Below are 57328 nucleotides of genomic sequence, written 5' to 3'. Positions count from 1 at the left end.
GGCTCTGCAGGAACACCTCGGGCGGGCCGCCGCCCGCCGGGATGGCCGCCATCGCCGCGGACAGGCCCTTGCCCGTGTCCACGTAGACGACGACCTTCCCCTCCTCGACGGCCAGCGGGAACACGACGCGGCCGTCGGGTCCCTTCGTACGCCATTTCACCTGACCGGTGCCGAGGTCGACCGCGATCACCTCGTCCGGCTTGTCGACGTCCAGCGGGTACTTGGCGTCGGGTGTGCCGCCCGCGATGTAGAGGGTGTCCGCGTCGGCCACCGCCGCGTTGCAGGTGTGCAGGTCGCCGCTGCCGCTGCCCCAGCCGTTGCACCGCTTGCTGACCCCGAAGGCGGCATTGGTCTGCGAGCGGACCTTGCCGTCGGCGGCGAAGGCCGTGGTGTTCCAGACCTTCTCCTGCGTGTTGTAGGCGCTGACGACGAGCGGGTCCACGGACAGGATCTGGCCGAGGGTCCAGCCCTTCGCGTACTGGTGGCTCCACTTGGCAGCGCCGGTCGCCGGGTCGATCTCCTCGATCACCGACTGCCGGTCGGCCGTGTCCTGGCCGAAGCAGTCGCGTACGAGCACCAGCCGGGCGGCGCCGCCGCCGACCGTCGCGGGGGTGCAGCCGCTGCTCGGCGTACCGAAGAGCTTGTGCCCGTCGGTGACCGAGAAGCCGCTCACGACCGCGGCACGCGCCACCGCGACGGTGTCCCCCGAGATGGCCAGCCGCAACTCCTTGGCCTGGTCGAAGGCCTTCTCCTTCGGTATCTCCACCTTCCAGCCCGCCTGGCCCGTGGCGAGGTCGACCTGCTGGAGGTGGGTGCACTGGGAGGTCTCGCTGTCCTTCTCGCGGACCCCGACGACGATCTTCCCGTTCGGGGCGGGACTCTCCGGGACTCCGCACAGCGGCGTGTCGAGGGGAAGCTTCCACTTCTCCTTGCCGTCGGTCGCGGTGTAGGCGATGACCTCCTTGTACATCGCCTTGACCACGGCGTCGCCCACACGCCAGGGGCCGTGCTGCGAGGCACCGGAGCCGGCCAGTTCGGTCCGGTTCGACACCAGCCAGACCCGGCCCTCGCCCGGCTGGATCCCGGCGTTGGGATCGAAGACGAACGGCGGCCCGCCGGGGCCCTGGCCGTCTCCCTGGTCCACGGACGCGGATGCCGCGGGGGCGGCGGTGCCGCCGTCCCCGGCATCGCCGGAGCCGTCGCGCAGGAGGACGTACGAGCCGCCGCCGAGGGCGAGCAGGGCCGCGACCAGCACCGCCACCAGCACGCCGGTCCTGCCCCGCAGGCCGCGGCGGGGCGACCGCACGAAGTCCGCTGCCTGCACCGGCGGTTGCGCGTAGGGATTGCCCGGCACGGGCCCCGATCCGGGCTGTGGCATCCGGTAGACCGAGCCGTAGCCCGGCTGAACTGCCTGCGGTTGCCGATCGGGGCCCGGCAGTGCGTCGAAGTCGCGACGGGTCATGGCGTCAGTGTGGCTGGCGGGACGGCCGAACCGGGATGGTTTTCTGGCCTACTTCCCGTCACCGCGCCCTAGAGCGGCAGCGAGAGCGCCACCGCGTTGTACGGGAGGTCCGGCTCCGGGGCCTGCGGGAAGCGGGAGTTGGGCAGGTAGAGGCGGTTGCCGTGGATGGCGGCCGCGCACGGGGTCTCGAAGCGCGCGTCGGTGACCGTACGGGCCAGGCGGGCGTTGTGGCCCGTCGGGTCGAGGCGCAGGACCGCGAGGTCGTTCATACGGGGTGCGTACAGAGTGCGGCCGTGCACCAGGATGCCGTTGGTGGTGGGCAGCGTGACCCCGCCCAGGTCGGTCCTGCGGGCGACACCGGTCGCCGGATCCACCCGGAACAGGCTGCCGCCGTGCGCGTGGATGTTGACCACCAGGAGCGCGGAGCCGTCCGGGGTGGCCGCGATGCCCGTGGCGGTGAGCCCGTCCGAGGGGCCCTGGGTCCACTCGCCGCCGAGGCGCAGGGTCACCACCTCGTCGCGCGCCGGGAGCTCCCCGCGCGGGCCGAACGGCAGGGCGAACAGCTGCCCGCTGAAGGAGTCGGTGAACCAGGCGGCGCGCGGGGTGAGGACCACGTGGTCGACGAAGGTGTCGGCGTTGCCGACCTCGTACGTCTCGATGACCTTCCCGGTGATGCCGTCGAGCACGGTGATCAGCCGGCCCCAGCCGCCCGCGATGAAGACCCGCTGCCGCTCGTCCACCTGGAGCCCGACGGCGTAGTACCCCTCCCCCAGGCCGGCGTGGATCACCTTGCCCTGGCCGGTGAGCAGCGAGGCGCGGTAGACCGCCCCGCCGAGCAGGGAGCCGAAGTAGGCGTACGGCGCGGGGCCGATGCCGATGCCGGCCGGGTGGAAGCCGTTCGGCAGGTTCAGGACGTCGGGCCATGCGCCGCGCCGCCGGGGTGCGGCGGCGACCGCCGCGTGGCCGGCGCCCGCGGCGCCGAGCAGCACGGCGCCTCCCACCGCCGCCCCGGCCCCGAGGAACCTCCGTCGTGCCATTACCGTGCTGCGCATGCCGCCCCCTGTCAGTGTCGTTGTCCGCGGCAGTGTGGGTCGGCCCGCCTGAGTGGCGCTCAAGTCCGGGCGGAGGATCGCTCGGGCCGCGTTGACAAGATCCCGGAGCGGTCGTTCTAATGAGAAGCGTGGCGCATGGCGCCGGCCAAGGAGAACTGGGCCGGCCGGTGACCGGGCGACCACCCGCACATCGGGGGCATCCCGTGCGCTCTTCCACCGCAGGCCGCACCGCCTGATCCGGACGCTTCCGCGCGCCCCGCACCGCCGCCTGAGCCGGCCGTGCCAGGCCGTCGCCGCGCAGCCGCCCCGTTCGCCCGCTCCTCGCCGTACGGGCAGACGCGCGTACACGCGCGCCGCCCCTCCTTTCTTCCCCCGCCTTCCCCCTTCCCCTTTCTTGCCTACCGTCACGGCCATGCCGCTTCCGAGGGAGTTTGCCGCTTATGTCCTTCAATCAGTCCGTCATCGACGAGTTCCGCGCCAACCAGGGAAAGGTCGGCGGCTACTTCGAGGGCAGCGATCTTCTGCTGCTCACCACCACCGGCGCCAAGTCGGGCGCGGAGCGCACCGCGCCGCTCGGCTACGTGCGCAACGGCGACCAGCTGCTGATCATCGGCTCCAACCTGGGCGGCCCCAAGCACCCCGACTGGTACCACAACGTGCTCGCGCACCCGTTGGTCCAGGTGGAGATCGGCGCCGACTCCTTCGAGGCGGTCGCGGTGCCGGCCGAGGGCGCGCGCCGCGACCGGCTGTTCGCGCACGTGGTGGCCTCCGAGCCCGGCTACGGCGAGTACCAGGAGAACACCACCCGGATCCTGCCCGTGGTGGTCCTGGAGCGCAGCGATCCCGCGCCGGGCGAGGGGCCGGCCGAGGTGCGGAGCCTGGCCGACAAGCTGGTCGAGGTGCACGTGTGGCTGCGCGGGCAGCTGCGGCACGTCGGCGCCGAGGTCGACGCGTACTTCGAGGCGTTGGCCGGGTACGAGGGCGGGGACCGCGAGGGGGCCGCGCCGGCGCCGGGGCTCGGGCTCCAGATCCGCCAGCACTGCCTCGCCTTCTGCCAGACGCTGGAGATCCACCACACCGGCGAGGACGCGCACATGTTCCCCGCGATGGAGGCCCAGAACCCGCACCTGAAGGACGCCTTCGAGCGGCTGCGGGCCGAGCACGTCACGGTGGCCCGGCTCCAGCAGGAGCTCAGCGCGCTGCTCGCCGACATCTCCGCCGCGGACCCGGAGCTGTTCCGCAAGGAGCTGGCCCGGATGTCCTCGGAGCTGAACGCCCACCTCGACTACGAGGAGGAGGCGCTGCTGCCGCTGCTCTCGGAGATCCCCTTCCCGCCCGGCCCGCCGGCCGGTGCCTGAACCGCCGCCGCCCCCGGTCGGCCCGTCGAGGGCCGGCCGGGGGCGGATTCGTTCCGCTGGAGCCGCTAGGCCGTCGGTCCGCCGGCGAGGGCCTGGGCCGCGTAGGCGCTCGCGTTGGGCCCTAGCTGGAGGACCACGTGACCGGCGGCCGAGTGGACGTCCCGCCACAGGCGCTGGAGCGGTGCGTCCTCGCTGTGACCTGCCGTGCCGGAGGCGCGGAACAGCCGGTCCACGGCCCCGACGAGCTGGTCGGCGACCAGCGCGCAGTCCCGCTGGGCCTGCGCCGTCTCCAGGGCGGTGATCTCCCGGCCGGAGTCGGCCACCGCCGCGACGCGCTCCAGCAGCAGGCGGGCGGCGTCGATCGCGCCCGCGGCCCGGGCCAGGGTCTCCTCGTAGAAGGCGCGGCCGGGCCCCGGCGCCCCGGGCCGCTCGTTGCGGATCTGGTTCTCGGCGTACGCGGACCAGTGCGCGAGGGCGCCCTCGGCCGCACCGAGCATCGGCAGGCAGAAGAACAGCCCGTTCACGGCGGCGAGGGGGACGGCCGGGCCGCCGTCGGGGGCGCGGCCGGCCATCAGGTCGTCCGCCGGGAAGGACAGCTCCCCGGGCACGTAGACGTCGTCGACGGCGAGGGTGTGGCTGCCGGTGGCCCGCATGCCGATGTCCGACCAGGTCCGCTCCACGGTGTAGGCGGAGCGCGGCAGGGCGAAGATCCGCCGTTCGGCGGGCCGGTCCGGCACCTTGGCCAGGCCGAGCACCAGCGCCCAGTCGGAGTGCTCGACGGCGCTGACGTACGACCAGGTTCCGGTCAGCTGCCAGCCGCCGTCCGTCGGGTGGGCCCGGCCGCGGGGCGAGACCGAGCCGACGACGAAGGTGTCCGGGCCGTCCTGCCAGAGCCGCTTGCGGCCCTCCTCGGGGAGGAAGCCGGCCATCCGGGACAGGCTGAGGGCGATGGAGGCGCACCAGGCCGTGGCCGGACAGGCGGCCGCGATCGTGGGGACCGACCCGGTGAGAGCGGCGAAGCCGCCGGCCCGGCCGCCGTGGGCGGTGGGCACGAAGTGGCGGGCGAAGCCCGCTTCGCGCAGCGCCCGTACGACGTCCGGGTCCAGCGTGCGCGCGGCTTCGGCGGCGGTGGCCCGGCCGGCCGCGAGCACGCTCACGTCCTGCGCGGTGGGGGCCGGTCCTGGCCCTGAGTGGATCTGCTGGGTCATCGGGCGGCTCTCCTCGGGGTCGGGACGAACCGCCACCGTGGGCCGGGCCGATCGGGAGCCGCTACACCCGCGCTACAGGGCCACTTGAGCCGTCGTGGAGCCGTGGGACATATGTCACAGCGGGACTTGACGGATTTCCCTCCGACCTGATCGGCCGCCTTCCGCCGGGCCTGCAGACCGATCAGTATGGCCTGCGGAGGCGGCCCATTCACCGCCCCCGCACGCACTATCACAGAGAGGCAGTCCGCGTGAATCGGGCACCGGAAATGACTGCCCGAGAAGCCCCCGGAGCGGTCGCGCTTTACTTGATGTTGGGTTGATGGAGTCGTAACCTTTGCTGGACGTCGGACCGATTGACCACTCATGGGCCGATCTTTTCCATCGGGGGTTTACAGATGTCACATGGCTCTTCTCGATTTCCCGAGTCACTGCCGTTCGCGGAAATAGGTGTTCTCGGACCACTGACCGTAAAAGTAAATGGACAATCCATCGTGCCCACGGCGGGGAAGCCGAGGCAGCTGCTCGCCATCCTCGCCCTGCGCTGCGGACGCGTCGTCCAGGTGCCCACCCTGATGGAGGAGGTCTGGGGCGAGGACATCCCCCGCAGCGGGATGACCACCCTCCAGACCTACGTCCTCCACCTGCGCAGACTGATCACCGACGCGCTGCCGGAGGGAGCAGAGCGCGCGCCGAAGGAACTCCTGGCCACCCGCTTCAACGGCTACCAGCTGACCGTCAGGCCGAAGCCGTTCGACCTCGTCGAATTCGAGTTGCTGGCCGGCTCAGGAGACAACGCGCTGGAACGCGGCGACGCCGCTGCCGCGTCGAATTACCTGCATCAGGCCCTGGAATTGTGGCGCGGCCCGGCATTGATGGACGTACCCGTGGGCCGGGTTCTTTCCATGGAACTGACCGGCCTCAACGAAGTACGCATGCGCGTCCTTGAGCAGCGCATTCTCGCGGACCTTTGGCTCGGAAAGAGCGGAACCCTCATTCCGGAACTCAGCAAACTGGTCGAGCAGCACCCGCTGCACGAGAAGCTGGCCGCGTGCCTGATGATCGCCTACCAGCGGTCGGGCTCGGGCTGGCGCGCGCTGGAGGTCTTCCGCGGCCTGCGAAAGGCGCTGAACAGAGAACTGGGCGTCGAGCCGTCCGGCCGTCTCCAGAGCCTCCACCGCGAGCTGCTGTCGAACGCCACCGAACTGTCGCTGCGCGACTACGTGCTGACGTGAGCACGGGCACGGGCAGGGGTGCGGGCATGAGCACGGGTGCGGGAATGAGCAGGGGTGCAGGAATGAGCAGGGGTACGGGCATGGGCGCGGAGCGGAGCACGGACCGGAGCGGGGTGCTGAGCGAGGTCGCGGACGGGGTGTACGCCTACGTCCAGCCGGACGGCAGCTGGTGCGTGAACAACGCCGGGTTGATCGTCTCCGAGGGCAGGGCCGTCCTGGTCGACACCGCGGCCACCGAGGCGCGCGCCCGCCGGCTGCGCGCCGCGGTCGTGGCGCAGGGCCGCCCGGTCCCGTACGCGGTGGTCAACACGCACTCGCACGGGGACCACACCTTCGGCAACTTCGTGTTCCCCGAGGCGGTGGTGCACGCGCACCACGAGACGCGGCGCGAGATGGCCGCGGCCGGACTCCACCTGACCGAGGTGTGGCCGGACGTGGAGTGGGGGGCCGTCGAGGTAGTGCTGCCGCAGGTCACCTACCAGGACGACCTGACCCTTCACGTCGGTGAACTGACGGCCCGGCTGATCCACCTGGAGGTGGCCCACAGCACCAACGACACCGCCGTGTGGGTGCCCGAACGGCGGGTGCTCTTCACCGGGGACGTGGTCATGTCCGGGGTCACCCCGTTCCTGCCGATGGGTTCCGTCGCCGGCTCGCTGCGGGCCATCGAGCGGATGCGGGCCCTCGGCCCAGACGTCGTCGTCTCCGGGCACGGCGTGGTCGGCGGCACCGAGGTGCTCGACACCACCGAGGCGTACCTGCGGTGGCTGCAGGGACTCGCCCGGGAGGGGGTGGCCGCCGGGCTCACCCCGGTGGACGTGGCACGCGACGCGGACCTCGGGCCCTTCGCCGGCCTGCTGGACGCCGAGCGGATCGTGCCCAACCTCTACCGGGCCTTCGCCGAGGAGCGGGGCCGGACGCACGGCGGGGCCCTGGACATGTCGGCCGTCATCCTGGAGATGGGCACCGTCTTCCGGGAGATGGCCGCCTACCTCGGGGCGCCGCCCGCCTGCCACGCCTGACCGACCAACCTGCAAGGTGACTGACTGACTGACCAATTGATTGACCCGCGACATGCGGGACTGGACGGGATTTCGAGCGGGTCTTGAGGACCGCCTCCCAGGATCGGCGCTCGCGGGCGCCCCGGTGCACCTCGTGCACCGGGGCGCCCGCTCCGCCGTATCCGAGCCCGTCTGGAGTATCCGATGACGTCCGCCGGCAGTACCTTCGCCGACCTCTACGCCGCGGTGGGGCAGCACTACGCCCGCCAGGTCCAGTTCCTCGACAGCGGGAAGTTCGAGGAGTATGCCGCCACCTTCACCGAGGACGGCGAGTTCCAGCACACCCCCTCGGTGCCCCCGGCCCGCACCCGGGCCGGGATCGTCGCCGAACTCCACTCCTTCAACGAGCGGTTCGCCGACGACCCGGTGCAGCGCAGGCACTGGTTCAACATGATCGACCTCTCCCCGCGCGAGGACGGCGCCTTCGACGCCGTCTTCTACGCACTGGTGCTCACCGTCCGGCCCGGGGTCAAGGAACCGCAGGTCGGCCCCAGCTGCCTGGTGCGCGACGTGCTGGTGATCGGGGACGGCGGCACGGTGCACAACCGCTCCCGCCGCGTCGAGCACGACCAGCACCTGCCCAGTTGAGCCGCGACACCGGCACCCGCCCCGTTGAGCCGCGCCGCACCCCGCCGGCGCCCGCCGAAGGGAGAACCCCCGCCATGCCCCGCAAGCCCGTCGCCCTGGTGACCGGATCCTCGTCCGGGATCGGCGCCGCCGTCGCCCGCAGACTCTCCGCCGAGGGAATGGCGGTGGTGGTCAACGCGGCGAGGAGCGTCGACGCGGGCCGCCGGCTCGCCGATTCGCTGCCCGACGCGCGGTTCGTCCAGGCGGACATCTCCGACGAGGGCCAGGTCCGGCGGCTGCTGGACGAGGTCGCCGCGGAGTACGGCGTGCTCGACCTGCTCGTCAACAACGCCGGTATCACCCGGGCCATCCCCCACAAGGACCTCGACGCGGCGACCGGGGAGGTGTGGCGGGACATCCTCGGCGTCAACGTCGTCGGCACCTGGCAGACCTCCGTCGCCGCCATGCCGCTGCTGCGCGAGTCCGGCGCCGGACACATCGTCAACATCTCCTCCATCGCCGGGGTCCGGCCGGCCGGCAGCTCCATCCCGTACGCGGCCAGCAAGGCCGCCGTCAACCACATGACCCGGCTGCTGGCCGCCGCGGTGGGCCCCGAGGTGCGGGTGAACGCCATCGCGCCCGGGCTGATCGACACCCCGTGGACCGAGACGTTCACCGAGATCCGCGAGCGGGTGCGGGAGGCCGTGCCGCTGCGCCGCACCGGCACGCCCGAGGACATCGCGGGGCTCGTGGTGAGCCTCCACCGGGCGGCCTACACCACCGGCGAGGTGGTGCTCGCCGACGGCGGCGCCCACCTGCTGATCTGAGGAAAGGGACAAGATCGTGAAGCTTGGAGTCAACCTGAGCTACCAGGGCGCCGCGGAGCTGGCCGTCGCGGCCGAACGGCTGGGCTACGACGTGGCGCTGGCCCCCGAGGGCTACCGCTCGGACGCCGCCAGCGTGCTCGGTCTGGTGGCCGCACGGACCGAACGGATCGCCCTGGGCTCGGCCGTGATGCAGATCCCCGCCCGCAGCCCGGCGCTGACCGCGCTGACGGCGGCGACCCTGCAGTCGCTCTCCGGCGGCCGGTTCCGGCTGGGACTCGGAGTGTCCAACCCCGATGTCTCCGAGGGCTGGTACGGAGTCCCCTTCGCGGAGCCGCTGTCCCGGACGCGGGAGTACGTGGAGATCGTACGGCGGGCGCTGACGGGTGAGCCGGTGCGCTACGAGGGCCGGCACTACCGGCTGCCGTCCTCCGGCTCCGGCGCGGCCCCCCTCCACGTGATCACCGAGCCGGCGGGGACGCCCGTACCCATCCACCTCGGTGCGGTCGGCCCGCGCAACCTCGCCCTGGCGGGGGAGATCGCCGACGGATGGATCGGGGTGTTCGCCGCGCCCGAGCAGGTCGCCGAATCGGTGGCGCACATCGCGGCGGGCCGCGCCCGGGCCGGCCGGCCGCTGCCGGGCTTCGAGGTGATGCCCTGCCTGGCAACCGCCATCGGCGAGGACACCGAGGACTGCGTGGACCGGCTACGGGCCCACTACGCCTACCTGATGGGCATCGGGGCACCCGAGCGGAACTTCTACGTCGGGCTCGCCACGCGAATGGGCTTCGGCGCCGGGGCCGCCGAGGTGAGCCGGCTGGCGGGCAAGGGCGACCGGGCGGCGGCCGCGCGGGCGGTGCCGGCCGGTTTCGTGGAGCGGACCGCGCTGACCGGGCCGGTGGACCAGGTCGCGGAGCGGATGCGGCAGTACGCGGAGGCGGGCGTCACCACGCTCGGCATCATGATCTCCGCGCTGGCCGGGGGGCTCGACGAGCGGATCGCGACCCTGGAGCGGGCGATGGCGGCGCTGGAACGGTCCGGCGTCCGCGACTGAGCGGGCTCCCGGCCGGGAGCGACACCGAGCGGGCGGGGCACCTGGGAAAGGTGCCCCGCCCGCTCGGTGTTTCTGTACTTCCGTGTTTCCGTACTTCCTTACGACGGCCCGTCAGGCAGTCGCGGCAGCGGCGGTGATCCGGTCGATCAGCGCGGCCGGGGACGGCTGCCCGGCCATCTCGCGGCGGACCTCCCCGGCCGCACGCCGGAACGACTCCTCGGTGAGCAGCCGTACGGCGGCCGCGGCGATCTGGGCGGCGTCCGCGGTCTCCGGAGCCACGGCCAGGCCCACCCCGCGGTCCACGACCCGGCGGGCGCACAGCTCGTTGTCCGCGCCGCTGGGGACCAGCAGCTGCGGAACGCCGTAGTGGAGGGCGGCCGCGGTGGTGCCCGATCCGCCGTGATGGACGACCAGGGCGCAGTCGCGCAGGATGCCGGAGAGCGGTACGAAGCCGGCCGGGATCAGGTTCGCCGGCAGCGGGCCGAGGGCGCCGAGGTCGGTCTCGTCGTCGGCGAGCACCACCTCCGCGTCCAGGGCGGCGAGGGCCTCGATCAGCAGCCGCAGGGCGTCGGTGCCGCCGGGCAGCAGCGGGGCGACGGTGCCCAGGGTGAGGCAGATGCGGGGCCGGCCGGGCCGGCGCAGCGCCCACTCGGGCAGGACGGCGCCGCCATTGTACGGCACGTAGCGCATCGGCAGCCAGGGGACGGCGTCGTGCAGATCGGGCTCCTCGCCCGCCAGGCCGCCGAGGCTGGGGGCGCGCGGGTCGACGCGGCCGAGGAGGTGGGGTTCGCGGTCGCCGAGGCCGAGTTCCGCGCGCAGGCGCTGGACGACGGGGCTGTCATCGGGGATGACGCCGAAGCGGGCGTTGCTGCGTGCGGCCTCGCGCACGCCCGGGTCGCGCAGGGACCAGGACACCCGGTTGCCGACCTCCAGGGCGGGCACGCCGAGGGCCACGGCGGCGAGCCGGCCCGCCTGGTGGTCGGAGCAGTAGACGACGAGGTCGGCCCCGAAGTCGCGGCCGGCGGCGACCGTGCCGGGGGTCATGGCCAGGGTGAACAGGTCGAACGGGCGCATGGCGCGGGCGAGTTCCCAGTACCCCTCGGGCAGGTCGGGATCACCGGCGGCCCCGGCCTCCGGCTCCGCCGGGCCGGCGACCAGGTCCTCTCCGACGTCCCGGTGGGGGAACACGTCGACGACCGGAGCGCCGGACCAGGCGGCCGCCTTCGCCATGTGGGCGGTGGTGGCGACGAGGATCTCGTGTCCCGCCGCCCGCGCCGCCCATACGAGCGGTACGAGCGGCAGCATCAATCCGTATCCGGGTGCGGCAGGGAACAGGATCCGCATGGACGACTCCTTTGTGTGGGGGTGCGGTTTACAGAATTCGGTCGACGCTGCGGAATACCGCCTCCACCAGCCGGCGGATTCGGCCGTCCATACTGCCCATGACCGCGGATCCCATATTCGGGACGTAGCCGAATGCCAGCTCCCGTTCCGGGTCGGCGAATGTGAAAACGCCGTTCGCGCCGCTGAGTCCGAAGGAATTCTTCAGTCCGGCGTCGGCGGGGAAGACCGCGCTGTCCGCCAGCTGCACGCCCAGCCCCCAGGTGAGCGGGGTGAACATGACCTCACAGGTGCCGCTGGAGTGCGGACGGGCCATTTCGGCGGTGCGTGCGGGGCTGATCACCCGGGTGCCGTCGACCTCGCCGACCAGGGCGGCGAAGAGCCTGGCCAGGGCGTGGGCGCTGGCGAGCCCGCCGTACGAGGGGTCCTCGACGGCCGGGTCGGCGGGGTCCTGGGACATGCTGCCGATGGTCGCCCGGTAGGTGAGCGTGGTGGGGTCGCGCAGCTCTTCGACCTCGCCGGGGTCGGCGCCGGCCATGAGGGCCTCGGCCTTCGACTCCAGCATCGTGGCCAGGTGCGCGCCCGAGTCGGCGGGCAGCCCGATGTGGGCGTCCAGACCGAGCGGTCCCGCGAGGTGGCGGGCGAAGTACCGGCCCACCGTCAGCCCGGTGCGGCGCCGGATGAGCTCGCTCAGCAGGTGGCCGTAGGTGGTGGCGTGGTAGCCGTGCGCCGTGTCCGGCTCCCACTCGGGACGGGCCGCGGCGAGCGCCTCCGCCACCGGGGTGTGGGCGCGCAGCGCGTCGAGCGACAGCGGTGCGTGGTCGAGGCAGACGACCCCGGAGCGGTGGGCGAGGATCATGCGGGGGGTGATGCCGGCCTTGCCGTGCGCGGCGAACTCGGGCCAGTCGGCCGCCACGGGCCGGTCCAGGTCCAGGCCCTGCTGCTCCGCCAGGTGCAGGAAGGCGGCGGTGACCAGCGCCTTGGTCGGCGAGGCGAGCACCCCGACGGTGTCCGCACGCCACGGGTCGGTGCGGCCGGGGTCGGCCCAGCCGGCCCACAGGTCCACCACCGGACGCCCGCGGTGGTAGACGCAGACGGCCGCGCCCATCTCCTCGCCCGCGGCGAAGTTCTCCTCGAAGGCACGGGCGACCTCGGCGAACGCGTCCTCGGCGAACGCGTCCTCGGCCGGCCCTGCCTGGGGGTATTGCTGCACTTGTCATCCGTCCTTCACGCGGGGAGAGCCGCCGCCCTCGTGGTTGGCTTCGACCTGTGATGATGCGGCCCCGACTCGGGGACCGCTCGAATACCGGTCATGTTCCACTCGTAACGAAATACAGCTCCTTGGCCGGGGTGCCCGCCCCGTGAATCGTCTGGCAGGATCGGCGCCATGCGATTCCGCACAGATGCCGTTCTCCTCGGAAAGCCAGAATTCCCGCAGGGGAATGGGAGGGGATTTTCCGCACGGAAGGTGGCCACTTGTTCTCCGACATAGCCGAATTCCACGACTGGTACGCCGGGCGCTGCCGGGCCCACCGGTACCGGGTGGACCGGATCCCGCTCGACGAGCTCGACGGCTGGCACACCGACCCCGACACCGGCAACCTCGTCCACCACACCGGCCGGTTCTTCACCGTCGAGGGCCTGGACGTCTCCGACTCCGGCCGGGAGGTGGACGCCTGGCAGCAGCCGATCATCGTCCAGCCCGAACAGGGCGTCCTCGGCATCCTGGTCAAGGAGTTCGCGGGCGTCCCGCACTTCCTGCTCCAGGTCAAGATGGAGCCGGGCAACGTCAACGGCCTGCAGCTCTCCCCGACCGTGCAGGCCACGCGGAGCAACTTCACCGGGGCGCACGGCGGCCGGGCGGTGCCGTACCTGGAGTACTTCACCGCGCCCCGCTCCGGCCAGGTCCTGTCCGACGTGCTCCAGTCCGAGCAGGCGTCCTGGTTCCTGGCCAAGCGCAACCGCAACATGATCGTCCAGGTGGACGGGGACGTCCCGCTGCTGGAGGACTTCTGCTGGCTGGACTTCGAGCAGATCGCCCTGCTGCTGCGCGAGCCCAACCTGGTCAACATGGACACCCGTACGGTGCTGGCCGGCGCCGCCTCCTGGCGGGACCGCAGCGCCGACCTGGTCGCGGACACCTTCCGGGGCGCGCTGGCCCGCTCCTGGGCGCCCGGCGACGTCGCCCTGCACGACACCACCCACCTGCTCAGCTGGTTCACCGAGGCCAAGAACCGCTGCACGCTGTCCCGCAGCCGGATCCCGCTGACGAAGGTGGACGGCTGGAGCCACCGCGACGGAACCCTCGTGCACGACCGGGACGTGCACTTCGCGGTCATCGGGGTGTCCGTCGAGACGGACAGCCGGGAGGTCGCCCGCTGGCACCAGCCCATGCTGGAGCCGCGCAGCCAGGGCGTCATCGCGTTCCTGCTGCGCCGCATCGGAGGCGTGCTGCACGTCCTGATGCACGCCCGGACCGAGACGGGCGCCTTCGACAACGTGGAGATGGCCCCCACCGTGCAGTGCCAGCCGGACAGTTACCGCGGCCTGCCCGAGGAGCGCCGGCCCCGGTTCCTGTCCGAGGTGCTGGACGCACCGCCGGAGCGGATCCGCTTCGACCGGGTCCACTCGGAGGAGGGCGGCCGCTTCTACCACGCGCAGAACCGCTACCTGCTGGTCGAGGCGGAAGACGGCTTCCCGCTACGGGTCCCCGATGACTTCGCCTGGATCACCCTGAGCCAGCTCACCGACTTCGTGCGCTACGGCAACCACTTGAACGTCGAGGCCAGGAGCCTGCTGACGTTCGCCGGCTTCTACAAGGAGGACGACGAGTGACCACCCATGTCTGGGACTACCTTTCGGAGTACGAGGCGGAACGGGAGGACATCCTCGACGCCGTGCAGCAGGTCTTCGCCAGCGGCCGGCTGGTGCTGGGCGAGAGCGTGCGCGGCTTCGAGGACGAGTTCGCCGCCCGCCACGGCCTGCCGCACTGCGTCGGCGTGGACAACGGCACCAACGCGGTGCAGCTGGCCCTGGAGTCCCTCGGCGTGGGCCGCGGGGACGAGGTGATCACCGTGTCCAACACGGCAGCCCCGACCGTCGTGGCCATCGACGCGGCCGGCGCCGTCCCGGTGTTCGTGGACGTGCGCGCCGAGGACTACCTGATGGACACCGACCAGGTGGCGGCGGCGATCACGCCGCGCACCAAGGTGCTCCTGCCGGTGCACCTGTACGGCCAGTGCGTCGACATGGAACCGTTGCGGCGTCTCGCGGACCAGCACGGACTGGCGATCGTGGAGGACTGCGCGCAGGCCCACGGCGCCCGCCACCACGGCCGGCCCGCCGGCACCATGGGCGACGCCGCGGCCTTCTCCTTCTACCCGACCAAGGTCCTCGGGGCGTACGGCGACGGCGGGGCCGTCCTGACCGGCTCCGCCGACACCGACCGCGCGCTGCGCCGGCTGCGCTACTACGGCATGGAGGAGGTCTACTACGTCGAGCAGACCCCCGGCCACAACAGCCGGCTCGACGAGGTCCAGGCCGAGATCCTGCGCCGCAAGCTGACCCGGCTCGACGCGTACGTCGCGGGCCGCCGCCGGGTCGCCCGGCGCTACGAGGAAGGGCTCGCGGACCTGTGCGGGCCGGGCGCGCTGACCCTGCCGGCCACCGCGCCGGGCAACGAGCACGTGTACTACGTGTACGTCGTCCGCCACCCGCGCCGCGACGAGATCATCCGCGCCCTCAAGGAGCGCTACGACATCGCGCTCAACATCAGCTACCCGTGGCCCGTGCACACGATGCGCGGCTTCGCCCATCTCGGCATGGAGGCGGGCTCCCTGCCGGTCACCGAGAAGCTGGCCGGGGAGATCTTCTCGCTGCCCATGTACCCGTCGCTGCCGGAGGCCGTGCAGGACAAGGTCATCGACGCGCTCCACGAGGTCCTGCGGACCCTCTAGCCGTCCGCTCCGCACGGCCCCACCGCTCACCCTCGCCCACCGCCCACCACTCCCACCGAGAGGCCCACGCATGACCGGCAGCACCACGGACACCCTCATCTACCACCGCGCCGACGTCTACCACGACTTCTACCGGGGCCGCGGCAAGGACTACCGGGCCGAGGCGGCCCTCGTGCGCGAGCTCGTCGAGCTGCGCGCCGCGGTGGCCCCGGCCGCCGGATCGCTGCTGGACGTCGCCTGCGGCACGGGTTCCCACCTGGCCGAGCTCACCGGCCTCTTCGGCGAGGCGGCCGGGGTGGACCTGTCCGCCGAGATGCTCGCCATAGCCGCCCGCACCAACCCCGGGATTCCCCTGACCCAGGGCGACATGCGCGACTTCCGGCTCGGCCGTTCCTTCACCGCCGTCACCTGCATGTTCAGTTCGGTCGGATACCTGGAGAGCGCCGAGGACCTGAACAGCGCGGTGCGCAACCTCGCGGACCACCTGGCGCCCGGCGGCGTCCTCGTCGTCGAGCCCTGGTGGTTCCCGCAGAACTTCCTGCCCGGCTGGGTCGGCGCCGACGTGGTCCGCACCGACGGCCGGACCATCGCGCGGGTCTCCCACACCGTCCGCGCGGGCCGGGCCAGCCGGATGGAGGTGCACTACACCGTCGCGGACTCCGGCACGGGCGTCGAGCACTTCACCGACACGCACGTCATGACCCTGTTCGAGCAGTCGGAGTACGAGGAGGCCTTCCGCCGGGCCGGCCTGGAGAGCGAGTACCTGCGCCACGAGCTGTACGGTCCCGGCCTGTTCGTCGCCACCCGGCCCGGCGGTGGCGCGTGAAGGTCCGCCCGCTCGCCGTCGAGGGCGCGTACGTCTTCGAGCCGGAGGTCTTCCACGACGAGCGCGGCTCGTTCCGCTCCCCGCACCAGGAGGCCGCGTTCGGGGCGGCGTTGGGCGGGCCGCTGTTCCCGGTGGCCCAGGTCAGCACGAGCCGGTCGCGGCGCGGGGTGGTGCGCGGGGTGCACTTCACGGCCACGCCTGATTCCATGGCCAAGTACGTGCTGTGCACGGGCGGCCGGGCCCTCGACCTCGTGGTCGACGTCCGGGTCGGCTCGCCCACCTTCGGGCGCAGCGAGCGGGTGGAGCTCTCCCCCGAGGCGGGTACCGCTCTGTACCTGCCGCCGGGCGTGGGGCACCTGTTCGCCGCGCAGGAGGAGGACACCGTGATGGTGTACCTGCTGTCCGCGGCCTACCGGGCGGACAAGGAGCGGGCCGTCCACCCGCTCGACCCCGAACTGGGCCTGGAGCTGCCCGCGGGATCCGGCCGGCTGCTCTCCGAGCGCGACCGGTCGGCGCCCACCCTGGCCGCGGCCCGCGCCGAGGGGCTGCTCCCGCGGTACGAGGACTGCGTGGCGGCCGCGCCCGGCGGGGGCGGCCGGTGAGCGCGCCGCAGCGGGTCGTCGTCCTCGGCGCCTCCGGCTTCCTGGGCTCCGCCGTGGTACGGGCGCTGGCCGCCGACCCCGGTGTGCGGGTGCGGGCGGTGTCCCGGCGGCCGGTCGAACTCCCCGGGGACCTGGCCGGCCGGGTGGAGGTGGTGGCCGCCGACCTCGCGCGCGGGGACGCCCTGGCCCGGGCGGTGGCCGGCGCGGACGCCGTGCTGCCCTTCGCGGCGCGGATCCGCGGCGCCTCCGGGTGGCGGCTGTCGCCGGACGACACGGAGGCGGAGCGCGTCAACGTCGGCCTGGTCCGGGATCTCGTGGCGCTGCTCGCCGAGCGGGCCCCGGGCGGCGCGGGCCGCCCGCCCGCGATCGTCTTCCCCGGCAGCAACACCCAGGTGGGGCGGGTCGCCGCGGAGCGGATCGACGGCTCCGAGCCGGACCGTCCCGAGGGGACGTACGACCGGCAGAAGCACGCCGCCGAGACCCTGTTGAAGGAGGCCGCCGCGGCGGGCCTGGCGCGGGCGGTGAGCCTGCGGCTGCCGCCCGTGTACGGACCGCCCTCCCCCACCGCCGAGGACCGGGGCGTGGTGTCCACCATGATCCGGCGGGCGCTGGCCGGGGAGCCGCTGACGATGTGGCACGACGGTACGGTCCGCCGCGACTTGCTGTACGTGGAGGACGCCGCCCGGGCGTTCACCACGGCCCTGGCCCACGCGGACCGGCTCACCGGCCGGCACTTCCTGGTCGGGACCGGGCGGGCGCGGCCGCTCGGCGAGGTGTTCGGGGCGGTGGCGCGCGCCGTCTCCCGGCGCACGGGTGCCGCTGCGGTGCCGGTGGTGTCGGTGGAACCGCCGGCGAACGCCGACGCGACGGACTTCCGCAGCCTGGAGGTGGATCCGTCGGCGTTCACGTCCGCGACCGGCTGGCGGGCGCGGATCGCGCTGGACGAGGCGCTGGACCGTACGGTGGCCGCCGTGGCGGCGACCACCGCGCCGCGGTCCTGAGCAGAGCGGGGCCCCGCCCGACCCGGGCGGGGCCCCGCTGCCGTCGCCGCCGACGTCGCCGGCCGGGCGCGGGCGGCGCGGGACTCCCCACGCTCGCGCCACCCGCCCGGGGTCAGGAGCGTGCCAGCGACTCGAGTACGCGCACCATCCGGTCCGGTCCGGGCTGCGCCGCGATCTCCGCGGCGATCTCCCGGGCCCGTGCCCGGAAGCCCGGTCCGGCCAGCAGCTCGGCGGCGGCCGCCGCGACGCGGGCGGCGGACTGTTCGCCCGGCGGCAGCACCAGGGCCGCGCCGCGGGCCTCGATGCGGTGGCAGGGCTCCAGCATCTTCGGGATCGTCGGCACCAGCAGCTGCGGCACGCCCGCGTGCAGGGCGGTCATCGCGGTCTGGCCGCCGCCGTGGTGGACGATGAGGTCGCAGGTGGCCAGCAGGGTGTCCAGCGCGAACCAGCCCGCCCGCACCCCGGGCACCACCGCGGCCAGCCCGTCGGCCACCTCCTGCGGAGCGGCGACCACCAGCTCCCCGTCCAGCCCCTCGACGGTCCGGGCGAGTTCGGCCAGTTCGGCCACCTCCTCCTGTCCGGAGACCCGGCTGCCCGCGGTGACGCACACCCGGGGCCGGTCCGGCCGGCGCAGCATCCACGGCTCCAGCGGCCGGCGCAGGTTGGCGGGGACGAACCGCATCGGCCGGCGCGGGCCGGGGGCCGGATCGGGGGCGCTCAGGCCCGGCGGGCAGATGTCCACCCACAGCGCGGGCACGGGCAGTGCGTCCAGCCCCACCCCCGCGAGCTCGGCCGCCAGCTCGGCGGCGGCCCCGGCGTCCATCCCGGGCGGCTCGCCGAGGTCCCAGGTGTGCCGCACCCACGGCACCCCCAGCTCGTGGGCGAGCAGCGGCGCCGCGTAGCAGAGCGTCCCGCCGACGACCAGGTCCGGACCCCAGTCGGCGGCCAGGGCGCGCAGCCGGGGAAGGGTTGCGGCGGCGAGCCGGCCGAAGCCCTCCCCGTTGAAGCGGATCCGCTCCCGCGGGTCCGCGGGGATGGACAGCGCCCGCCCTTCCCGGTCCTCGAGCATGAATTGGCGCATGGTGCCCTCGGTGACGGGCAGGACGGGCAGTCCGGTGGAGGTCACGTACGAGGTCATGTCCTCGGGGGAGGCGACGAGGACCTGGTGGCCGGCGAGTCGGGCCGCCGTGGCGAGCGGGACGAGCGCGAAGACGGTTGCCGGGCTCGCGCCGGTGACAAAGAGGATCTTCATCGCACGGACGGTGCACCCCTGTGCTAGAGAACCGCTGGATTCCCCCTGAGTGCGCGTCGAGCGCCTCTTGAGCGGTGGTTGACCGATGCCGCCTACGAAGGGACCCGGCCGGAGATCTTCCGATCCCCGGCCTTGACGAGTCACCTCTTCGGGAAGGAAACCGATTCGATGTCCCGTCGTGTCGTGATAACCGGTATGGGGGTGCGCGCACCGGGAGGAAGCGGCACGGAGGAGTTCTGGTCCCTGCTGGCCGCGGGTCGTACCGCGACCCGCCGGATCACCTTCTTCGATCCCACCCCCTTCCGCTCCCAGCTCGCGGGCGAGTGCGATTTCGACGCGGGGGCCGAAGGGCTCACCCCGCGCGAGGTCCGCCGCATGGACCGGGCGACGCAGTTCGCCGTGGTCTGCACCCGGGACGCGGTGTCGGACAGCCGCCTCGACTTCGGGTCGCTCGACCCGTCCCGGATCGGCGTGAGCCTGGGCAGCGCGGTCGCCTCCGCGACCAGCCTGGAGAACGAGTACCTCGTGCTGTCCGATGCCGGACGGCAGTGGGAAGTCGATCCCCGCTACCTGTCGCCCCACATGTACGACTACCTCACCCCGGGCGTGATGGCCGCCGAAGTGGCCTGGGCGGTGGGCGCGGAGGGCCCGGTCGCCCTGGTGTCCGACGGCTGCACCTCGGGGCTGGACGCCGTCGGCAACGCCGTCCAGCTGATCGCCGACGGCACCGTCGACGTGATGCTCGCCGGTGCCTCCGACACTCCGATCACCCCGATCGTGGTGTCGAGCTTCGACGCCATCAAGGCCACCACCAACCGCAACGACGACCCCGCGCACGCCTCCCGCCCCTTCGACGCCTCCCGCAACGGCTTCGTGCTGGCCGAGGGCGCGGCCGTGTTCGTCCTGGAGGAGCTGGAGCAGGCGCGGGCCCGTGGCGCCACCATCTACGCCGAGGTCAGCGGCTACGCCACGCGCTGCAACGCGTACCACATGACCGGTCTGAAGACCGACGGCCGGGAGATGGCCGAGGCCATCCGGGTGGTGCTGGACCAGTCCCGGCTGAACGCCGACGCGATCGACTACGTCAACGCGCACGGCTCGGGCACCGTCCAGAACGACCGGCACGAGACGGCCGCGTTCAAACGCGCCCTGGGCGACCACGCGTACCGGACGCCGATCAGCTCGATCAAGTCCATGGTGGGCCACTCCCTGGGGGCCATCGGCTCCGTGGAGATCGCCGCCTGCGTGCTCGCCATGAAGCACAACGTGGTGCCGCCCACCGCCAACCTGCACCGGGCCGACCCCGAGTGCGACCTCGACTACGTGCCGCTGACCGCCCGCGAGCAGCGGGTGGACCGCGTACTGACCGTGGGCAGCGGATTCGGCGGCTTCCAGAGCGCGATGCTGCTGCGGCGGCCGGAAGGAGCATCATGACGATGACCACGACGAGCACGGTGTTCACCGGGCTGGGGGTCGTCGCCCCCAACGGCCTGGGCACCGAGGAGTTCTGGTCCGCGACCCTGGAGGGCCGCAGCGGCATCGCGGACATCACCGGTTTCGACGCCTCCGGCTACCCGGCCGGGAAGGCCGGCGAGGTCCGGGACTTCGACCCGGCCGCGCACCTGCCGAAGCGGCTGCTGCCGCAGACCGACCGCTCCACCCGGTTCGCGCTGACCGCCGCGGAGATGGCCCTGGCCGACGCCGGCGTGGACCCGGACACGCTGCCCGACTACGACATGGGCGTGATGACCGCCAATGCCTTCGGCGGCTTCGAGTTCACCCACCGCGAGTTCGCCAAACTGTGGTCGAAGGGCCCGCAGTTCGTCAGCGTGTACGAGTCCTTCGCCTGGTTCTACGCCGTCAACACCGGCCAGATCTCCATCCGCCACCAGCTGCGCGGACCGGGCAAGGCCCTGGTCGCCGAGCAGGCGGGCGGGCTCGACGTCATCGGCCACGCCCGGCGCGCGGTGCGCCGTGGCGAGGCGAAGCTCGTCGTCACCGGCGGCGCGGACTCGGCGCTGGACCCGTGGGGCTGGGCCGCGCAGTGGTCCAGCGGCCGGGTGAGCACCGGGGAGTACCGGCCGTTCGACCGGACGGCGAGCGGGCACGTGCCCGGCGAGGGCGCCGCGATCCTGGTCCTGGAGGACGCCGCTGCGGCCCGCCGGCGCGGCGCGCCCCGGGTGTACGGCGAACTCGCGGGACAGGCCTCCACCTTCGACCCGCCGCCCGGCTCACCGCGGCCGCCGGCGCTGCGCCGCGCCATCGAGCTGGCACTGGCCGAGGCCGGCATCGTGCCGGCCGAGGTCGACGTGGTCTTCGCGGACTCGGCGGGCCTGCCCGCCCTGGACCGGCGGGAGGCCGAGGCGCTGCGCGAGGTCTTCGGCGCGCACGGCGTCCCGGTGACCGCCCCCAAGGCGCTCACCGGGCGGCTCCAGTCCGCGGCCGGGCCGCTCGACGTGGCGGCCGCACTGCTGTCGCTGCGCGACGGGGTGATCCCGCCGACCGCCAACACCGACGAGATGCCGGAGGAGTACGGCATCGACCTGGTCCGCAAGTCCCCGCGCGAGGCACGGCTGGGCACGGCCCTCGTCCTGGCGCGGGGCGCGTCGGGCTTCAACTCGGCCGCCGTCGTGCGGTCGTACCACCACTGAACACCCCAACTCCGAGACAAGACCCACCGAGAGAAGAAGGCGAAGCACAGATGAGCGACACGAGCACCACCACTGAGATGACCCTGGACGACCTGCGCCGGATCCTGTCCGAGTCGGCCGGCTGCGAGGACAGCCAGCTCGACGGGGACATCCTCGACACCGGCTTCGCGGAGCTGGGCTACGACTCCCTGGCACTGCTGGAGACCGCGGCTGTCATCCAGCGCGACTACGGGGTGGAGATCCCTGCCCAGTTCGCCACCCCGCGCGAGCTGCTGGACTCCGTCAACGGCGCTCTCCCGACGGCGGGCTGAGGCATGCGTCGGCACACCCGGCACTCCCTGATCTCCACGGCCCCGCCGCAGGCCCTGTACGACCTCGCCGCCGACGTCGGCCGGTGGCCGTCCGTGTTCGCGCCGAGCGTCGCCGCGCACCACCTGGAGCGCGGTGAGCTCTCCGAGCGGTTCCGGCTGTGGGCCTCGGTGGGCGGGGAGGTGAAGACGTGGGTCTCGCGCCGCGCGCTGGACCCGTTCAACCTGCGGATCCGCTTCGATCAGGAGGTGAGCGCGCCGCCCATCGCCTCGATGGGCGGCGAGTGGATCTTCGAGTCGCTGCCGGGGGGCGGGACCGAGATCGTCCTGCTGCACGACTTCACGGCGGTCGACGACGACCCCGCGGCCACGGACTGGATCAACGCCGCGCTGGACCGCAACAGCCCGGTGGAACTGGCCGCGCTGGCCCGGATCGCCGAGCTGGCGGCCGGGCTCGGCGCGGACGTCGGCGACCTGGTGTTCTCCTTCAGCGACACCGTCGACCTGGAGTGCAGCCCCGAGGAGGCGTACGCCTTCGTGCACCGTGCGGACCTGTGGCCCGAGCGGCTGCCGCACGTACGGCGCGTGGAGCTGACCGAGGACGCGGCGGGTGTGCAGGAGATGGAGATGGACACCGTCACCGCGGACGGCTCGGCGCACACCACCCGCTCGGTACGGATCTGCGTACCGGGCGAGCGGATCGCGTACAAGCAGCTGGTCCCGCCGCGGCTGCTGCTCGGGCACAGCGGTGTGTGGCGGTTCGGCGGCTCCGGGGCGGGGGCGGGGGCGCGCGTGACCGCCGAGCACACGGTGGCGATCGACCCGGCCGCCGTACGGGAGGTGCTGGGCGAGCAGGCCACCCTGGCCGACGCGCGCCGGTACCTGCGCGAGGTGCTCGGCGCGAACAGCCGTACCACGCTGGCGACGGCAGGCCGGGCGGCGGCCTCGGCCGGCTGACCGCCGTCTCCACCACCACATGACTTCGGCCTCCAGGATCCCGAGCGGATCCTGGAGGCCGAAGTCGTTGGTGGCGGGCGGTCGGCTCAGGCGGAGCGGCGCCAGAAGACGCTGTAGTCGTCGATGGCCTCGACCTCGTCCGTGATGCCGTGCTTCTCCCGGAACTCGTCCACGGCCTTGCGGCAGGCCGGGATGAAGTAGTCGTCGATGACGACGAAGCCGCCGGTGGAGAGCTTCGGGTAGAGGTTGTCGAGCGCGTCGAGGGTGGACTCGTACAGGTCGCCGTCGAGCCGGAGGACCGCGAGCTGCTCGACGGGGGCGGTCGGCAGGGTGTCCTTGAACCAGCCCGGCAGGAAGCGGACCTGGTCGTCCAGGAGCCCGTAGCGGCCGAAGTTCTCCCGCACGGTGTCGGCGGAGACGCCGAGCACGTCGTTGGAGCGGTGCAGGGCCATCTCCTGGTCCATGGGGTGGCTCTCGTCGCCGGTGACCGGGATGCCCTCGAAGGAGTCGGCGAGCCAGACGGTCCGGTCGGTGATCCCGTGGGCCTTGAAGTAGCCGCGGGCGAAGATGCACAGGCCACCGCGCCACACGCCGGTCTCGATGAAGTCACCGGGCACCCCGTCGGCGACGACCTGGTCGAGGAGGGTACGGATGTTGCGGATGCGCTTGAGGCCGACCATGGTGTGCGCGACGCTGGGCCAGTCGGTGCCGGTCTCGCGGTTCTCGGGGCGGAAGTCCTGCTCGGGGAACCACTCGTTGGGGATCGGAGCGTCCTCGTAGACCACGTTGGTGACGACCTTCTCCAGAAGGTCCAGGTACAGCTCGGCCGTGTTCTGCGTGCCGTTCATGCGGGATGTGTTTCCTTTCCGGTGTGGAGTGGGGTTCTGTTCGGTCAGTAGTTGCCGAGGCCGCCGCAGACGTTGAGGGCCTGCGCGGTCACGGAGGCGGCGCCCGGGCCGACGAGGTAGTCGACCATCGCGCCGACCTCCTCGGGCAGCACGTAGCGGCCGACCGGCACGCGGTCGCTGACGCGGGCATGGGCCTCGTCGACGCTGACGTCCCACAGGCCGGCGTACGTCTCGCGCACGCGTGCGGCCATCGGGGTCTCGACGAAGCCGGGGCAGACCGCGTTGACGGTGACGCCGGTCCTGGCCAGCTCCAGGCCGAGGGACTTGGAGAAGCCGACGACGCCGTGCTTGGAGGCCGAGTAGGGCGCGCCGTGCAGGACGCCCTGCTTGCCGCCGGTGGAGGCGATGTTGATGATCCGGCCCCAGCCCTGTTCCAGCATGCCGCCCTGGTTGAGGACGTCCTTGGTCATCAGGAACACGCTGTTCAGGTTGGTGTTGATGACGTCGAGCCAGAGCTCGTCGGGGACCTCGCGGGTCACGCCGCCGCCGGAGCGGCCGGCGTTGTTGACGAGGATGCCGGCCGGTCCGAACCGCTCGGTCGCGGCCCGTACGAACGCGGTGATGTCCTCGCGGGAGGTCACGTCCAGGCTCCGGCCGTCCGCTTCGAGGCCCTCGGCGCGCAGGGCGGCGACGGTCTCGGCCACCCGGTCGGCGGTGCGTGCACCCAGGAAGACGCGGTGGCCTGCCCGGGCCAGGCGGGTGGCGATCTCCAGGCCGATGCCGCTGGTGGCTCCGGTGACGAGGGCGGTGCGCACATCGGTAGGGGGGTTGGCCATGTATTCCTCCGTGAAATGCCGGCTAGGAGGCGCCAAGCTCGCAGCACACGCTCAAAGCGCCCTCCAGATGCCCTGGAAGACCGCTAGAGCGGGACGCCGACCGCCTTGACGGAGCGGTGCACGGCCTCTACGAGGCGGTGCGCACGGTCGTTCATGCGGCCGATGGTGCGGGAGCCGGCGTTCTGGACGTACGCGAAGGCCAGTTCGCGGTCCGGATCGGCGAAGACGAAGGTGCCGTTGGCGCCGTCGAAGCCGAAGGCACGGGCGCCGAGCCCTGCGGAGGCCGGAAAGACCGGGCTGTCGGGGAGCATGAAGCCGAGCCCCCAGGTGCTGGGCAGCAGCACTACCCGGCAGGTGCCGCGGGAGAGGGGCCGGGCGAGTTCTTCCGTACGGTCGGGGCTGATCAGCCGGATGCCGTCGACCTCGCCGACGAGGGCGGCGAAGAGCCTGGCCAGCGCGGCGGCACTGGCCAGGCCGCCGTACGAGGGGTCCTCGACGGCCGGGTCGAGGGCGTCGTGCAGGCGCATGCTCCCGATCATGGCCCGGTGGGTGAGCGATCCGGGGTCGCCGAGGGCGCGGAGCATGTCGAGTTCGGTGCCGGGGTCGGCGCCGTCCATGAGGGCCTCGGCCTTCGACTCCAGCATCGTGGCCAGGTGCGCGCCCGAGTCGGCGGGCAGCCCGATGTGGGCGTCCAGGCCGAGGGGTCCGGCGAGGTGGCGGGCGAAGTACCGGCCCGCGGTCAGGCCGGTGCGGCGCCGGATGAGCTCGCTCAGCAGGTGGCCGTAGGTGGTGGCGTGGTAGCCGTGCGCCGTGTCCGGCTCCCACTCGGGGCGGGCCGCGGCGAGCGCCTCGGCCACCGGGGTGTGGGCGCGCAGCGCGTACGGGGTGAGGGGTGCGTGGTCGAGGCAGACGACCCCGGAGCGCTGCGTGAGGATCATGCGGGGGGTGATGGCGGCCTTGCCGTGCGCGGCGAACTCGGGCCAGTCGGCCGCCACGGGCCGGTCCAGGTCCAGGCCCTGCTGCCCGGCCAGGTGCAGGAAGGCAGCGGTGACCAGCGCCTTGGTCGGCGAGGCGAGCACCGCGAGGGTGTCCGCGCGCCACGGGTCGGTGCGGCCGGGGTCGGCCCAGCCGCCCCACAGGTCCACCACCGGACGCCCGCGATGGTAGACGCAGACGGCCGCGCCCACCTCCTCGCCTGCGGCGAAGTTCTCCTCGAAGACGCCGGCGACCTCGGCGAACGCGTCCTCGGTCAGCCCTGCCTGGGGGTATAGCTGCACTGTGTTCCGTCCTTCACACGGGGAGAGCGGCCTTCCTTCCTGGCGGCCGACTGCCGCCTCTCTATGGACCCCCGGTGGACCGCCGCTCGGGCCCGGCTAGAGCGGAGCCGAACCGGCAGGGCGGTCGGCCGGCATTTCCTGTGTGACCGGAGTGCTGCTGTGGGCGGGGATGCCGTCAGGCGTGGTTGACCGGGAGGACGTCCGGGGAGAGGGCACCCGCGTGGGCCGCCGCCGAGGTCATCCGCTTGCGGTGGTGGCGGCGGCACAGGACCTCGTAGCCGATCTCCCCCGCCGGGCGGTTCACGTCGCCGACCACCACCTGGGCGCCTTCCACCACCATCTCGCCGCCCACCGTACGGGCGTTGTGGGTGGCCCGGGCCCCGCACCAGCACAGGGCCTCCACCTGGAGCTGCTCCAGGCGGTCCGCCAGCTCGATCAGGCGCTGCGAGCCGGGGAAGAGCTTGGTGCGGAAGTCCGTGGTGATTCCGAAGGCGAACACGTCCATGCCGAGGTCGTCCACGATCCGCGCCAGCTGGTCGATCTGCTCGGGCGCGAGGAACTGGGCCTCGTCCACGATCACGTAGTCCGCCTTGCCGCCCTGGGAGAGCTGCGCGACCAGGTACGCATACAGGTCCATGCCCTCCGGCGCCTCCACCGCCTCCGTCACCAGGCCCAGACGCGAGGACAGCTTGCCCTCCCCCGCACGGTCGTCCCGCGTGAAGATCACGCCCTGCAGGCCCCGCGCATCGCGGTTGTGGGCGATCTGGAGAGCCAGCGTGCTCTTTCCGCAGTCCATCGTTCCGGAGAAGAACACCAGCTCGGGCATGGGGAGTACAGGGCCTTTCGAAGGGAGGGGGCAGGGGGACGGCCTCGGGGGTCCGGGGCGCGGGAGCGCCGGGACCCGGGAGCGTCAGGAGCGGATTTCGAGCAGCGGGACGAGCTGTTCGGCCGGGGTCATGGAGCCGTGCATGCCCGCGAGGGCCGACTCGTTGGGTTCGGCCCGTGAGGCCGTGATCGCCACGTCGGCCTGGGCGGCGGCGATCACGTCGCCGATGCGGCCGAGGACCCGCTCGTCGCATTCGCCCGGCGCCCCGAACCAGCCCAGGTCCAGGGCTTCCGCGCGGCTGGCGACCCAGAAGCGGTCGCCGAGCACCTCGCGCCAGACGGTGAGGACGTCGGCCTCGGCGCCCGGTACGGCGTACACGTGCCGGGCCCGGCCCTCGCCGCCGAGCAGGGCCACGCCCGCGCCGAGTTCCCAGTCGTCGTCGTAGTCGATGCGGGAGTCCTCGTCGAAGGGGACGTCCACCATGCCGTGGTCGGCGGTCACGTACAGCGCGGTGCGCGGCGGCAGTTGCTCGGCGAGGCGCTGGACGAGGCGGTCCACGTACATCAGCTGGCCGCGCCAGGCGTCGGAGTCGACGCCGTGCCGGTGACCGGCCCCGTCGAGCTCGCTGTAGTACGTGTAGACCAGGGAGCGGTCGCCGGCCGCGAGCCGCTCGGCCGCGAGGTCCATGCGCTCCTCGCCGGTCATCCGGCCGAGGAAGGTGCCGCCGCTCAGCGCGACCTTGGTGAGCGGGGTCGTCTGGAAGGCGGGCGAGGACACCTGCGCCGTGGCCACCCCGGCCGCGTCCGCCTGCTGGAAGACCGTCGGGTACGGCTGCCAGGGCTTGGGCGGGGTCCACGGGTGCCAGCGGAGCTGGTTCATCAGTTCGCCGGTGGCCGGATTGCGCACGGTGTAGCCGGGCAGCCCGTGCCGCGCGGGCGGCAGGCCGGTGCCGACGGAGGCCAGCGAGGTGGCGGTGGTCGCCGGGAAGCCCGCGGTGATCGGGCGGCCGGTGCCGCCGCGCGAGCTGCCGAGCAGGGAGGTGAGGTACGGGGCCTCGTCCGGGTGGGCCTTGATCTGCTCCCAGCCCATGCCGTCGACCAGGAACACGCAGTTGCGGTCGGCCGGGGTCAGCTCGGCGATCGAGGCCTCGAAGCCGGGTACGCCCTGGCCTGCGACGAGGGTGGGCAGCAGGTCGGCGAGCGAGCCGGTGCCGTAGTGCGGCACGGGGGCGCCCGCCAGGTCCAGCAGCTCCGGCTCGTCCTGCCAGTTCTGCGCGGCGGAGTACGCCATCAGCGGGCGGGGGTGGAGGTGGCCGCGGTCGCTTCGCTGAGCGCCTGCGCGAAGACCAGGGTCTGGCGGACCGCCTCGGGGCCGTCGCCGGCCTCGCTGACGCGCAGGCTGAGGTCGTCGGCGGTGGAGTTGCCGGTGTAACCGTGGTCGGCGTCGCAGTTCTGGTCGCCGCAGGCGGCGGGCTCCAGGTCGATGCGCGAGACGGCGCCCCAGCCGATGGTCAGGACGACCTCGCGGGGCAGGGTGCCGGGGGTGTAGGACTCCGGGTTGGCGACGACGCGGCTGAGCACCACCGAGGAGATGCTGGCCAGCTTGACCGACTCGGTGGAGGTGGTCGCGTACGGCGAGGGGGATCCGGCGTCGGCGGCCTGCTCGTCGGTGTGGCTGACGATGAACCGGTTTCCGGTCAGGACCAGCACGGTGACGTGCCGGCGCACCTCGTTGGAGTCGAAGGTCGTCTCCTGGTGGACCAGGTACGACGAAATCGGCTCGCCGCCCACCGCGGCCTCCACGGCCTCGGCCACGAGGGCCGGGTAGTAGCCGCTGCGCTCGATCGCCGTGCGCAGCCCCTGGGTCGTCGTACCGGATTTCGCCATGAGGTCCATCCTAAGGCCCGTACGGGGCGCCCCGGCCGCCCTGGGGCCCGCCGGACCTCAGTAGCTGGGCAGGGTCCGCGGGCCGAGGTCGCCGCGGGCGGGCGGGTGGGCGATACGGACGGTCGCGCTGAGCACGGACAGCCCCTCGGTGGCGACGACGACGGGCTCCAGGGCGACCCCGACCACCTCGGGGTGGTCGTCGACGAGGCGGGAGAGGCGCAGGAGCAGCTCCTCCAGGGCGGGGGTGTCCACGGGGTCGCTGCCGCGCCAGCCGAAGAGCAGCGGGGCGGTGCGGATCGAGCGGATCAGGCCCGCCGCGTCCTTGTCCGTGGCGGGAACCAGCCGGTGGGCGGTGTCGCCGAGCAGTTCGGAGGCGACCCCGGACAGCCCGAAGGACAGCACGGCTCCGGCGGCGGGGTCGATGACGGAGCGGATGACGGTGTCGACGCCCCGGGGGACCATCGACTGCACCACGGGGAGCAGCTCCTGCGGCTTGCCCAGGGCGTGGGTGAGCTCCTCGTACGAGCGGCGCAGCTCGGCCTCGGTGGTGAGGTCGAGGCGGACGCCGCCGAGGTCGGCGCGGTGGCGCAGGTGCGGGGCGGTGGTCTTGAGCGCGACCGGGTAGCCGAGGACCGCGGCGGCCCGGACCGCGGCGTCGGCGCTGGGGGCCGGGAGCGTGGAGAGCACCCGGATCCCGTAGCGGGCGAGCAGCTCGCGGCCGTCCGGGTCGTCCAGGGTGACCGCCTGCTCCTCCCCTACGCCGGCCAGCAGGCGGGAGAGCTGACCGGCGGCCCCGCTCTCGTCGATGTCCTCGAACTCGGGCACCTGTCCTACCTCGGCGATGCCCCGGCGCCACTGCCCGTACCGGACGGCTTCGGCGACGGCCTTCACGGCCCGCTCGGCCGCGGGATAGCTGGGGATCCGGGCGGCTCCGGGTACGGGCGCGGCCGCGCTCCCCGCGCCGCCGGAGGCCGGCTCCGGCCGGAAGGGCGCTGCGAGGGCGGAAGGGGAGGAGGGCGCGGAGGCGGTGTCCACCACGGTGTCCACCACGGCCTCCGCCCCCGAGGCCACGGCCGCCAGGGCCGTCGCGGGCGTCGGCAGGGCCTCGGGCGGCGAGGCGTCGGCGGGGGCCTTCGCCGCGGCCGGCGCCGTGGCGGCCGAGAGCGCCTCCGCGAGGGCGCCGAGCTCCACGTGGACCACGGCCACCGGCTTGCCGGGGTGTGCGGCGGCCGCTGCCCGCAGGGCCTCAGCCAGCTCGTCGGCGAGGGCGTGCTCGCTCACCCACGGGATCGCGGTGACGACCACGGCGTCGGTGTCCGGCGAGGCCAGCGCCGCGGCGACGGCCGTGCGGAAGTCCTCCGGCGAGGCCGCGGTGGTCAGGTCGAGCGGCGGCAGCGGCCGCAGCCCCTCCGTCAGGCAGGCGTCGTAGGTGAGGACCCCGAGCGATTCGGAGTTGCCGAGGATGGCCACTCGCGGCCCGGCCGGTACGGGCTGCGAGGCCAGCAGCAGGCCGACGTCCACCAGGTCGGTCACCGTGTCGACCCGGATGACGCCGGCCTGCCTCAGCAGCTCCGAGACCGTCGCCTCGGGCAGCCGGGTGCCGGGGACCACATGTCCGGCGGGGGTGTGGCGGCCGCCCTTGGCCACGACCACCGGCTTGACGGCGGCCGTGCGCCGGGCGAGCCGGGTGAACTTCCTCGGATTGCCCAGGGTCTCCAGGTACATGAGCGCGACGTCGGTGGCCTCGTCGTCGTACCAGTACTGGAGGATGTCGTTGCCGGAGACGTCTGCCCGGTTCCCGGCGGAGACGAAGGAGGACAGCCCCTCCCCGCGCCGCAGCAGTCCGGAGAGCAGCGCGATGCCGATCGCCCCGGACTGGGTGAAGAGGCCGACCCGGCCCCGGGCGGGCGCCGGAGCGGGGGCCAGGGAGGCGTTCAGCTCCACCTCGGGGGCGGTGTTGATCACCCCGAAGGCGTTCGGCCCGATCAGCCGCATCCCGTACGAGCGCACCTGCCGCACCAGTTCGCGCTGGCGGGCCAGGCCCTCGGCCCCGCTCTCCCCGTATCCGGCGGAGAGGACGACCAGCCCCTGCACCCCGTGCTCGCCGCAGGCCGCCACCGCGTCCGGGACCCGGTCGGCCGGGACGGCGATGACGGCGAGGTCGACCGGGGCGCCGATGGCGCCGAGCGTGGGGTAGGCCCGTACGCCGTCGAGCAGATCGCGGGTGGCCGCCTCGTTGACGGCGTAGAGGTGGCCGTGGAAGCCGCTGTCGCGCAGGTTGCGCAGGGCGGCCGCGCCCACGCCCGCGAGGGAGCGGCTGACGCCGATCACCGCCACCGAGCCGGGGGACAGCAGCCGCTGGACGGAGCGGGCCTCGGCGCGCTGTTCGCGGGCGCGCTGGACGGCGAGGGACTCGGCGGTCGGTTCGAGGTCGAGGGTGAGGTGGACGGAGCCGTCCTCGAAGCTGCGCTTCTGCTGGTAGCCGGCGTCGGTGAACACCTTGATCATCTTGGTGTTGGCGGGCAGCACCTCGGCCGCGAAGCGGCGGATCCCCCGCTCGCGGGCCACCGCGCCGATGTGTTCGAGCAGGGCGGAGGCGACCCCGCGTCCCTGGTGGGCGTCCTGCACGAGGAAGGCGACCTCGGCCTCGTCGGAGGGCCCGGTGGCCGAGCGGCCGTCGGCGCCGATCCGGTCGTAGCGGACGGTGGCGATGAACTCGCCGCCGATCGTCGCGGCGAGCCCGACCCGGTCCACGTAGTCGTGGTGCGTGAAGCGGTGGACGTCGCGGTCGGAGAGGCGGGGGTAGGGAGCGAAGAAGCGGTAGTACTTGGACTCGTCCGAGACCTGCTCGTAGAAGCTGACCAGCCGGCCCGCGTCGTCGGTGGTGATGGGCCGGATCCGGGCGGTGCCGCCGTCCCGAAGGACGACATCGGCTTCCCAGTGGTCCGGGTACGAGGGGTCGGACTCGGTCGTCATGGGGTCACCTTAAGGCTCGGACGGTTCAGGTGGCCTGGGCGCGGCGCATCGGGCAAGCTGGCTCGAATCAGGGCAAGCTGGGGTAGGTCGAACGGCGGGAAACTCGGGCCGAAGGTCGGTCCGACCATTCCGGGCGTCGTGAGAGACTGGTCTAGACAACCGTAAGAACCTGAAGGGCATCACCATGGCAGAGCGCCGCGTCAACGTCGGCTGGGCCGAGGGCCTGCACGCTCGTCCCGCCTCGATCTTCGTCCGCGCGACGACCGCTTCCGGCGTCCCGGTGACCATCGCGAAGGCCGGCGGCGACCCCGTCAACGCCGCCTCCATGCTGGCGGTCCTGGGCCTGGGCGCCCAGGGCGGCGAGGAGATCGTCCTGTCGTCCGAGGCCGACGGCGCCGAGGCCGCGCTGGACCGCCTCGCGAAGCTGGTCGCCGAGGGTCTCGAGGAGCTCCCCGAGACCGTCTGACCCTTCGGGTTCGGCTCGCAGGACCGCAGGACTTGCACGGAGAAGCCGTTGCCCCCCGACCACCACGGTCGAGGGCAACGGCTTCGCTGCTTTCCGAGGGCTCGATCCCGGCGGCCGGAGCCCGGAGAACGAATTCGGGCCGCCGGATCCCGGCAGCCGAATTCCGGCGGGAAAACGGCACGCGGAATTCAAGGCGTACGGTGCGCGGGACGCGGCCGTGAATTATCGGGGCCGCGAAATACCGGACCGGCCCGGATATCCCACCTTTGTATACGGCGTTTGTTAATGCGGAACGCCTGCCGTGTTTACGGCAGGTTGCAAAGTCCTCACGCGCATCCGGTGGGCCCCCGCCGCCCGCTCCACGTGGGCCGCGGTCAGCGCCCGGGCCCGCTCGGCGTCCCCCCGGGCCACCGCGTCCACGATCGCGCCGTGCTCCGCCCAGGACTCCACGGGCCGCACCGGTGCCTCCACCACGTACATCCAGGCCACCTTGTGGCGCATCTGGGTGAGCAGTGCGATCAGCCCGGGGCTGCCCGAGGCCTGGGAGAGCGTCTCGTGGAACCAGCCGCCCAGGGAGCGCAGATCCTCCCCCTGCCCCCTCCTGGCCCGCTCCTGGCCCAGCCTGACCAGGCCGCGCAGCACCTTGAGGTGGCCATCGCTGCGCCGCCGGGCCGCCCGGGCCGCCGCGAGGGGCTCCAGGAGCATCCGCAGCTCCAGCAGGTCGGCCGCCTCCTGCTCGGTCGGCTCGGCCACGCAGGCACCGGCGTGCCGGCGGGTGGTCACGAACCCCTCGGACTCCAGCGTGCGCAGCGCCTCGCGCACCGGGACGCGCGAGACCCCGTACCTGCGGGCGAGCACCTCCTCGGTCAGCCGGGCTCCGGGCCCGAACACTCCGGAGACGATGTCGTCGCGGATCGCTGTGCATACCGTGTGCGCGGGAATACGCAAGACCGGACCTCCGCCTTTTTCGTATGGCTGTGCGCGTTGCGACTCTATTGCAACACACGATAATTTCCGAGAGCGGCCGGGAATGCGAAACATTCACACATCACGAAGCGGGAAGCGGGAAACACGAAGGCCCCGGCTCGGAGAGAGCCGGGGCCTTCGCGGAAGTCGTGCGCTGGGGCGAGCGGGTCAGATCGTGACGCCGTGCGACCGCAGGTACGTGACCGGGTTGATGTCCGAGCCGTAGTCGGCGCCGGTGCGGGCCTCGAAGTGCAGGTGCGGGCCGCTGGAGTTGCCGGTGGAGCCCGACAGGCCGATCTTCTGGCCCGGGACGACCTGCTGGCCGACGGAGACGTTCAGCGAGGACAGGTGGCCGTACTGGGTGTACGTGCCGTCGTTGTGCTTGATGACGACGTTGATGCCGTACGCACCGCCGTAGCCCGCCTCGACCACGGTGCCGAGGCCCACGGCGAACACCTGGGTGCCGGAGGCGGCGCGGAAGTCGATGCCGGTGTGGCTGCCGGAGGACCACATGCCGCCACCCGCGTGGTACTGGGTGCTGATGGAGCTGCTGGCGAGCGGGGACACGAAGGTGTTGAGGCGCTTGCGCTCCTCTTCGCGCGCGGCGCGCTCGGCGGCCTCACGCTCGGCCTTGGCCTGCGCCTCGGCCTGCGCCTTGGCTTCGGCGGCCCGCTGCTTGGCGTCGGCCTCGGCCTGCGCCTTGGCGGCGGCGGCCTCGGCGGCCCGCTGCTGGGAGTGGGCCTGGGCCTCGACGTCACCGGCGAGCTCGTCGGCCACCACGATGGTGTTCAGGGCGCCGGTGTCCTCCACGGAGGGGGACTTGTCCGCGGCGAACGCGGGGCCGGCCAGGGAGCCCACGACGCCGGTGGCGGCGAGGGCGGCTATGCCGGCGTAGCCAGCGGTCTTGCGGCTCAGACGGCTCGAGCCACGGTGCTTGCCGGCGGCACTACTGCCAAACGCCATGAAGGGGCTGATCCTTTCCTTCCCTCTCGCCTACCGGGTTAGCTGACGGGTTCGGAGCAGGAAGGTCTCCTACGGGCCCCCTCTTGCGAGGCGGTCCGATTCACCCCAGGGACACAAGTGGGTCCCCGGCTCCCCAGGCTCGCGCCTGACGGGGACTCGGCGATCGCTGTCCGGTGCCGCGGGCGCGGCGGTTACAACTGACGGACAGCACGGCCGACGCTAGGCGGATCATCAGTCAATCGCCAAACAGACACGCCCTTTTGTTGCGTACGCCACACCACATACGAGCAACCACACCACGAAAGGGACAACTCAGACAAAAAGGGCCCCGACGGACAAGCCGCCGGGGCCCCTTGAGCGGCGGGCCAGTTGACGGCCCGTCGAAATCGCCGCTGACGGTCAGTTGGTGACCACGGTCACTTCGCCGATCCCGAGGGCCCGCACCGGCTCCTCGATCTGCGAGGCGTCGCCGACCAGGACCGTGACCAGACGGTCCACCGGGAAGGCGCTGACGACCGCCGAAGTGGCCTCCACCGTCCCGGTCTCGGCGAGCCGTGCGTACAACTGCGCCTGGTAGTCGTCCGGAAGCTCCTGCTCGACCTGGTCGGCGAGGGTGCCCGCGACGGAGGCGGCCGTCTCGAACTTCAGCGGGGCCACCCCCACCAAGTTCTGCACGGCCACGTCCCGTTCGGCGTCGGTCAGGCCGCCCTCCGCGAGGGTGCGCAGCACCGTCCAGAGGTCGTCCAGGGCCGGGCCGGTGTTCGGGGTGTCCACCGAGCCGCTGATGGCGAGCATCGAGGCGCCCTTGCCGTCGGCGGTGGAGCGCAGCACCTGGCCGAAGGCGCGCACGCCGTACGTGTACCCCTTCTCCTCGCGCAGCACCTTGTCCAGCCGGGAGGTGAGCGTGCCGCCCAGGCAGTACGTGCCGAGCACCTGGGGCGCCCAGACCCGGTCGTGCCGGTCCGCACCGATGCGGCCGATCAGCAACTGCGTCTGGACCGCGCCGGGCCGGTCCACGATGACCACGCGGCCCGTGTCGTCGGCGGTGATCGGCGGAACGGCGCGCGGGGCGGTGGTGTCACCGGTCCACGCGCCCAGGGTGTCGGCCAGGACGGCGTCGAGGTCGATGCCGGTCAGGTCGCCGACGACCACCGCGGTGGCGGTCGCGGGGCGCACGTGGGCCTCGTAGAAGGCCCGTACGGCCGCCGAGTCGATGCGGGCGACCGTCTCCTCGGTTCCCTGGCGCGGGCGGGACATCCGCAGGGAGGCCGGGAAGAGCTCCTTGGAGAGCTGCTTGGCGGCGCGGCGCTGCGGGTTGGCGCTCTCGTGCGGGATCTCGTCGAGCCGGTTGCGCACCAGGCGGTCGACCTCGGCGTCGGCGAAGGCCGGGGTGCGCAGCGCCTCGGCGACCAGCCCCAGCGCCTTGTGCAGGCGGGAGGCCGGAACCTCCAGGGAGACCCGCAGGCCGGGGTGGTCGGCGTGCGCGTCGAGGGTGGCGCCGCAGCGCTCCAGCTCGGCGGCGAACTCCTCGGCGGAACGCTTGTCGGTGCCCTCGGACAGGGCGCGGACCATGATGGTGGCCACGCCGTCGAGGCCCTCGGGCTCCGCGTCGAGCGGGGCGGCGAGGTTGATCTCGACCGCGACCACCTGCTGGCCCGGGCGGTGGCAGCGCAGCAGGGTCAGGCCGTTGGCCAGTACCCCGCGCTCGGGGGCCGGGAAGGCCCACGGCTGCGGCTCGCCGGCCTCGGGGCGCGGGTGGAAGGTCATCGTGACGGCTGCGGTGTCGCTCATCGCTCCGCCCCCTCGTTCTCGTCGCTCGCGTCGGTCTCTTCGTTGTCGTCCGCGGCGATCGGCTCGTAGACGAGCACCGCGCGGTTGTCGGGGCGCAGCCGGGCCGCGGCCACGGCCTGGACCTCCTCGGCGGTGATGTCGAGGACGCGCTGGACGGCGGTCAGGGCGAGCTGCGGGTCGCCGAACAGCACCGCGAAGCGGCACAGTTCGTCGGCGCGGCCGGCCACCGTGCTCAGCCGGTCCAGCCACTCGCGCTCCAGCTGGGCCTGCGCGCGCTCCATCTCCTCGGCCGTCGGGCCCTCGGCGGCGAACCGCGCGAGCTCCTCGTCCACGGCCGCCTCGATGGCGGGCACCTCGACCCCGCTGGAGGTCTTGACGTCCAGCCAGCCCAGCGAGGGCGCGCCGGCGAGGCGCAGCATGCCGAAGCCGGCCGCGACGGCGGTCTGGTCGCGGCGCACCAGGCGGTTGTGCAGCCGGGAGGACTCTCCGCTGCCCAGGACGGTCAGCGCCACGTCGGCGGCGTCGCATTCGCGGGTGCCGTCGTGCGGGAGCCGGTAGGCCGCCATCAGCGCGCGGGCCGGGACCTCCTCGACGACCTCCTCGCGGAGCTGCTCCCCCATGATCTCGGGCAGCGAGCCGTCGCGCGGCGGCTGCTTGCCGTCGTGGCCGGGGATGGTGCCGAAGTACTTCTCGACCCAGGCGAGCGTCTTCTCGGGGTCGATGTCGCCGACGACCGAGAGCACCGCGTTGTTGGGCGCGTAGTACGTACGGAAGAACGCGCGCGCGTCCTCCAGGGACGCGGCGTCCAGATCGGCCATGGAACCGATCGGGGTGTGGTGGTACGGGTGGCCCTCCGGGTAGGCCAGGGCCGTCAGCTTCTCGAAGGCCGTGCCGTACGGGACGTTGTCGTACCGCTGGCGGCGCTCGTTCTTGACGACGTCGCGCTGGTTCTCCATGGACTCGTCGTCCAGGGCGGCCAGCAGCGAGCCCATCCGGTCCGCCTCCAGCCACAGCGCGAGCTCCAGCTGGTGGGTCGGCATCGTCTCGAAGTAGTTGGTCCGCTCGAAGCTGGTGGTGCCGTTGAGGGAACCGCCGGCTCCCTGGACCAGTTCGAAGTGGCCGTTGCCGGAGACGTTCGCCGAGCCCTGGAACATCAGGTGCTCGAAGAGGTGAGCCAGGCCCGTACGTCCCTTGACTTCGTGGCGCGAGCCGACGTCGTACCAGAGGCAGACCGCGGCGACCGGGGTCAGGTGGTCCTCGGACAGCACCACGCGCAGGCCGTTGGCCAGCCGGTGCTCGGTCGCTGTGAGGCCGCCGGAGCCTGCGTGAGCTGTGGCCGTGTGACCCATGGGCATGTGGTCCCTTCGATCGCGATGCAGAGATTCCTGTCAGACCTGCCACTGTATGCAAGCGTGTCGGGCGGCGGAGAAGTTCCCGGCCCAGTCCTGGGTCGGAGTCGGCGTTGTCGGTGCCTCGGGCCACAATGGTCCGCGTCACCCCTGTCCGAAACCGGTCCGCCCCCGTACCGGCCCCGTCCCAGCAGCACCCCCAGCCCCACCCCACCGCCCCACCCCGTGAGAGCTCAGCTCATCCCGATTCTTGGTTAAGGAGCCGCGCAGCGATGGCCCGCCGCAGCACGAAGACCCCGCCGCCGGAGGATTTCGAGGAGAAGATCCTCGACATCGACGTCGTCGACGAAATGCAGGGCTCCTTCCTCGAGTACGCGTACTCGGTGATCTACTCCCGCGCCCTGCCCGACGCCCGCGACGGCATGAAGCCGGTGCACCGGCGCATCGTCTACCAGATGAACGAGATGGGCCTGCGCCCCGACCGCGGCTACGTGAAGTGCGCCCGCGTCGTCGGCGAGGTGATGGGCAAGCTGCACCCGCACGGCGACGCGTCGATCTACGACGCCCTCGTGCGCATGGCGCAGCCCTTCTCCATGCGGCTCCCGCTGGTCGACGGCCACGGCAACTTCGGCTCGCTCGGCAACGACGACCCGCCGGCCGCGATGCGTTACACCGAGTCGAAGATGGCCGACGCCGCCTCGCTGATGACGGACGGGATCGACGAGAACACCGTCGACTTCGCCGCGAACTACGACGGCCAGGAGCGCGAACCGGTCGTCCTGCCGGCGGCGTACCCGAACCTGCTGGTCAACGGCGCGTCCGGGATCGCGGTGGGCATGGCCACCAACATGGCCCCGCACAACCTCGGCGAGGTCATCGCGGCCGCCCGCCACCTGATCCGCTACCCCGAGGCGGACCTGGAAGCGCTGATGCGCTTCGTCCCGGGTCCCGACCTGCCCACCGGAGGCCGGATCGTGGGCCTCTCGGGCATCAAGGACGCCTACGAGAACGGCCGCGGCACCTTCCGGATCCGCGCCACGGTGGCCCTGGAGGACGTGACCCCGCGCCGCAAGGGGCTGGTCGTCACGGAACTGCCCTTCACGGTCGGCCCCGAGAAGGTCATCGCGAAGATCAAGGACCTGGTCGGCTCGAAGAAGCTCCAGGGCATCGCGGACGTCAAGGACCTCACGGACCGCTCGCACGGCCTGCGCCTGGTCATCGAGATCAAGAACGGCTTCCACCCCGAGGCCGTCCTGGAGCAGCTGTACAAGCTGACGCCGATGGAGGAGACCTTCGGCATCAACAACGTCGCGCTGGTCGACGGGCAGCCGCTGACGCTGGGCCTCAAGGAGCTGCTGGAGGTCTACCTCGACCACCGCTTCGAGGTCGTGCGCCGCCGCAGCGAGTTCCGCCGGGGCAAGCGGCGCGACCGCCTGCACCTCGTCGAGGGCCTGCTCGTGGCGCTGCTCGACATCGACGAGGTCATCCGGATCATCCGGGACAGCGACAACTCCGCGCAGGCCAAGGAGCGCCTGATGGAGCGCTTCTCGCTGAGCGAGATCCAGACCCAGTACATCCTGGACACCCCGCTGCGCCGGCTCACCCGGTTCGACCGCATCGAGCTGGAGTCCGAGCGCGACCGGCTGACCGGCGAGATCGACGAGCTGACCGGGATCCTGGACTCCGACGGCGAGCTGCGCAAGCTGGTCTCGGCGGAACTGGCCGCGGTGTCGAAGAAGTTCGGCACGGAGCGCCGTACGGTCCTGCTGGAGTCGGCGGGCACGCCGGTCGCGGCGGTCCCGCTGGAGGTCGAGGACACCCCGTGCCGGGTGCTGCTGTCCTCCACCGGCCTGCTCGCCCGCACGGCCAACGCGGAGCCGCTCCCCGAGGAGGAGGGCGGTGCCCGCGCGAAGCACGACCTGATCGTCTCGCAGGTCGCGGCGACCGCGCGGGCCGACCTCGGCGTGGTCACCTCGTACGGGCGGCTCCTGCGGTTGTCGGTGATCGACCTGCCGCAGCTGCCGGACACCCACGCCGCGCCGAACCTGGCGGGCGGCGCCCCGGTCTCGGAGTTCCTGTCCGGGCTGGAGGCGGACGAGCAGGTCGTCTGCCTGACCTCGCTGGACGAGTCGGGGCAGGGCCTGGCGCTCGGCACCGAGCAGGGCGTGGTCAAGCGGGTCGTGCCGGACTACCCGGCCAACAAGGACGAGCTGGAGGTCATCACCCTCAAGGAGGGCGACCGGATCGTCGGCGCGGTCGAGCTGCGCACCGGCGAGGAGGACCTCGTCTTCATCACCGACGACGCCCAGCTGCTGCGCTACCCGGCGGGCCAGGTCCGCCCGCAGGGCCGCCCGGCCGGCGGCATGGCCGGCATCAAGCTCTCGGACGGCGCCAAGGTGATCCACTTCTCGGCGGTGGACCCGGCGCGCGACGCCGTGGTGTTCACGGTGGCGGGCTCGCACGGGACGCTGGACGACTCGATGCAGTCCGGGAAGCTGACCCCGTTCGACCAGTACCCGCGCAAGGGCCGGGCCACCGGCGGCGTGCGCTGCCAGCGGTTCCTGAAGGGCGAGGACGTCCTGCTGCTGGCCTGGGCGGGCGGCGCCCCGGCCCGCGCGGCGGCGGCCAACGGCACTCCGGCCCTGCTGCCGGCCGCGGACCCGCGGCGGGACGGCTCGGGCACGGCGCTCCCGGCCGTGGTCGCGGCGCTGGCGGGGTCGGCGCTGTAGGGGTTCCGGATCATTCGGGTGGTACGTCCGAGGGACGTACCACCCGAATGGCGACTAGTGTTTTCCCTCTTGGCACTGTCGGTGGGGCGGGGAGACACAAAACTGATGAGTCGTCGGTCGGACGGATCGATCAGGGACTGGGCCGAAGCCCAGCGCCGGACGCAGCAGATGCAGCTGGTCCGCCAACGCGAGGCGGAACACCCCCCGCGGCCCTACGAAGGCGGTGGGGTCCGGGGGCAACGACAGCAGCAAGCAGCCGACCGGCAGCACCACGACGCCGAGGCGCGGCGGCGTTCCGCGCAGCTGGACGCCGAGGTCCAGGCCTTGCAGGTCCTGTTGGCCACGGGATGCGGGGCACCGGCCTTCCGAACGGCAGCCATGGTCCGGCCGGAGCAGGTGGAACCGTTCGCCCCGGGACACCTCGCGCACCCGGTGGCGCTGCCGCGCATCGAGCAGTTCCAGCAGCAGAGCAGCGGCTGGACCCTCGGCTCGGGCCAGCGGGCGCAAGCGGAGCGCGACGCGCACGCGCGCTACACGGCCGCCTGGCAGGCCGCCCAGGCGGCCGAGACGGAGCGCCAGCACCAGCTGGCCGCGTACCGCCAGCAGTACGACGCCTGGGCGGCGGAGCAGCTCGCCGGGATCCGTGCGCACAACGGGGGGCTCGCCGAGCTGACCGCCGCCCTGCGTGCCGGCGACCCCGAGGCGGTAGTGGAGTACTTCTCGGCCGCCCTGTACGTCTCGTCGGCCTGGCCCGAGGTGTTGCCGAGACAGGTAGCGGCCGCCTACGACCCGGCTGCACGTCAGCTCGTGCTGGATTGGGAGCTTCCCGGGTACGCGGTGGTGCCGGAGGCCAGGTCGGTCCAGTACCTGCCGAGCACGGGTCAGTACAGAGTGAAGCCCCGCCCGGTGACGGAGCGGCGGGCTCTCTACCGGGACCTCCTGGCGCAATGCGTGCTCTTGGTGCTGCGCGAGCTGTACGCGGCCGACGAGTTCGGGGTGCTGGATTCGGTCCTGGTGAACGGCTTCGTGGACCGCCCCGATCCCGTAACGGGACAAGAAGCTCAGTTCGTCCTCGCCACGGTGACCGCGGCGCGCACCACGTTCGGGGGACTGCGCCTGGAGCAGGTCAGCGCGGTGGACTGCCTCGTGGAGGGCCTGCGCGGGCAACTATCCGCGAAGCCCGACCAACTGACCACGGTGCGTCCCGGACGTCGCCCCGACGAGGTCGGCACGGTCATCGGCCACGGCGGACGCGCGGACAGCGGCGAGGAGGAGCCGGACCTCTTCGCGATGGATCCCATCGCCTTCGAGAACCTAGTGGCCGAGCTGTTCCGGGCGATGGGCATGGAGGCGGTGACCACGCAGCGTTCGGGCGACGGCGGTGTGGACGTAGAAGCGCTGGACCCGACCCCGATCCGGGGCGGGCGGATCGTGGTGCAGGTCAAGCGCTACCGGAACACGGTGCCGCCGACGGCCGTACGGGATCTGTACGGCACGGTCCAGGACCGGGGGGCGAACAAGGGGGTGCTGGTCACCACGGCGACCTTCGGTCCCGGGTCGTACACCTTCGCCAACGGCAAGCCCCTGGAGTTGGTTCCCGGTGCCGAACTGGTGGACCTGCTGCACCGGCACGGGTTGCGCGGACGCCTCGGCGGGGGCTCGCCCGACGCAGCCCCGACCCCGACACCTGCCGTGCGGACGGCGGAAGAGCCGCCTCCTACCGATCACAACGTGCTCGGTATGTCCTGGACCGGCGCTGTCGCACTCGACGTGTGCGCGCTGGTCTGTGAGGGGGGCCGGGTACTGAGCGAAGAACACTTCGTGTTCTTCAACAACCCCCGCACCCCGGACGGTTCGGTACGGACCCACGCGCACTCGGCGCCCGACAAGGCCGCGCTGCTGGTCGCCTTCGACTCTCTGCCGCAAGCCGCCGACCGGCTGGTCCTCGTCGCCGCAATCGACCCGGAGGCCGATCCGGACGCCGACCTCGCGGGCTTCACGGACGCCCGGATCCGGCTACTGGACACCGAAGGCGAGGAACTGGGCCAGTTGGAGGTCTCCGACGGGCGTGCCGGGGAAACCGCCCTGGTCCTCGGCTCCTTCCGGCGCCGGCCGAGCGGCGACTGGGACTTCGTCCTCGGCGGCAAGGGCTACCCGGGCGGCTTGGAACCCCTCCTCGGCGACTTCGGCATCGAGGTCATCTGAGTCCATGCGGGGCGGACCCTAGAAGTCTTCGGGATCGGGATGACCCGCATCCGGATCCTGGTCCGGATCGGGTCCCGGTGCCGGTCCCTCCGGGCGGTCCACGTAGCGCAGGACGCCCCACATGGATTCCGGTCCGGCTCGCCACGGCTCCGGTGCGCGGCAGCCCTCCAGCTCGCGGAGCAGGGCGGGGCCGTCGGTGCCCGAGCCGATCAGGACGAGCTGCGTCAGGCGCGGCTCGCCCCGGCCCCAGGCGTGCGGGGCGAAGCGGAGGAAACGGCCGACCGCGTGGACCTCGTAGCGCTCCTCGTGGCCGGGGACGCCGAAGTGGACGGAGCCCTTGATCCGGTAGAGCCCGGCGGGGCGGCGGTCGAGGAACGCCATGAACCGGCGCGGGTCGAGGGCCTGCTCGGAGACGAACTCGGTGCTCTCGTAGGCCGCGTGGACGTGCCGCGCGTGATCCGTCTCGTGATCGTGGTCGTGCGCCTGGGCCAGGAGGTCCTCGAAGGACAGCTGCCCGCGCGTCTCGGTCCACGGGCGGCGGTCGAAGAGCAGCTCCGGGTCGATCCGCCCGTGGTCCGCGCCCACGACGGGGATGCCCGGCGCGCAGAGCCCGGCGAGCACGGTCTCGATCCGGGCCCGCTCCCCCGCCCCGACCCGGTCGGTCTTGTTGAGCACCACCAGGTCGGCGACGGCCAGGTGCCGGTCGGTCTCCGGGTGCTTGTCCCGGGTCGCGTCGAACTCCGCCGCGTCGACGACGTGCACCATGCCGCCGTAGCGGACGGCCGGATTCTCGTTGGCGACGAGCATCCGGACCATCTCCTGCGGCTCCGCCAGCCCGCTCGCCTCGATGACGATCACGTCGATGCGGTGGACGGGGTCGGCGAGCTTCTCCAGGTACGCGTCCAGCTCGCTGCCGTCCACCGCACAGCACAGGCAGCCGCCGCCGAGGGAGACCATCGAGTCGCCGACCTGGCCGGCCACCGACATGGCGTCGACCTCGATGGAGCCGAAGTCGTTGACGACGACCCCGATCCGGGTGCCGCCCCGGTTGCCGAGGAGGTGGTTGAGGACGGTCGTCTTGCCGGATCCGAGGAATCCGGTGAGGACGATGACGGGGATGCTGTTCACCCGGTCGATCGTAGCCAGCGTCAGCCGAGGGCGGGGACCGGCGGCCGGGGCGGGGACGGCCGCCCTTCCCGGCAGCCGTGGCCCCGGCAGTACCACGGGCCCCGCCCGCCACAGCCGTTGCCGTGACGGGCGGGGGGGGAGGGAGGGCGTGGTCGCCCCCGGGATGGTTCCGGCGGTCCGGCTGCGGCGTCAGGTCCGCAGCCAGACCGCCGTGTCCTGCTCCAGCAGCCCGTCCGCGTCCAACGGGGAGCTGCTGAGCAGGAGGCTCGTGTGGGCCGGCAGCGGCACCGGCTCCGGTGACAGGTTGGCCACGCAGACCAGCCCGTCGGGGCGGCCGAAGGCGAGCACCCCGGGCGGCGCGGGCAGCCACTCCAGCGATCCGCCGCCGAAGCCGGCCGCGGCCCGGCGCAGCCCGAGGGCCGTGCGGTAGAGGGTGAGCATCGAGTCCGGGTCCCCGGCCTGGCGGTCCGCGGCGTAGGCGGGCCAGTCCGCGGGCTGCGGCAGCCAGGGCTCGTTCCACGGCTCGGCGGTCCACGGCAGCGGCACCCTGCACCCGTCCCGGCCGGGGTCGGTGCCGCCGGAGCGGAAGTGCATGGGGTCCTGGATCCGGCCGAGCGGGATGTCGGCCTCGGGGAGTCCCAGCTCCTCGCCCTGGTAGACGTAGACGGCGCCGGGCAGGGCGAGGCTGAGCAGTGCGGCGGCGCGGGCCCGCCGGGTGCCGAGGGCCAGGTCGGCGGGGGTGCCGAAGGCCTTGGTGGCGAAGTCGAAGCCGGTGTCGGCGCGCCCGTAGCGGGTGACCGTACGGGTCACGTCGTGGTTGCAGAGCACCCAGGTGGCCGGGGCTCCGACGGGGGCGTGCTCGGCGAGGGTCTCCTCGATGGAGGTGCGCAGCCGGCCCGGGTCCCAGGGGCAGCTGAGGAAGGAGAAGTTGAAGGCGGTGTGCAGCTCGTCGGGGCGCAGGTAGCGGGCGAACCGCTCGGAGTCCGGCAGCCAGACCTCGCCGACGAAGATGGCGTCGTACTCGTCGGCGATGGCCCGCCACGAGCGGTAGATGCCGTGCAGGTCGTCGCGGTCGATGTACGGGTGGACCTGGCCGGGCCAGGGCTCGGGAGAGCGGCCGGCGAGGTCGGGCAGGGCCGGGTCCTTGGCGAGCAGGGCCGCGGAGTCGATCCGTACGCCGGACACCCCGCGCTCGAACCAGAACCGCAGGACCTCCTCGTGCTCCCGGCGGACGGCGGGGTGGTCCCAGTTGAGGTCGGGCTGCTCGGGGGTGAAGAGGTGCAGGTACCACTCCCCGTCCGGTACGCGTGTCCAGGTGGCCGCTCCGTTGAACTGCGAGGGCCAGTCCCCCGGCGGCAGCTCTCCGTGCTCCCCGCGGCCCGGGCGGAAGTGGAAGAGCTCCCTTTCGGGGCTGCCGGGGCCGGCGGCGAGGGCCGCCTTGAACCAGGCGTGCTGGTCGGACACGTGGTTCGGGACGATGTCGACGATGGTGCGGATGCCCAGCTCACGGGCCTCGGCGATGAGCTTCTCGGCTTCGGCGAGGGTGCCGAAGGCGGGGTCGATGGTGCGGTAGTCGGCGACGTCGTAGCCGCCGTCGGCGAGCGGGGAGAGGTACCAGGGGGTGAACCACAGGGCGTCGACGCCCAGTTCGGAGAGGTAGGGGAGGCGGGCCCGGACGCCCGCGAGGTCACCGGTGCCGTCCCCGTCGCCGTCGGCGAAGCTCCGTACGTACACCTGGTAGATGGCGGCCGAGCGCCACCAGTCGGCGGCGTTTTCGGGCAGGGGAAAGTCAGCCACGGAGGGGTCCTTTCAGGGGGGCGACCGGGCACGGCGGCGGTGCGGGGTGGTGCTCACCCCTTGAGGGAGCCTGCCGTCAGGCCGCTCATGATGTTGCGCTGGAAGATCAGGAAGATGATGAGCGTGGGCGCCGAGGCCATCGCGAGCGCGGCGACGAGGTGGTTCTCGGGGACTCCCCGGGCGAGTGAGTAGATGCCGACGTTGAGCGTCTGCAGGGCCGGGTCGGGGAGGGTGAGCATGGGCCAGAGGAAGTCTTTCCAGACCCCGACGATGGCGAAGATCGACACGACGCCGAGCACGGGCCGGGACATCGGCAGGACCACGGAGCGCAGGGTGCGCAGGGCGGAGGCTCCGTCGATGGAGGCGGCATCGAGGATCTCGCCGGGGATGGAGTCGAAGAATCGTTTCAGAAGGAAGATGTTGAAGGCGTTCGTCACCGAGGGCAGCCAGATCACCCAGGGCGTGTTGAGCAGGTTCCGCTCGATCAGCGGCATGTCCAGCACCGTGAGGTACTGCGGTACGACGAGGACGGTGGCCGGGATCATCAGCGTGGCCAGCATCATGCCGAGGACGGCCTTGCCGAAGACGGGCCGGAGCTTGGACAGCGAATAGGCGGCGGCCACGTCGAGGACGAGCTGGAAGGCCAGGGCGCCGAAGGCGTAGTAGAGGGTGTTGAACAGCAGCTTGGCGAGGTCCATGACCTTCCAGGCCGCCGAGTAGTTCGCGGCGTGCAGGGAGTCCGGAACCACGGTCGGCGGGACCTGGGTGAACTCCGCGGTGCTCTTGAGGCCGTTGGCGACCATCCAGTAGAGGGGCCCGAGGAAGACGACCGTGAAGCCGGTCACGACCACGGCCAGGACGGTCCAGTAGGCGATCTTGCCCCGGGTGCGGCCGAGTTGGGCCGGCGATATGAGCGTGCGCTCCGACATGTGGGTGCTCCCGTCAGTTCTCGTTGTCGCGGCTCAGCCGGACGTACACGGCGGAGAAGCCTGCGAGCAGGACGAGCAGGCACAGGCCCAGGGCCGCGGCGCCGCCGTACTGGTTGAAACTGAAGGCGTACTGGTAGATGAGGACGACAACGGTGGTGGTCGAGCCTTCGGGGCCGGCGCCGCCGGTGAGCATGAACGGTTCGACGAACACCTGCATCGTCGCGATGACCTGCATGAGCAGCATCAGCGAGAGGATGAGCTTGGTCTGCGGGATCGTGACGTGCCAGATCTTGCGCAGCACCCCGGCTCCGTCGAGCTCCGCCGCTTCGTAGAGCTCTCCGGGGATGCCCTGGAGGGCGGCCAGGTAGATCAGGGTCGCGCCGCCCATGTTCATCCAGGTGGAAGCGATGACGACGGAGAGCATCGCGGTATCGGTGGATTGCAGCCAGTCTTGCGCCGGCAGGTGCAGGAATTCCAGAATCCTGTTGAAGACCCCGTAACCGGGGTCGTAGAAGTACTTGAAGAGCAGGATCGAGGCCACCGGCGGCATCATCACCGGGAGGTAGACCAGCAGGCGCAGGTAGCCCTGTGCGTGCCGGAATTCGTTGAGCACGATCGAGACCACGAACGGGACGGCGAAGCCGAGTACCAGCGCGAGTCCGCTGAAGAGCAGGGTGTTGCGCCAGGCCTGCCAGAACGCCGGGTCGTTGAAGACGTAGCGGAAATTGTCCCAGCCGACCCAGTGGACGGTGCCGCCCTCGGTCTTCTGGAAGGCCAGCAGGAACTCCCGGACCATCGGGTACCAGGAGAAGAAGGAGAAGCAGAGGACGGCGCCGATCAGAAAGCCGTGGGCCGAGAGGTTCCGCTTGAACGCCCGGGCGAATTCCTCGCGCGAGGTACCGGGCAGGGTGGGAGCCGACATCGCCGCTCGCTCCTTGGTGGGTCGTCGCCATCGATTTGCTGGGTACGGGGCCTGCGGGCGGGTCCGGGCCGGGGAGGCCGCCCGGACCTCCCCCGGCTAGGGCGTGTCTTTCGGATCGGGCCGGATCAGCCCGCGTCGTCCGGTGCCGTGCATCGCAAGGCGGAGGAGGGAGTCGACGCGGAGCGTCGGCGAGTGACGACAACGCCGCGAGGCGCGGCACCGGACGACGCGGGCCCGGCCCGATCCGAAAGACACGCCCTAGGACCGCTACTGGTTGGCCAGCACCTGGTTGACGGCCTTCTCGGCCTCCGCGAGGAGCTGCGCCGCGTCGGCGTCCTTGTTGGTCAGGACCCCCGACATCACCTTGTCGAGGACCTTGTAGACCTCCTGGGCCTTCGCCGGCTCGGCCTTGCCGGCCACCGGGTTGTCCAGGAAGGGCTTGAAGTTGACGACCGGCATGGTGGCGCTGGCGGCCTTCAGCTCGTCGTCCTTGGCCTTGCTGGCGCCGGTGAAGAAGGCGGGCTGCGGAAGCCCGACCGGCAGGCCGTCGGCCTTGGAGCGGTCGTACTTGAACTGCCCCTGGCCGACCGCGAGCGTCTTGAAGTTCAGCCAGGCGACGGCGGCCTTGATCTTGTCCGGCGAGCTGCCCTTCTTGATCATGTAGCCGTTGCCGCCGGCCAGCGTCGCGGCGCCGCCGGGGATGGGGCCCATGCCGAAGTTCTCGTACTTGGCTCCGAGCTGCTGGACCATGTAGGTGATGTCGTCGGGCGCGGCGAGGAACATGCCGAGCTTGTCCGAGGCCATCTGCTTCTGCAGGTCACCCCACTTGAGCAGCTGGGTCTTGCCCATGCTGTCGTCCGCCCAGCGCATTGCGTGGAGGTTGTCCACGATCTGCTTGCCGGTGGGGTTGTTGAAGGCCGCCTTGCCGTCGGAGCCGACGACGTCGCCGCCCATGCCGTACATGGCGGCAGTGAAGTGCCAGCCGCCGGTGTTCTCGACGCTGTACTCGCCGAAGCCGGCCGTGCCGTTGCCGAGCGCCGCGATCTTCTTGGCGGCGGCGCGGACCTCGTCCCAGGTGCGCGGGGGCTGGTCGGGGTTGAGGCCCGCCTGCTGGAAGAGCTTGCGGTTGACCAGCAGGCCCATCGTGTAGTTGCTGGTGGGCAGCCCGTAGAGCTTGCCGTCCTGCTTGAGGGTGTTGACGACGTTCTTGTCGATGTCGCCGAAGCCCGGGACCGACTGGGCCGTGACGTAGGAGGAGATGTCCTCGGCGCCGTCGTTGTCCAGCACCTGCTTGAGGTCGGTGAAGTAGGCGTAGAAGATGTCCGGCTGTGACTTGGCCTTGAGCATCGCCGTGAACCGCGGGGGCTCCAGGCACTGGCCGGGGGTGGAACGGCCGTCGATCGTGACGTTCGGGTAGGTCTTGTTGAACTCCGCCACGTCCTCCTTCCACTGCTTGAGCTCGGCGGCCTTCGCGGCCGGCGGCATGCAGTCGATGGAGATGGTGACCTTGGTCTTCGGGTCGAGCGGCGCGGAGGCGTCCGTGGAACCGCCGGACGGCTGGTTCTTGGTGTCGTCCCCGCTGCTGCTCGTGCCGCAGGCCGCGAGGGCGGTGACGGCGAGCGCCGAGACGAGGGCGGTCGCGGTGGTGCGGCGGATGTTGGTTCTCATCGGTGGTCCCCTTCGAGCATCGAGCAGGAGGCGTGGGGCCTGTAAGGAGGCGAGCGCGGCACACTCAACCACCACCGACAGATGAACGCAATATCTCGCGCAGATTTCGCAAGAGATTGGCAGCCTGACGCCGGACAGCTCGGACAGGGAACGCAAAACAGGGCCCCGAAACGTCAGCGGGACGTTTCGGGGCCCTGTGGCCGCTCTGCGGTCGAAGGCCCGGCTCCGCGGAGCCGGGTGGTCTTTACGCCGGGCGGGGGCGCGGGACCTGCGCGGTGGAGCCCCGCACGACGAGCTCGGGCTCGAAGAGCAGCTCCCCGGGCTGTACGGCGGCTCCCTGGATCTGCGCGGTGAGCAGCTCCACGGCCGCCCGGCCCATGGCCTCGATGGGCTGCCGGACGGTGGTCAGCGGGGGTTCGGTGCAGTTCATGAAGGCCGAGTCGTCGTACCCGACGACCGAGACCTCCCCGGGCACGTCGAGCCCGCGCCGCCGGGCCGCTCTGATGGCCCCCAGGGCCAGCGGGTCGCTCGCGCAGATGATGCCGGTCACCCCGCGGTCCAGCAGCCTCGAGGTGGCCGCGTGGCCGCCCTCCAGGGAGAACAGCGCCCGCTCCACGTGCGCGGCGGGCAGCTCGGCGCCGGCCGCCGCGGCGACGGCCTGGGCGGCCGTCAGCTTGCGCAGGGAGGGGATGTGGTCGGGCGGGCCCAGCACCAGCCCGATCCGCTCGTGGCCGAGTGAGGCCAGGTGGCGCCAGGCCTGTTCGACCGCGACGGCGTCGTCGCAGGAGACGCACGGGAAGCCGAGGTCCTCTATCGAGGCGTTGACGAGCACCACCGGGACCTTGCGGTCGTGGAGCAGCCGGTAGTGCTCGTGCGGGGCGTCGGCCTGCGCGAAGAGCCCGCCGGCGAAGACGACGCCGGACACCTGCTGCTGGAGCAGGAGCTCGACGTAGTCGGCCTCGGAGACCCCGCCGGTGGTCTGCGTGCAGAGCACCGGGGTCAGCCCCTGCTGGGCCAGGGCGCCGCCGATCACCTCGGCGAAGGCGGGGAAGATCGGGTTCTGGAGTTCCGGCAGGACCAGGCCGACCAGCCGGGCCCGTTCGCCGCGCAGCTGGGTGGGGCGCTCGTAGCCGAGGACGTCCAGGGCGGTGAGCACGGACTGGCGGGTCGCCTCCGAGACGCCCGGCTTGCCGTTGAGCACCCGGCTGACCGTTGCCTCGCTGACCCCCACCTTCTTCGCCACTTGAGCAAGTCGTCGCGTCATGAGCGCAAGAGTAGCGCAAACAATGCAAGTTCCTTGCAGTTCGATTACGGCCAGTTTGGCCCATCGGAAACCGGCGTGGAACCCCCCGCGCCCCACCGAGCGGCGGGGCACCCCGAAGGGATGCCCCGCCGCCCTCGATCCGTTGCGCCGGCCGCCCGCTACGGCAGCTGGTTGATCCTGAACGTCGAGGTCGTGTTGCGCACGTCCACGGCGTTGTCGCTCATCTTCAGGTTGTGGAAGGTGACCTCACCCACCGCCGGCCCCTGTCCCGCCTCGGGCATCTCGTTCGCCCAGAGGCCGAACCCGGACTTGGCGTCGAAGGCGTCACCGCTCTTCTTCGCCCCCGTGATGGTGATGTCCCTCAGGATGGTGTCCTTGATGGGATTGACGGGCTGGCCGCCGACGTACTGCGTCTGGAACATGATTCCGCTGTAGGTCGGATCGACGATGTCCACGTTGTTGATGCGGATTCCCTGGAACACCTTGGAAGCCGAGAAGATCCAGATTCCGGGGAAGGTCTGCGCCCCCCAGAAATGGCCTCCGGCCCGGACGATCGAGATGTTCTCGAAGAGCGTCGGGTCGGTCCCGAATCCGTTCATCGGATACCCGAAGTCCAGCGAGCTGATGGTGATGCCCGAGTAGACGAGGATGTCGGCGATGTAGATGTTGCGGAAGGTGTTGTTGAAGCCGCCGTAGACGGCGACACCGGCCGCGCGCCAGGTCAGGATGGCGCTCAGGTTCTCGTAGACGTTGTTCTTCATGTCCGCGCCGCCCGCGTCGATGGCGGAGAACAGCGCGAAGCTGTCGTCACCCGTGGACCGCGCCTCGATGTTGGCCACGAGGTTGTCCGTGCTGCCGTTGGTCATGTTGATGCCGTCGGCGAAGGTGTTGCGGATCCGCGAGTTCTTGATCGTGATCCGGTCGGTGTTGGCGCCCCAGTACAGGCACACCTGGTGCTCGTTCCAGACGTTGTCGATGGTCATGTCGGTCACGTTGGAGAAGTCGAAGACCTTGCCCGGACCGTCGATGCGCGAGGTGTAGTTGCCGAAGTAGGCGAACCCCGTGAAGGAGGAGCCCTTCGCGGTGCCCTCCGCGCGCCAGCCGTTGTCGGTGTTGTCCTGCGAGGACGGGGCGTGGAAGCGGGTGAACCACGGTCCGGCGCCGACGACCTGCACGGCCTTCCCGTAGACCTGGAACTTGCTCGCCGTCTGGTAGTCGCCCGGCGGCAGGTAGACGCCCACGAGCTTGCCCGTGGTGTCCATGCGGACCTTGTCCAGGGCGTTCTGCACGTCCTGGTGGGTGAGGCCGGCGGGCACCGTGTAGCTCGCCGGATCGGGGTTGGGGACGACCGTGGCCTGTTCCAGGCTCACGAAGTCGATCGCGTAGGTGGTGGTGTTCGCCGCGTCCTTCTGCAGGCGGATCTTGCTGCCCTGCGGGACGGTCTCGCCGAGGAGGATGTTCGCCTCGTCGTAGATGTGCCGCGGGGCCCCAGCGCCGGGCGAGTTGCCCGGGCCGGCCTCGGCCCCGTAGAGCCAGGCGTACTTCGAGGTCAGCGGCAGGGCCTTCTTGAGGACGCCATTGACGTAGACGTTGATGGTGGAGTCGATGCCGCCGCCGCCCGGGGCGTCCGGGATGGAGAAGCGGGTGACCAGGGTGTTGGTCGCCGCCCGGGTGGTGAACTCGACGTACTCGCCCGTCGCGTCCAGGTTCACGGCCTTGCGGCCGGAGGCCTCGCCCGCGATGTCGCCGACGGTCCGGTTGGGGCCGACGACATTGGCGCCGCCGCCGACCACGCCGTCCTCGGCCTCGTAGGTGTCGTAGGGCATGTTCGCCCCGCGGCCGACGAAGAAGGGCTTGGTGGAGGTGTTGTTGGCGCGCTTGACCGGCAGTTCGTTGGCGTCGTCGGCGAGGACCACCTTGACGGTGTACTTGCCGTTGGCCGCGGTCCAGTTGCCGAGCGCGATCGGCGCGGAGGAGGCACCGGGCGCGAGCGCGCCGCTGAAGGATCCGGTCAGCGTACGGACGGTCGCGCCGCCCGCGTCCAGCAGGGTGAGGGTGACGTTGTGGGTGCCGGAGGCCGCCGCGACGGTGCCCTGGTTCTGCACCGTGACGGAGAAGCCCACCGACTGGCCGGCGGAGGGGGCGCCCGGCGACCACCCGACGGACGAGGCCACCAGGTCGGAGCTGTCGACCGGGCGGACCACCAGCGGGGAGCCCGTGAGGCTGTTGTTGGTGTCGTTCTGCTCGATGACCGTGTTCGCCTCGTCCACGACCGCGCTCAGCGGGTAGCTGCCCGCGTCGCGCGGGCCGATGCCGGCCGTGACGGTGGCCGTGGCGCCGGAGGCCAGCGCGGGCACGTTGGCGGTGGCGATCTTCGAGCCGCCGAGCTGGAAGGAGACGGCGGTCGCCGGCGCCGGGGCCGGGCCGCTGTTCCTGACGGTGGCGGACAGCGTGACGGAGTCCGACTCGACGGGAGCGGCCGGGCTGGCGCTGACCGCGGTGACCTGGAGGTCCGGGTTGGGGGCGGCGACCCCGATGACCTGGAACTCGGCGATCTGGCCGTTGGAGGACCCGGTGTTGGAGGTGAAGCGCAGCTGCACGTCCGCGACCCGCGCGTTCACCGGGATGGTGACGGTGTTGGAGCCGGAGGCCGGGTTGAAGACGTAGTCCTTGGCGGCCACCAGGCCGGTGACGCCCGAGGCGCTCTGCTCGCGGCCGAGCACCTGGATGTTCTGGGTGCGGGCGCCCCAGCTGCTGTCCGGGTTGAGCTTGAGGACCAGGCGGTCGACGTCGGCGTTGGCGCCGAGCTTGACGGTCAGGGTGCTCGGGTAGGCGCCGCCGGCCCCCTCCCAGTAGGTGGAGGTGCTGTTGTCGTTGGCGTTCTCCGCGACGAAGGTGTGGATCACGGAGGAGCCCTCGATGGGCTTGCCGACGGCCAGGTTGGAACCGCCGCCGCCGCTGCCGTTGCGCGTCACGGAGTTGCTGTCGCCGGAGCGGTTGCCCGCAGCGTCCTTGGCCCGGACGAAGTAGCTCACGGTGGCGGTGGCGGGCTGGGTGTCGGTGTAGGTGGTGACGTTGCCCGCGACCGTGGTGAGCAGCACGTTGTTGGCGAACACCTCGTAGCCGGTGACGCCGGTGTTGTCGGTGGAAGCCTGCCAGGCCAGCCGGATCTGCCCGGCGGCCGGCTCGGTGAAGGTCAGCGCCCCCGGGACGGTCGGGGCCTGGGTGTCACCGGTGTCGCCGGCGCGGGTCACGCTGTTGCTGTTCGCCGACTGGTTGCCGGCCGCGTCCTTGGCCCGGACGAAGTACGTCACGCTCGCGGAGGCCGGCTGGGTGTCGGTGTAGGTGGTGACGTTGCCCGCGACGCTGGTGCGCAGCTGGTTGTTGGCGTAGACCTCGTACCCGGTGACCCCCGTGTTGTCGGTGGCGGCGTTCCAAGTGAGCTTGATCTGGCCGGTCGCGGGCTCGGTGTAGGCGAGCGCCGTCGGGGCGGTCGGGGCCTGGGTGTCGCCGGTGGTCGGGCCGTAGATCTCCAGCTCGGAGAGCTGGCCGCCCGGCTGTACGGAGTTGGCCGCTATCCACACCCGGACGTAGCGGGTGGTGGTGGCGTCGAAGGCGATGCTCACCGTGTTGGAGCCGGCGGCGTTGAACGCGTACTCCTTGGACGCCGTCAGGTCGGTCCAGTCCGTGCCGTTGGCGCCTCCCTGGATCTTGAGGGTCTGGGTGCGGGCTCCCCAGTTCTCGGGGAGTTTGAGGACCACGCGGTCCACGCGGACGGAGGAGCCCAGGTCGGCCTGGAGCCACTGGGGCATGGCGTTGTTGACGCTCTCCCAGTAGCTGGCGGTGTTGCCGTCGTTGGCGTTGCCCGGCACGTAGACCTGGGTGCTGCTGCTCGCGGTCAGCGTCTTGCCGAGGGCCAGGTTGGTCCCGGACTCACCGGGGGCGCGGACCTCCAGCTCGGAGAGCTGGGCGGCCTGCCAGCCGGTGTTGGCGGTGATGTCGATCCGCACGTACCGGGCCTGGGTGGCCGGGAAGCCGATGGTGACCACGTTCCCGGCGCCCTGGCCGAAGGTGTAGGACGCCGAGCTCACCAGGGTGCTGAAGCTGGTGCCGTCGGCGCTGCCCTGGACGGACAGGGTCTGGTTGCGGCTCTCCCAGGAGGCGGGGAGCTTGAGCACCACCTGGTCGACGCGGGTGGTGGCGCCGAGGTCGGTCTGCACCCATTGCGGGAAGGTGCTGCCGGCGCTCTCCCAGTACGAGGACTGGTTGCCGTCGGTGACGTTGGCGGCGGCGTAGGCGCCGTTGGTACTGCTCGCGGTGGCGGGCCTGCCCGCCGAGACGCTCGGTCCGCCGGCGGCCACGGCGGTCAGAGCGGGCCAGCCCAGCATCAGCAGGGCCGTACTGATCAAGGCGGCCAGGGCCCGCCATCTCCAGTTGAGCCTTCTCATATGTCCTCGTCCCTCGACATGAACTTTCTGAACCATGGGAGATAGAAATTTGCGGTGTGCGGTGCGAGAGTTGCAGAGCTTTGCCGAGTCGTCTACATCTCTGACCGCACTTTCATGCCGTCATCTCTTGCGCAAGCTGGGCGCAAATAGCGCAAGAGATTTGCGTGACAGGGCCACATTCCACTTACGCCCGAACCGTCCTACCGTTCGTACTCATGCAGTCCCCGCGGTTCCTCCACATGAGCGCTCGGCGCCTCGGGCTCCCCAGACGGGCCGCCTCCCAGATCCTGCTGACCCAGCTGGCCATCGCCGCCGGGGTCCTCACTCTGGCCACCGGCCTCTTCCTGGCCCCGCTGAGCGCGCAGCTCGACGACCAGGCCATGCGGCGCGCCCTGGCCATCGCGCAGAGCACCGCCGCCGACCCCGCCGTGGCCGCCGGTCTCCTCGGCTCGGCCCCCTCGCCCGACAGCCCGGTCCAGGCCTCCGCGGAGCGGATCCGCTCGGCCACCGGCGCCGAGTACGTGGTGGTCCTCGACCTGGACGGCATCCGCCGCTCGCACCCGAGCCCCGACCGCATCGGGCGGCCCGTCTCCACCGACCCCGCGGACGTCCTGGCGGGGCGCGAGGTCATGGAGATCGACGAGGGCACCCTGGGCCGCTCCGCGCGCGGCAAGGTCCCCCTGCTCGCCGCCGACGGCGAGATCGTCGGCGCCGTATCGGTCGGCATCGCCTACGACAGCGTCCAGGGCCGCCTGCTGGGCGCCATCCCGGGGCTGCTCGCGTACGCGGGCGGCGCCCTGGCCGCGGGGGCCCTGGCCGCCTACCTGCTCTCGCGCAGGATCCACCGGCAGACCCGCGACCTGGCCTTCTCCGATATCGCGGGCCTGCTCGCCGAACGCGAGGCGATGCTGCACTCCATCCGCGAAGGCGTGATCGCCCTCGACCGGACCGGCCGGATCCGGCTGGTCAACGACGAGGCGGCCCGGCTGCTGGGCCTGGCGCCCGAGGAGGCCCGTGCCCTCGCGGGGAGCGCCCTCGACGAGGTGCTCGGCGCGGGCCGCACCGCCGACGTGCTCACCGGCCGGGTCACCGGCCGCGACCTGCTCACCGTCCAGGGCACCCGGGTCCTGCTCGCCAACCGGATGCCCACCGAGGACGGCGGAGCCGTGGCCACCCTGCGCGACCGCACCGAGCTGGAGCACCTGGGCCGCGAGCTCGACTCCACCAAGGGCCTGATCGACGCCCTGCGCGCCCAGGACCACGAGCACGCCAACCGGCTGCACACCCTCCTGGGCCTCCTGGAACTGGGCCTGTACGAGGAAGCCGTGGAGTTCGTCACGGAGGTGGTCGGCGTGCACCGCAGCACCGCCGAGCAGGTCACCGAGAAGGTGCACGACCCCCTGCTCGCCGCCCTGCTGATGGGCAAGGCCACGGTCGCGGCGGAGCGCGGGGTCCCCCTGCGGCTGGCCGACTCCGCTCTGCTGCCCGACCGCCTCGTCGATCCGGGAGGCCTGGTCACCATCCTCGGCAACCTGGTCGACAACGCGCTGGACGCCGCGGTCGGCTCGGCCGCACCGCTGGTCGAGGTCGACGTCCGGGCGGAGGGCCGCACCGCGGTGCTGCTGGTCCGCGACAGCGGCCCCGGCGTCCCGGTGGCACGCCGCGAGGAGATCTTCACGGAGGGCTGGTCGACCAAGCAGCCCCCGGCCGGCGCCCACCGCGGACGCGGCCTCGGTCTCGCCCTGGTGCGGCGCCTCGCCGAACGGCAGGGCGGCACGGTCCGGGCGGGCGAGGCGGCGGACGGCGGGGCGGAGTTCTCCGTCGTGCTCCCGGAGGCCCTGCGATGAGGGACTTCAGCGAGTTCGAGGTACTGGTCGTCGACGACGACCCGCGCGTGGCCAGGATCAACGAGGCCTACGTGGACAGGGTGCCCGGCTTCCGCACGACGGCCCGGGCCCACTGCGCCGCGGAGGCGCTGGAGCTCCTGGAGTCCCACCCGGTGGACCTGATCCTCCTCGACCACTACCTCCCGGACGGGAACGGCCTCGACCTGGTCCGGCGCCTGCGCGAGCACGGCCGGGGGACCGACGTGATCATGGTGACGGCCGCCCGCGACCTGGCCACCGTCCAGGCCGCGATGCGCCTCGGCGCCCTCCAGTACCTGGTGAAGCCCTTCACCTTCGCGGGCCTGCGCACCCGTCTGGAGGCCTACGGGGCCCTGCGGCGCACCCTGGACACGGGCGGCGAGGCCGAACAGGCGGAGGTGGACCGGATCTTCGGCGCCCTCGCCGCGGCCGGCGCCGACGCCCCGAGCGACCTCCCCAAGGGCCACTCCCCCACCACCGCCGACCTGGTGCGCGGGATCCTGCGCGCAGCCGAGGGCCCGCTCTCCACCCAGCAGATCGCCGACCGCGCGGGCATCAGCCGCCAGACCGCACAGCGTTACCTCAAGCTCCTCGACCGCGCCGGCCGCGTCGTCCTCGCCCTCCGGTACGGCGAGACGGGCCGCCCGGAACACCGCTACGCCTGGCGCCCGCCCACCCCGGGGTGACCTGGGGTGACGTGGCGCCCTAAACCGCCCCGGCCCCCGTCAGCGAGCGGACCTCGGTCTCGGCGTGCCGCCGCTCGTCCGGCTCCTCCGCCGAGGTCACGGTGCCCAGCCAGCCCGCCAGGAAGCCCAGCGGAATGGACACGAGGCCCGGGTTCTGGAGCGGGAAGAGCTGGAAGTCCACGCCCGGGAACAGCGATTCGGGGCTGCCGGAGACCACCGGGGACAAGGCCACCAGCACCACGGCCGGGAGCAGCCCCCCGTACACCGACCAGACCGCGCCCCGCGTGGTGAAACCGCGCCAGAACAGCGAGTACAGGAGCACCGGCAGGTTCGCCGAGGCCGCCACCGCGAAGGCCAGGCCCACCAGGAAGGCCACGTTCAGGTCCTGTGCGAGCAGACCCAGCGCGATCGCCACCGCCCCGATCCCGACGGCCGCCACCCTGGCCACCGCCACCTCGCTGCGCTGCCGGGCGTGGCGGCGCTTGAGCGAGGCGTACAGGTCGTGCGCGACGGAGGCCGAGGAGGCGAGGGTGATCCCCGCGACCACCGCGAGGATGGTCGCGAAGGCGATGGCCGCCACGAAGGCGAACAGCACCGCGCCGCCGGTCGAATCGGCCCCGCCGCCGAGGAAGGCCGCGAGCAGCGGAACCGCCGTGTTCCCCGAGGCATTGGAGCTCCTGACCTGATCCGGCCCGAGCAGTGCCGCCGCGCCGAAGCCGAGCACGATGGTCATCAGGTAGAAGCCGCCGATGAGGCCGATCGCCCACACCACTGACCGGCGGGCCGCCCGC

Annotated in this window: 45 protein-coding genes and 1 riboswitch (2 of these 46 cut by a window edge); of the genes, 20 read left to right on the top strand and 25 right to left on the bottom strand. The window is 72.2% G+C overall.

Annotated elements, in window-relative coordinates:
* Positions 1 to 1462: the 5' portion of a PQQ-binding-like beta-propeller repeat protein gene (locus tag NLX94_RS29800; RefSeq protein ID WP_254386209.1), read on the bottom strand. 149 nt of this gene lie to the left of the window's left edge; the window shows 1462 of its 1611 coding nt (coding positions 1–1462); the start codon lies at positions 1460 to 1462; its stop codon lies beyond the left edge, outside the window.
* A gap of 68 nt (positions 1463 to 1530) precedes the next feature.
* Positions 1531 to 2514, bottom strand: a complete 984-nt coding sequence (locus tag NLX94_RS29795; protein ID WP_254386208.1) for a superoxide dismutase — start codon at positions 2512 to 2514, stop codon at positions 1531 to 1533.
* A gap of 440 nt (positions 2515 to 2954) precedes the next feature.
* On the opposite strand from NLX94_RS29795, the gene NLX94_RS29790 reads away from it, so the two are divergent.
* A complete protein-coding gene (locus NLX94_RS29790; RefSeq protein ID WP_374684045.1) occupies positions 2955 to 3872 on the top strand; it encodes a nitroreductase/quinone reductase family protein in 918 nt (305 codons plus the stop codon).
* Positions 3873 to 3937: 65 nt separating this feature from the next.
* On the opposite strand, the gene NLX94_RS29785 is transcribed toward NLX94_RS29790, so the two are convergent.
* Complete coding sequence (locus NLX94_RS29785) at positions 3938 to 5080, bottom strand: acyl-CoA dehydrogenase family protein (RefSeq protein ID WP_254386206.1); 1143 nt, start codon at positions 5078 to 5080, stop codon at positions 3938 to 3940.
* 491 nt (positions 5081 to 5571) lie between these two features.
* On the opposite strand from NLX94_RS29785, the gene NLX94_RS29780 reads away from it, so the two are divergent.
* The 5 genes from NLX94_RS29780 (at position 5572) to NLX94_RS29760 (ending at position 9818) form a co-directional block, all read left to right on the top strand.
* Positions 5572 to 6312, top strand: a complete 741-nt coding sequence (locus NLX94_RS29780; RefSeq protein ID WP_254386205.1) for an AfsR/SARP family transcriptional regulator — start codon at positions 5572 to 5574, stop codon at positions 6310 to 6312.
* A gap of 62 nt (positions 6313 to 6374) precedes the next feature.
* Positions 6375 to 7334: an MBL fold metallo-hydrolase gene (locus NLX94_RS29775; RefSeq protein ID WP_254386204.1), complete on the top strand. Its 960-nt coding sequence runs from the start codon at positions 6375 to 6377 to the stop codon at positions 7332 to 7334.
* A 183-nt stretch (positions 7335 to 7517) separates the two neighbouring features.
* Positions 7518 to 7961, top strand: a complete 444-nt coding sequence (locus tag NLX94_RS29770; protein WP_254386203.1) for a nuclear transport factor 2 family protein — start codon at positions 7518 to 7520, stop codon at positions 7959 to 7961.
* Positions 7962 to 8035: 74 nt separating this feature from the next.
* Positions 8036 to 8767 carry an SDR family NAD(P)-dependent oxidoreductase gene (locus tag NLX94_RS29765; protein ID WP_254386202.1) on the top strand — a complete coding sequence of 244 codons (732 nt, stop codon included), beginning with the start codon at positions 8036 to 8038 and terminating at the stop codon, positions 8765 to 8767.
* A gap of 16 nt (positions 8768 to 8783) precedes the next feature.
* On the top strand, positions 8784 to 9818 hold the full coding sequence (locus NLX94_RS29760) for an LLM class flavin-dependent oxidoreductase (protein ID WP_254386201.1): 1035 nt from the start codon (positions 8784 to 8786) through the stop codon (positions 9816 to 9818).
* A 111-nt stretch (positions 9819 to 9929) separates the two neighbouring features.
* Here the strand turns inward: NLX94_RS29760 and NLX94_RS29755 are convergent, their stop codons facing one another.
* Both NLX94_RS29755 and NLX94_RS29750 read right to left on the bottom strand, forming a co-directional pair.
* Positions 9930 to 11162: a nucleotide disphospho-sugar-binding domain-containing protein gene (locus tag NLX94_RS29755; protein ID WP_254386200.1), complete on the bottom strand. Its 1233-nt coding sequence runs from the start codon at positions 11160 to 11162 to the stop codon at positions 9930 to 9932.
* A gap of 28 nt (positions 11163 to 11190) precedes the next feature.
* A complete protein-coding gene (locus NLX94_RS29750) occupies positions 11191 to 12372 on the bottom strand; it encodes a serine hydrolase domain-containing protein (protein ID WP_254386199.1) in 1182 nt (393 codons plus the stop codon).
* Between the two features lie 263 nt (positions 12373 to 12635).
* Between NLX94_RS29750 and NLX94_RS29745 the strand changes: the two genes are divergently transcribed.
* The 5 genes from NLX94_RS29745 to NLX94_RS29725 all read left to right on the top strand — a co-directional run bounded on the left by NLX94_RS29745 (position 12636) and on the right by NLX94_RS29725 (position 17544).
* The gene (locus NLX94_RS29745) at positions 12636 to 13994 is read left to right on the top strand and encodes an NDP-hexose 2,3-dehydratase family protein (RefSeq protein WP_254386198.1); all 1359 of its coding nucleotides are present in this window, start codon (positions 12636 to 12638) and stop codon (positions 13992 to 13994) included.
* Positions 13991 to 15115 (top strand): DegT/DnrJ/EryC1/StrS family aminotransferase, encoded by a 1125-nt coding sequence (locus NLX94_RS29740; protein WP_254386197.1) that lies wholly within the window; start codon positions 13991 to 13993, stop codon positions 15113 to 15115. The genes NLX94_RS29745 and NLX94_RS29740 overlap by 4 nt, the downstream gene beginning before the upstream one ends.
* A gap of 70 nt (positions 15116 to 15185) precedes the next feature.
* Positions 15186 to 15941: a class I SAM-dependent methyltransferase gene (locus NLX94_RS29735; protein WP_254386196.1), complete on the top strand. Its 756-nt coding sequence runs from the start codon at positions 15186 to 15188 to the stop codon at positions 15939 to 15941.
* Positions 15938 to 16543, top strand: a complete 606-nt coding sequence (locus tag NLX94_RS29730; protein ID WP_254386195.1) for a dTDP-4-dehydrorhamnose 3,5-epimerase family protein — start codon at positions 15938 to 15940, stop codon at positions 16541 to 16543. The genes NLX94_RS29735 and NLX94_RS29730 overlap by 4 nt, the downstream gene beginning before the upstream one ends.
* Entirely contained in the window at positions 16540 to 17544 is a 1005-nt protein-coding gene (locus NLX94_RS29725; RefSeq protein WP_254386194.1) for an NAD-dependent epimerase/dehydratase family protein, read from the top strand. The genes NLX94_RS29730 and NLX94_RS29725 overlap by 4 nt, the downstream gene beginning before the upstream one ends.
* Before the next feature lie 112 nt (positions 17545 to 17656).
* Here NLX94_RS29725 and NLX94_RS29720 read toward each other — a convergent pair whose 3' ends face one another.
* Complete coding sequence (locus NLX94_RS29720; RefSeq protein WP_254386193.1) at positions 17657 to 18796, bottom strand: nucleotide disphospho-sugar-binding domain-containing protein; 1140 nt, start codon at positions 18794 to 18796, stop codon at positions 17657 to 17659.
* A gap of 168 nt (positions 18797 to 18964) precedes the next feature.
* Here NLX94_RS29720 and NLX94_RS29715 point away from each other — a divergent pair, with 168 nt between their 5' ends.
* From NLX94_RS29715 to NLX94_RS29700, 4 genes are read left to right on the top strand one after another with little or no spacing between them, the layout of a single operon-like run.
* Complete coding sequence (locus tag NLX94_RS29715) at positions 18965 to 20230, top strand: beta-ketoacyl synthase (RefSeq protein ID WP_254386192.1); 1266 nt, start codon at positions 18965 to 18967, stop codon at positions 20228 to 20230.
* Between the two features lie 2 nt (positions 20231 to 20232).
* Positions 20233 to 21447 carry a ketosynthase chain-length factor gene (locus NLX94_RS29710; RefSeq protein WP_254386191.1) on the top strand — a complete coding sequence of 405 codons (1215 nt, stop codon included), beginning with the start codon at positions 20233 to 20235 and terminating at the stop codon, positions 21445 to 21447.
* A 50-nt stretch (positions 21448 to 21497) separates the two neighbouring features.
* Positions 21498 to 21758 carry an acyl carrier protein gene (locus NLX94_RS29705; protein ID WP_254386190.1) on the top strand — a complete coding sequence of 87 codons (261 nt, stop codon included), beginning with the start codon at positions 21498 to 21500 and terminating at the stop codon, positions 21756 to 21758.
* Positions 21759 to 21761: 3 nt separating this feature from the next.
* On the top strand, positions 21762 to 22712 hold the full coding sequence (locus NLX94_RS29700; RefSeq protein ID WP_254386189.1) for an aromatase/cyclase: 951 nt from the start codon (positions 21762 to 21764) through the stop codon (positions 22710 to 22712).
* Between the two features lie 86 nt (positions 22713 to 22798).
* Here the strand turns inward: NLX94_RS29700 and NLX94_RS29695 are convergent, their stop codons facing one another.
* From NLX94_RS29695 to NLX94_RS29665, 7 genes are all read right to left on the bottom strand, one after another.
* Complete coding sequence (locus NLX94_RS29695; RefSeq protein ID WP_254386188.1) at positions 22799 to 23560, bottom strand: TylF/MycF family methyltransferase; 762 nt, start codon at positions 23558 to 23560, stop codon at positions 22799 to 22801.
* A 44-nt stretch (positions 23561 to 23604) separates the two neighbouring features.
* Positions 23605 to 24396: an SDR family NAD(P)-dependent oxidoreductase gene (locus tag NLX94_RS29690; protein ID WP_254386187.1), complete on the bottom strand. Its 792-nt coding sequence runs from the start codon at positions 24394 to 24396 to the stop codon at positions 23605 to 23607.
* 83 nt (positions 24397 to 24479) lie between these two features.
* The gene (locus NLX94_RS29685; protein WP_254386186.1) at positions 24480 to 25673 is read right to left on the bottom strand and encodes a serine hydrolase domain-containing protein; all 1194 of its coding nucleotides are present in this window, start codon (positions 25671 to 25673) and stop codon (positions 24480 to 24482) included.
* A gap of 175 nt (positions 25674 to 25848) precedes the next feature.
* The gene (locus tag NLX94_RS29680) at positions 25849 to 26499 is read right to left on the bottom strand and encodes a thymidine kinase (protein WP_254386185.1); all 651 of its coding nucleotides are present in this window, start codon (positions 26497 to 26499) and stop codon (positions 25849 to 25851) included.
* Positions 26500 to 26583: 84 nt separating this feature from the next.
* Positions 26584 to 27789 carry an alkaline phosphatase family protein gene (locus NLX94_RS29675; protein WP_254386184.1) on the bottom strand — a complete coding sequence of 402 codons (1206 nt, stop codon included), beginning with the start codon at positions 27787 to 27789 and terminating at the stop codon, positions 26584 to 26586.
* The gene (locus tag NLX94_RS29670; RefSeq protein WP_243331716.1) at positions 27789 to 28385 is read right to left on the bottom strand and encodes a DUF5998 family protein; all 597 of its coding nucleotides are present in this window, start codon (positions 28383 to 28385) and stop codon (positions 27789 to 27791) included. The genes NLX94_RS29675 and NLX94_RS29670 overlap by 1 nt, the downstream gene beginning before the upstream one ends.
* A 57-nt stretch (positions 28386 to 28442) precedes the next feature.
* Complete coding sequence (locus NLX94_RS29665; RefSeq protein WP_254386183.1) at positions 28443 to 31361, bottom strand: bifunctional GNAT family N-acetyltransferase/acetate--CoA ligase family protein; 2919 nt, start codon at positions 31359 to 31361, stop codon at positions 28443 to 28445.
* A 184-nt stretch (positions 31362 to 31545) separates the two neighbouring features.
* On the opposite strand from NLX94_RS29665, the gene NLX94_RS29660 reads away from it, so the two are divergent.
* Positions 31546 to 31827: an HPr family phosphocarrier protein gene (locus NLX94_RS29660; RefSeq protein WP_250746483.1), complete on the top strand. Its 282-nt coding sequence runs from the start codon at positions 31546 to 31548 to the stop codon at positions 31825 to 31827.
* A gap of 282 nt (positions 31828 to 32109) precedes the next feature.
* Here the strand turns inward: NLX94_RS29660 and NLX94_RS29655 are convergent, their stop codons facing one another.
* The 4 genes from NLX94_RS29655 to NLX94_RS29640 form a co-directional block, all read right to left on the bottom strand.
* Positions 32110 to 32775, bottom strand: coding sequence for a GntR family transcriptional regulator (locus NLX94_RS29655; protein ID WP_254386182.1), 666 nt, complete (start codon positions 32773 to 32775; stop codon positions 32110 to 32112).
* Between the two features lie 186 nt (positions 32776 to 32961).
* A complete protein-coding gene (locus NLX94_RS29650) occupies positions 32962 to 33756 on the bottom strand; it encodes a M23 family metallopeptidase (protein ID WP_254386181.1) in 795 nt (264 codons plus the stop codon).
* 12 nt (positions 33757 to 33768) lie between these two features.
* Positions 33769 to 33928, bottom strand: a riboswitch (cyclic di-AMP (ydaO/yuaA leader).
* A 227-nt stretch (positions 33929 to 34155) separates the two neighbouring features.
* Positions 34156 to 35547: a pitrilysin family protein gene (locus NLX94_RS29645; protein WP_254386180.1), complete on the bottom strand. Its 1392-nt coding sequence runs from the start codon at positions 35545 to 35547 to the stop codon at positions 34156 to 34158.
* Entirely contained in the window at positions 35544 to 36896 is a 1353-nt protein-coding gene (locus NLX94_RS29640) for a pitrilysin family protein (protein ID WP_254386179.1), read from the bottom strand. Before NLX94_RS29640 ends, NLX94_RS29645 begins: the two co-directional genes overlap by 4 nt.
* A 272-nt stretch (positions 36897 to 37168) precedes the next feature.
* On the opposite strand from NLX94_RS29640, the gene NLX94_RS29635 reads away from it, so the two are divergent.
* Both NLX94_RS29635 and NLX94_RS29630 read left to right on the top strand, forming a co-directional pair.
* On the top strand, positions 37169 to 39625 hold the full coding sequence (locus NLX94_RS29635; protein ID WP_254386178.1) for a DNA topoisomerase (ATP-hydrolyzing) subunit A: 2457 nt from the start codon (positions 37169 to 37171) through the stop codon (positions 39623 to 39625).
* A gap of 105 nt (positions 39626 to 39730) precedes the next feature.
* On the top strand, positions 39731 to 41830 hold the full coding sequence (locus NLX94_RS29630; protein WP_254386177.1) for a restriction endonuclease: 2100 nt from the start codon (positions 39731 to 39733) through the stop codon (positions 41828 to 41830).
* 18 nt (positions 41831 to 41848) lie between these two features.
* Here the strand turns inward: NLX94_RS29630 and NLX94_RS29625 are convergent, their stop codons facing one another.
* The 7 genes from NLX94_RS29625 to NLX94_RS29595 all read right to left on the bottom strand — a co-directional run bounded on the left by NLX94_RS29625 (position 41849) and on the right by NLX94_RS29595 (position 53986).
* Positions 41849 to 42958: a GTP-binding protein gene (locus tag NLX94_RS29625; RefSeq protein ID WP_254386176.1), complete on the bottom strand. Its 1110-nt coding sequence runs from the start codon at positions 42956 to 42958 to the stop codon at positions 41849 to 41851.
* Positions 42959 to 43147: 189 nt separating this feature from the next.
* Positions 43148 to 44755: an alpha-amylase family glycosyl hydrolase gene (locus NLX94_RS29620; RefSeq protein WP_254386175.1), complete on the bottom strand. Its 1608-nt coding sequence runs from the start codon at positions 44753 to 44755 to the stop codon at positions 43148 to 43150.
* A gap of 53 nt (positions 44756 to 44808) precedes the next feature.
* A complete protein-coding gene (locus NLX94_RS29615; RefSeq protein WP_254386174.1) occupies positions 44809 to 45684 on the bottom strand; it encodes a carbohydrate ABC transporter permease in 876 nt (291 codons plus the stop codon).
* A gap of 13 nt (positions 45685 to 45697) precedes the next feature.
* Positions 45698 to 46606 (bottom strand): carbohydrate ABC transporter permease, encoded by a 909-nt coding sequence (locus tag NLX94_RS29610; protein ID WP_254386173.1) that lies wholly within the window; start codon positions 46604 to 46606, stop codon positions 45698 to 45700.
* A gap of 267 nt (positions 46607 to 46873) precedes the next feature.
* Positions 46874 to 48274 (bottom strand): ABC transporter substrate-binding protein, encoded by a 1401-nt coding sequence (locus NLX94_RS29605; RefSeq protein ID WP_254386172.1) that lies wholly within the window; start codon positions 48272 to 48274, stop codon positions 46874 to 46876.
* 244 nt (positions 48275 to 48518) lie between these two features.
* The gene (locus NLX94_RS29600; RefSeq protein ID WP_254386171.1) at positions 48519 to 49538 is read right to left on the bottom strand and encodes a LacI family DNA-binding transcriptional regulator; all 1020 of its coding nucleotides are present in this window, start codon (positions 49536 to 49538) and stop codon (positions 48519 to 48521) included.
* A gap of 158 nt (positions 49539 to 49696) precedes the next feature.
* Positions 49697 to 53986: a discoidin domain-containing protein gene (locus NLX94_RS29595; protein ID WP_254386170.1), complete on the bottom strand. Its 4290-nt coding sequence runs from the start codon at positions 53984 to 53986 to the stop codon at positions 49697 to 49699.
* 239 nt (positions 53987 to 54225) lie between these two features.
* Here NLX94_RS29595 and NLX94_RS29590 point away from each other — a divergent pair, with 239 nt between their 5' ends.
* Positions 54226 to 55833, top strand: coding sequence for a sensor histidine kinase (locus NLX94_RS29590; protein WP_254386169.1), 1608 nt, complete (start codon positions 54226 to 54228; stop codon positions 55831 to 55833).
* Positions 55830 to 56537, top strand: a complete 708-nt coding sequence (locus tag NLX94_RS39120) for a response regulator (protein WP_302170655.1) — start codon at positions 55830 to 55832, stop codon at positions 56535 to 56537. Before NLX94_RS29590 ends, NLX94_RS39120 begins: the two co-directional genes overlap by 4 nt.
* Positions 56538 to 56556: 19 nt before the next feature.
* On the opposite strand, the gene NLX94_RS29575 is transcribed toward NLX94_RS39120, so the two are convergent.
* Positions 56557 to 57328: the 3' portion of a cation acetate symporter gene (locus NLX94_RS29575; RefSeq protein ID WP_254386168.1), read on the bottom strand. 821 nt of this gene lie beyond the right edge of the window; 772 of the gene's 1593 nt are visible here — the last part of the coding sequence; its start codon lies beyond the right edge, outside the window; it ends in the stop codon at positions 56557 to 56559.

Source organism: Streptomyces sp. TBY4, from assembly GCF_024213195.1.
Lineage (GTDB): Bacteria > Actinomycetota > Actinomycetes > Streptomycetales > Streptomycetaceae > Streptomyces.
This window is presented reverse-complemented; position numbering and strand designations above follow the sequence as displayed.

What these genes read in the sequence shown, in the direction of transcription:
- NLX94_RS29790 (WP_374684045.1), top strand. Translation starts at nt 2,955, where the DNA reads ATGTCCTTCAATCAGTCCGTCATCGACGAGTTCCGCGCCAACCAGGGA.
- NLX94_RS29670 (WP_243331716.1), bottom strand. Translation starts at nt 28,385, where the DNA reads ATGGCGAAATCCGGTACGACGACCCAGGGGCTGCGCACGGCGATCGAG.
- NLX94_RS29650 (WP_254386181.1), bottom strand. Translation starts at nt 33,756, where the DNA reads ATGGCGTTTGGCAGTAGTGCCGCCGGCAAGCACCGTGGCTCGAGCCGT.
- NLX94_RS39120 (WP_302170655.1), top strand. Translation starts at nt 55,830, where the DNA reads ATGAGGGACTTCAGCGAGTTCGAGGTACTGGTCGTCGACGACGACCCG.
- NLX94_RS29610 (WP_254386173.1), bottom strand. Translation starts at nt 46,606, where the DNA reads ATGTCGGCTCCCACCCTGCCCGGTACCTCGCGCGAGGAATTCGCCCGG.
- NLX94_RS29590 (WP_254386169.1), top strand. Translation starts at nt 54,226, where the DNA reads ATGAGCGCTCGGCGCCTCGGGCTCCCCAGACGGGCCGCCTCCCAGATC.
- NLX94_RS29700 (WP_254386189.1), top strand. Translation starts at nt 21,762, where the DNA reads ATGCGTCGGCACACCCGGCACTCCCTGATCTCCACGGCCCCGCCGCAG.
- NLX94_RS29720 (WP_254386193.1), bottom strand. Translation starts at nt 18,796, where the DNA reads ATGAAGATCCTCTTTGTCACCGGCGCGAGCCCGGCAACCGTCTTCGCG.
- NLX94_RS29600 (WP_254386171.1), bottom strand. Translation starts at nt 49,538, where the DNA reads ATGACGCGACGACTTGCTCAAGTGGCGAAGAAGGTGGGGGTCAGCGAG.
- NLX94_RS29755 (WP_254386200.1), bottom strand. Translation starts at nt 11,162, where the DNA reads ATGCGGATCCTGTTCCCTGCCGCACCCGGATACGGATTGATGCTGCCG.
- NLX94_RS29765 (WP_254386202.1), top strand. Translation starts at nt 8,036, where the DNA reads ATGCCCCGCAAGCCCGTCGCCCTGGTGACCGGATCCTCGTCCGGGATC.
- NLX94_RS29660 (WP_250746483.1), top strand. Translation starts at nt 31,546, where the DNA reads ATGGCAGAGCGCCGCGTCAACGTCGGCTGGGCCGAGGGCCTGCACGCT.
- NLX94_RS29690 (WP_254386187.1), bottom strand. Translation starts at nt 24,396, where the DNA reads ATGGCCAACCCCCCTACCGATGTGCGCACCGCCCTCGTCACCGGAGCC.
- NLX94_RS29695 (WP_254386188.1), bottom strand. Translation starts at nt 23,560, where the DNA reads ATGAACGGCACGCAGAACACGGCCGAGCTGTACCTGGACCTTCTGGAG.
- NLX94_RS29635 (WP_254386178.1), top strand. Translation starts at nt 37,169, where the DNA reads ATGGCCCGCCGCAGCACGAAGACCCCGCCGCCGGAGGATTTCGAGGAG.
- NLX94_RS29785 (WP_254386206.1), bottom strand. Translation starts at nt 5,080, where the DNA reads ATGACCCAGCAGATCCACTCAGGGCCAGGACCGGCCCCCACCGCGCAG.
- NLX94_RS29705 (WP_254386190.1), top strand. Translation starts at nt 21,498, where the DNA reads ATGAGCGACACGAGCACCACCACTGAGATGACCCTGGACGACCTGCGC.
- NLX94_RS29680 (WP_254386185.1), bottom strand. Translation starts at nt 26,499, where the DNA reads ATGCCCGAGCTGGTGTTCTTCTCCGGAACGATGGACTGCGGAAAGAGC.
- NLX94_RS29710 (WP_254386191.1), top strand. Translation starts at nt 20,233, where the DNA reads ATGACCACGACGAGCACGGTGTTCACCGGGCTGGGGGTCGTCGCCCCC.
- NLX94_RS29595 (WP_254386170.1), bottom strand. Translation starts at nt 53,986, where the DNA reads ATGAGAAGGCTCAACTGGAGATGGCGGGCCCTGGCCGCCTTGATCAGT.
- NLX94_RS29770 (WP_254386203.1), top strand. Translation starts at nt 7,518, where the DNA reads ATGACGTCCGCCGGCAGTACCTTCGCCGACCTCTACGCCGCGGTGGGG.
- NLX94_RS29735 (WP_254386196.1), top strand. Translation starts at nt 15,186, where the DNA reads ATGACCGGCAGCACCACGGACACCCTCATCTACCACCGCGCCGACGTC.
- NLX94_RS29715 (WP_254386192.1), top strand. Translation starts at nt 18,965, where the DNA reads ATGTCCCGTCGTGTCGTGATAACCGGTATGGGGGTGCGCGCACCGGGA.
- NLX94_RS29775 (WP_254386204.1), top strand. Translation starts at nt 6,375, where the DNA reads ATGAGCAGGGGTACGGGCATGGGCGCGGAGCGGAGCACGGACCGGAGC.
- NLX94_RS29795 (WP_254386208.1), bottom strand. Translation starts at nt 2,514, where the DNA reads ATGCGCAGCACGGTAATGGCACGACGGAGGTTCCTCGGGGCCGGGGCG.
- NLX94_RS29605 (WP_254386172.1), bottom strand. Translation starts at nt 48,274, where the DNA reads ATGAGAACCAACATCCGCCGCACCACCGCGACCGCCCTCGTCTCGGCG.
- NLX94_RS29615 (WP_254386174.1), bottom strand. Translation starts at nt 45,684, where the DNA reads ATGTCGGAGCGCACGCTCATATCGCCGGCCCAACTCGGCCGCACCCGG.
- NLX94_RS29645 (WP_254386180.1), bottom strand. Translation starts at nt 35,547, where the DNA reads ATGAGCGACACCGCAGCCGTCACGATGACCTTCCACCCGCGCCCCGAG.
- NLX94_RS29675 (WP_254386184.1), bottom strand. Translation starts at nt 27,789, where the DNA reads ATGGCGTACTCCGCCGCGCAGAACTGGCAGGACGAGCCGGAGCTGCTG.
- NLX94_RS29665 (WP_254386183.1), bottom strand. Translation starts at nt 31,361, where the DNA reads ATGACGACCGAGTCCGACCCCTCGTACCCGGACCACTGGGAAGCCGAT.
- NLX94_RS29630 (WP_254386177.1), top strand. Translation starts at nt 39,731, where the DNA reads ATGAGTCGTCGGTCGGACGGATCGATCAGGGACTGGGCCGAAGCCCAG.
- NLX94_RS29640 (WP_254386179.1), bottom strand. Translation starts at nt 36,896, where the DNA reads ATGGGTCACACGGCCACAGCTCACGCAGGCTCCGGCGGCCTCACAGCG.